Genomic DNA, 52,721 nt, shown 5'->3' on the forward strand with positions numbered 1-52,721 from the left:
CGTTGGGAGCATGTCAATGTCTTGGAAAATGTTTGTAAGAGTTACTTCCAGGTACCTTTTTGCAAGATTAACTTCCGCATGACTGGCCACCCAACCGGAAGTTAGTTTTTCAATTGAGGTTGGGATGTGCATTGGCAGTATGGCTGCAGTAGACCGAATGCTCTGCCAGACGGCAGAGCATTTTTCATATATCAGTATGGAGGAGATATTTTATGGCTGTCAGTTATAAAAAGCTCTGGAAGTTGCTCATTGATAAGGATATGAAGAAGAAAGACTTATGCGAAAAGGCTGGCATCAGCCCGGCATCCGTTACTAAAATGGGGCGGAATGGTCATGTTTCCACAGAGATCCTCCTGAAGATTTGCACGGCACTGGATTGCGGTATCGAGGATATTATGGAGATTGTGCCTGAAACAAAATGTAGAGACTGATGTTGTCCAGTTTATAGGACAGATAAACTTTTAAGATTATATTAGCACTCAGAAGAGGATTGACAACTATGCCCAAATATCTTGATTTATTCGCTGGTGCGGGTGGCCTGTCTGAAGGCTTTATCCGCGCGGGCTTCGAACCTATAGCTCATGTGGAAATGGATGTGGCTGCAAGCTATAGTCTTAAGACCCGTATGGCGTACCATTGGCTGAAGCGAAACAATAAGTTGAATATATATACTCAATATCTCAACGGAGAAATTTCTCGTGAAGAATTCTACGAAAAAATACCCAAGCCCATCCTTAATTCGGTTTTAAACTATGAAATTTCCGAAGAAACTCTGCCGGCTATTTTCTCAGAGATTGATGCCATGCTAAACGGCAAACATTTGGATTTGATTGTTGGTGGCCCGCCTTGCCAAGCATATTCCCTTGCAGGAAGATCACGCTCTGAAAGTAAGATGATTGGTGATAAACGTAGCTATCTCTATAAATTGTACGCAGAATTTTTAAGGCGTTATGAGCCTGAATATTTCGTGTTTGAAAACGTGGTTGGGTTACTATCTGCCAAAGACGAAGATGGCACGCTGCACTTTGAGAATATGCGCAAGCTATTTAAAGACTATGGCTATTCCACAGAATTTCGCACTTTGAATGCATCAGACTATGGGGTTCTGCAAAACAGGAAAAGAATCATTTTGATTGGGAAACGAGGCGGACATGAAGGCTTTTATCCGGAAATCCCAATAATCGAGAACAAACATAAAGCTGGAGAATTATTTTGCGATTTGCCAGCAATAAAAGCTGGCGAAGGTGTCATTACACCTGTGCCGACCAAACCATATTCGGGAAAATATCTCTATAAGTCTGGGATCAAGGAATATGATCTGGAACCAGTTACATTCCATCAGGCGCGTCCTCATACGGAGCAGGATTTGGAAATCTATCGGATAGTTGTAGAAACTTGGAATAAAAAGAAAGAAAGAATCGCCTATACAGATCTGCCGGAAAGATTACGCACTCATAACAACACCAAGTGCTTTTTGGACAGATTCAAAGTCGTTGCAGGAAATCTTCCATACACTCAGACGGTGGTTGCGCATATTTGCCGTGATGGGCATTACTATATTCACCCGGATATTAAACAAAACAGGTCTCTAACTCCCAGAGAAGCAGCAAGAATTCAGACATTTCCGGACAACTATTATTTTGAATCCGTCACTGGGAAACCCTCGCGCACTTTAGCTTATAAACAAATAGGGAATGCAGTTCCGGTGTGCTTGGCATATAGTGTAGCCAAAGCGTTGCGTAACTTTTGGACTCTGTGAATTGGTATTCCTTGTGGGCCTCAAAGATAGCAGACACACAGTTATGAGGTGAGTTTATGAAAGAGAAAATAGTCATGCCATATGCACCAATCCTGGTAGAATCGACACGGTCCATTGGCTACTCCTTTGAAGCTGCGGTTGCAGACATAATTGATAACAGCATCAGTGCATCTGCAACAGAAGTGCATGTGTGTTTCTCATCCAAAGACCCGCAATGGCTGTGTATTGAGGATGACGGATGGGGTATGACGCCACAGGAACTTGAGAACGCTATGCGCTATGGTAGCCAGAGTTCCACAGAGGTGCGCAGGAAGGATGACTTGGGACGATTCGGCCTTGGCCTAAAAATGGCATCTTTGTCTCAGTGCAGAAAGGTAACTGTACTCACCAAAAGAGATGAAGTTATATGTGCGGCATGCTGGAACCTTGACTACATAATTCAACAAGAAAACTGGTCTCTTCAGTTCTTTTCTGAAAACGAGATCGAAAATCTTCCGGGATATCAGTACCTGAGGCTAAAGAAATCTGGCACAGCTGTTATCTGGGAGGGATTTGATCGCCTTAAGCAGGCAGCATCCAAAGTGCAAAAGGCCTTTGATGAAAAAATCGAGCTGACCAGGAAACATGTATCTCTCGTATTTCACCGTTTTTTAAACGATGAAAATCCCAAAAATCGACTGTCTATATATTTCAATGGTGAAGCGGTAAAGGGTATTGATCCATTCTTAACAAAGCACCCTGCAACACAGCCGCTGAGTGAGCAGGTGCTGAGAGTTGCAGCGGAAGAGATCCGTGTAAAACCGTATGTACTGCCCTACATTAGCAAATTGTCTAAGCAGGATATTGCGGCCATTGGTGGTAAAGAGGAATTGCGGCAGAAGCAGGGATTCTACATATACAGAAATAAACGCCTGATTATTTGGGGAACTTGGTTCCGGTTAATCAAGCATAATGAACTGGGAAAACTGGCACGGGTACGAGTGGATATCCCAAACTCTTTGGATCATATTTGGGAAATTGACATCAAAAAATCTCGGGCTTCCCTTCCTCATTTTATCAAAAAGAATCTGGTAGATATTGTTGAAAATACAGTGGGACGCAGCGAACGGGTATACAAATACCGCGGCAGAAATGTACAGACGGATAATCTCGTTCATGTTTGGAATCCCATTGATGATCGAGGCCGACTCCAGTATCAAATTAATCGTCAACTCCCGGTTATCCAGATACTTGAAGCAAACCTGAATGAAGGCGGTGGGGCCATCTTGGAGGCATTTATTAAAATGATTGAGGACGCCTTCCCGTATTCCGACGTATATTACAGAATGGCCAAGAGTGAAGCCAATGTTACAGAAGGCTCATTGGAAACGAATGAAGTATACGGTATGGCAGAGCAGATGGTTCACCAAATCGAGAGCATAGGTGGCGATGTGGCAGCATTCCTGAAAACTATGGATAAGATGGACTTCTTTCTAAAGTATCCGGATGTGGTATCACAGATCAGAGAGGTATATGGTAATGACGGATAATCAGAAGAATATTATCGGCACCATACTGCTGAATATGAGTGCCAGCACGATCCCTGTTACAGAAGAAATGATTTCCAATCTGGTGGACATAAACGATAGCATGAACGCCAGGATGTATGGTACACCCCAAATGACTCCCGAAGAGCGGCAGGAAGTAATTAATGCGCTCCATGCTGCACTTTTTGTCAGAATTGATCGGGGCCATTATGTTAAGGAAAACAATCATGCTCCATGGTACATGGCGGCAAAGGCGGAAAATTCGTCTAAATTCTGGGATCGCTACCGGCTGTATCTCCTGAGGGAAAAACATTGGAATGGCGATACCATTAATGAGCTGGACAAGACAACGGATGAAATTATGGATTTGCTGGGGAATCCTAATCAGACGGATGGATTTATGCGGCGGGGACTGTGTATTGGTGATGTGCAGTCCGGTAAGACCTCTACCTATATTGGTTTGGTCAATAAGGCAGCTGATGCCCATTACCGGGTTATTATTCTCCTTACCGGCACAATTGAAAAATTGCGCCGGCAGACCCAACAACGTATTGACGAAGGATTTATTGGGCTGGACAGCTATGCATTTACTCTTGAGAAGGGGCGTGTTCAGGTTGGTGTGGGTGCCATTGATCCAACTACCAGCGGTTGGGCGGTTACGTCCACCTCAAGTGACTTCAATGCAGCCACTGCCAAAAAGGTAGTCGGACAGTTATCAGGTATCAGCGCACCAGTAATTTTTGTCCTGAAAAAGAACAAGAGTGTCCTGGAAAAGCTGGAGCATTGGCTTAGATTCTATAATATCAACCCCATAACCAAAAAAATTGATTTGCCTATGTTGCTGATTGATGACGAGGCTGACAATGCTTCCGTTAACACCAAGGCAGACGATGTTACGGCTATTAACAAGGGTATTCGAAAGCTGCTGGCACTTTTTGAACGGGCCAATTATGTCGGCTTTACTGCCACACCCTATGCCAATGTGTTTATTGATCCCGACTCTGAAGAGGAGATGCTGAAACACGATTTGTTTCCCCGGGATTTCATTTACGCTCTTGAAGCACCGGACAATTACATCGGTGCACGCAGTATTTTTGGTGAAGATGCTCCCTGTGGATATATGCTGGAATCCAACGATGATTGTGAATATGCCCTTCCTATTGTCCACCGAAAGGAAGATGTATTGCAATTCATTCCTGAGAGTCTGAAAGAAGCACTGGCAGCATTCTTTATTGCAAATGCTGTACGTGATTTGCGTGGTGACAAAAAGACCCACCGCACCATGATGATCAATATTTCCCGCTTTATTGCAGTGCAAAACCAGATAACCAAAGTTGTTGACAGCTTTGTCCGTGACTGGAAGCGTGAGATACGCAACTATTATTTGACGGGAAGCGAGGCACTTCAGTACGATTCCTTCAACTTTATTAAGAAAGTCTATGATAAATATTTCAAGCAGTTTGCTTCAAATCCGGATTTCGCAAAACTAAAGCATTATACATGGGAACAGATCCAGGAAGTTTTGTATCCAGCCATTTCCCGCATAGAGGTACGCACTATCAACGGCGGTAATGCGCCCAAAAATCTGGACTATGAGCGTTATGAAAAAGCTCCCGACGATATTGGTTTAAGACTAATTGCGGTTGGCGGACTCAGCCTGTCCAGAGGCCTTACCCTGGAAGGTCTCTGCACCAGTTATTTCTACCGCAATTCTTCCATGTACGACACATTGATGCAGATGGGCCGCTGGTTTGGCTATCGGAATAATTATCAGGATTTATGCAAAATCTGGATGCCTGAACTGTCCATGGCATGGTACAGCTATATTTCCACCGCAACCGATGAACTGCGTGCGGAAGTGAAACGTATGCAGAACGAGGATATGACTCCTACAGACTTCGGTTTGGCTGTACGATCGGATATTCAGGGCCTTCTGGTGACAGCCCGGAATAAAATGCGGTCTGCCAGAGATTATGAAACTGTTGTAAACTTCAGTGGCGAGGTTGTGGAAACCAAATATGTTCACAGCACTGTGGATGTTCTTCGACGGAATTTTGAAGCAACCACGGATTTCCTTTTGCGCTTGAGAAAAGCCTATACAATTCATCAAGGTTCACCAGAACTCGCGGTAAAACATCCGCAGATTCTTGGGGTAAAAAAAGAAGCTGTTATAGATTTTCTGCAAGGATTCTCTGCTCACACGATGAATACAGCGACGGGATTTGACACTCCTAAAATACTTGATATGTTTAATGAAGATGAAACAGGGGTCTTCGATATATGGGATGTCCTAATCGCTGGCGGTACAACCATCAATAACCCCTCGATACAGTTTGCTGGCTTGAACATCCATCCGGTGGTGCGTAGCTTTGCTTACCGTAAAGATACCAAATCCCTGCAAATGTCTGGCAAAAACTCCCGACTTGGCAGTAAGGATCTGGCCAAAGGTGGCATGACACAAAAACAGGTTGACGACATGGAAGCCGGGCATGGTGGGAACGGAAAATCTTTCAGTGAAAACTTTTATTTTAAATCTGGCATCAAGCGCAACCCTCTGTTGGTTATATATCCTGTGAAACTGACTCCGCCTAAAGATAATGAAGCAGACGAACAGAAAAAAGCCAAGCAGGATATTATCGATGCTGTGGACTTCCCGATTATTGGTCTTAGCATTGGCGTTCCGGCCATTAAGGGCATGGAGCGAATCAGTCTGAGGTATAAAGTGAATAAGCAGAAGTGGATGGAAATCTTTGGCGCTGATAGTGCGGATGATTTCGATGAAATCGACGAGACTATCCCGGAGGATTGATTATGGCTGATATAAAGACAATATTTGGCGCGATCGATCATCTGGACACGTATCAGCGTGTCAACAGCACACATTTGCTGGATTTGTACGTTGGAATTGATGCCGCGGCCAGATGGACCTTGCTGTTGATTAGCGAATACCCGCCAATGAAGGTTACATCGTCCCGCATGATTCTGGTCAAATCCGGCAGACGTCCTGATAAAAAGTGGTCTCTTTCTTTTTCTCTTATTGATGACAGCTATAGCGATATGTTTGTCCTGTTTTGTGAGGATATTATCTGTTCTTCTTCCTGTATCACGAGTAAAGAGAAAGCCGCCAGATTTGTGGGAAAACGATATAAAGAGTGGCGGGAAATGCTGGCAAATACCCCTGGCGGCATACTTTCCCCGAAAGAAATAAAAGGTCTTCTGGGGGAAATGTATTTCCTGAAGGTTTTCCTCTGCCCCCGATATGGCGCAAAAGAAGCTGCTCTGTCCTGGACCGGTCCCAGGCATTTGCCGCAGGACTACATAATTGATGATACCTGGTATGAGGTCAAGACGGTGTCAAGCAGCAGAGCTGAAGTTACTATATCTTCAATCGAACAGTTGGACTGTGTAAAACCGGGAGAACTAATAGTTATCAGAGCGGATAAAACCAGTGTGACCAATACGGATGCAGTCAATCTGAACACGCTGTATAAAGAATTGCTTGCAACGCTTTCCGATGATGACGCCAGAGAGCAGTTGTCCACAATGCTGTTACATTATGGGTACTATCCCAGACCTGAATACGAGGGAGAAGAATACACATTTGAAATTAAGGGAACAGCCAGATATGCGGTATCTACCGATTTCCCGTGTATCCGGCGAACCAATTTGCCCCAAAGTATAACTGAAGCAAAATATTCCCTGTCGATTGCTGCCATTGATTCTTACAGGAAGGAGTGAATCCGTGGATATCAAGGAATTCAGAAATGGAATATTGGATGAGATACATCTCAACGCATCCATCAACGGAACATCTCCCCGGGAAGAGTTTCTGGCGATGTATTCCGGTACACTGGTTGAAGCGGAAGAGTTTGAGGATTTTGAGCAACTGGCTTATGAAGGTGTTGGTTCCCGGAACAGAAGAATCCTGATTGACGGTTACTACTACAGCGAGCTGGAAAACTGTCTCATCATTGTCGCTTGCCCCTTCTCCGACAGCATCGAAATTCAGTCTTTAACCGCCAAGGATGCAGAGGTACATTTTAATCGGGCCAGAGCTTTTGTAGAGGAGTCAAAGTCTGGATTTATACAAAAATATGCCGAAGAAAGTTCTCCGGGGTATGGTCTGGCAATAGACATTCAAAAGCGGTATGCCAATGTTGCGAAGTATAAATTTTACCTTCTAACCGATATGGCAATGAGCAGCCGTATTCGTGAGATACCCAGCACCAAAATTGGTGACGCTGTTGCTGAATACCATATCTGGGATATTGCACGTTTGCAAAGCCTGTATGCATCCAAAACAGGTAAAGAGGATATTATTATAGATCTGAGAGAGTTCTCGGAAAACGGCATCCCCTGCCTGCAGGCTGGCTCCAACGAAGAATATACAGCGTACCTGTGCAATATTCCGGGCTACATATTGGCCTACCTGTATAACACATATGGAGGCCGTTTACTGGAAGGAAATGTGCGTTCCTTCCTGTCTGCAAAAGGCAAAATCAATAAGGGGATTCGAAATACTATCCTGAACGAACCCAGTATGTTTTTTGCATATAATAACGGTATTGCGGCGACGGCTTATGCGGTGGAAGTGGAAACCGGTAGCGGTTGCACATATATCACGAAAATCACATCTCTTCAGATTGTCAACGGTGGGCAGACTACTGCTTCTTTGGCTGCAGCAATTATAAACGATAAGGACCGTGCAAACGGACTGCGGGATATCTATGTCCCCATGAAATTATCTGTGGTTACTCCGGAAAAGGCAATGGTGTTGATTCCGAATATTGCAAAATACGCTAATAAGCAGAACAAAGTCAGTGATGCTGACTTTTTCTCTAACCATGCGTTTCATGTCAGAATGGAAGATTTCTCCCGAAGAGTTCTTGCACCTGCAGTTATGGGTAATCAGTACGGAACTTACTGGTATTACGAACGGACCCGTGGCCAGTATAAGCAGGAACAGAGCCGTATGACCAAGGCCGAGAAAGATAAGTTTCTTATCCAGCATCCTAAGGCGCAAATGTTTACAAAAACCGATTTGGCAAAATTTTATAACACTTATCGCCAGCTTCCACATCAGGTCAGTACCGGCGCCCAGAAGAACTTTATCCAGTTTGCAGAATGGACCAGTGCAGCATGGGACAAGGACGAGGCGGCCTTCAACGAGAGGTTCTTCCGACAGATTGTGTGTCTGAATATCATGTACAAAAAGGTCGATTACATTGTAAAGCACGCTTCGTGGTATGAGATGGGTTATAAGGCACAGGTTGTAGCCTATACGCTGGCGTATTTATTCTATCGAATCGGAACGGAGTGTCCGGATTGTGCGTTCGATTTCAAGACAGTCTGGAACCAGCAGAATGTATCACACGCCACCGAAATGGAACTGGGAAAAATTGCAGAGGCAATGTACTATCATCTGGTTTCCCCGAATAGAGAAGTGCAGAATGTTACGGAATGGGCCAAGCGTGAGGCGTGCTGGAAAAAAGCAAAGACTATTTCACTCCCGCTTAGTGCCAACTTCAAAAAGGAGCTGGTCAGTTCCGAAGAAGATGCTGAAGCGAAGAAAAGCGCCCGCCAAGAGCAGAAACAGGAGAACAGTGCATCTGCTATGATTCAGGTAGCGGAATACGGTATCGAGAACTGGAAAGCACTGCTTACGTGGGGAATTCAAAATCGTATTTTTAACCCACAGGAGATTTCTTTTCTCAAAGCAGCGATTTCAATGGAGAGTGGAAAATTTCCGAGCGAAAAGCAGTGTGGTCGTATTTTACAAGTATTAGAAAAGGCCAGAGAAGAGAGCTGGCCCCATTAAGCAATGCTTGGCCCGTTAATTCCTCTTGGCAAAGGAGTGACATGTCATGGCAGATGTGCATACGCCGGAACAACGCAGATACAATATGTCTCGAATTCGCAGTAAAAATACAAAACCGGAAGAATTGGTTAGAAAATACCTGTTTTCGAAAGGTTTTCGATACAGGAAAAATGATGCCAGGCTTCCAGGAAAACCGGATATTGTTCTGCCAAAATATAAAACTGTAATTTTTGTGAATGGCTGTTTTTGGCATGCACATGAAGGCTGTAAGTATTTTGTATGGCCAAAAGACAACGCTGACTTTTGGAAAAAGAAAATAGAAGGCAATGTTCGTCGTGACAAAAAGAATTTCGAACTTCTTGCCGCTATGGGGTGGAGAGTAGTTACGATATGGGAATGTGAGCTTAAGAAAAGTGTGGTACACAAGACATTGGTGCAGTTGGAAGAGGAACTTCTTGGTATCAACACAAGGCCGACAAAGGAGAAATAGATTTCAAAGCGACTGCTGAGCAGATTGGTCAGCAAATGTTCCGAAGTGGCACAGTATTTTGAATGGTTCCATGTTCTTTGGCATTTAAAAATGTACGCTGGCAATCCCTATGATAAAACGGTTTACTGCTTGGATACTGCAATGTTTCATGGTGAATCAAGATGGGAACGTGACAAAATGGACATTATCTGCTTTGGCGACTCGAATACCTATGGCTATGACCCCCGGGGCTATTTCGGCGGACGTTATGACGCGGACTGCCGGTGGGTGGATATTCTGGCCGTGGAGAACGGATGGACGATCTTCAACATGGGGCAGAACGGCCGGGAGATTCCAGCCACTGTCCCAGCCTTCCCTGCTGACACCGATCTGCTGATCGTCATGCTTGGGACCAACGACCTGCTCCAGGGGCGAAGCCCGGAGCAGGCTGCCGAGCGGCTGGAGCGTTTTCTCTATGGCATTTCCCTGGACCGAAACAAGATCCTGCTGGTCGCACCGCCGCCAATGGCTTTGGGCGAGTGGGTCCCCAGCCCACAGCTCATTGATGACTCCTGCACCTTCGCCCGGCTCTGCCAAACCCTGGCGGAGCAGCTGGGTACCCGCTTTGCCGATGCCGGGAAGTGGGACATCCCCTTGGCCTATGACGGCGTACACTTCACGGAGCAGGGCCACAAGGCCTTTGCCACCGGACTTTTGGAGGAACTCAAATGAAACGAATCATTCCTTTCCTGCTTGCCCTTTTCCTGCTGACCGGATGCGGCGGGACTGCCGCAGGCGATGCCTACCAGCAGATCACCCAGGAAGAGGCAAAAGAGATGATGGACACCCAGGAGGTCATCATCCTGGATGTGCGGGAGCAGGACGAGTACGACAGCGGCCACATTCCCGGCGCAGTGCTGTTGCCGGTGGGCAGTATTGACGAAACGACCGCCGCCGAGGTGATCCCTGAGAAGGATTCCACGGTGCTGGTCTACTGCCGCAGTGGAAACCGCAGCAAGACCGCCTCCTCCACGCTGGCCGAGCTGGGCTACACCAACATCTACGAATTCGGCGGCATCAACACCTGGCCCTATGAAACAGAGCCGTGAGGCAGGCAGAGGACACAAGCGGCACAAAGTATGCGCCGCCTAAACAAAGAAATACGGGACTGGCCGCACAGGCCAGTCCCGTCGCTTATTTCGGCAGGTATTCCTCCCTGACCCGGTAGCGGCTGATGCCGAAACTGTTGCTTCGCTCGATGACCTCCTGGGGGAACTGGTTCAGATATTTCCGGCCGAAGTTGGTGTTGCCGAAGTAGCAGTCAAAATTGGTTACAGGGAGCACCACCCAGTCGCTGTCCTCCGGGCGGTTGGCCAGATAGTAGGCCACCAGGGTGGGCAGGATATTGGAAGGCATTTTCTCAGGGCGTACCTGCTCAAGCCGTTCTGCCAGCTCCGCCGGCAGCTCCGGCTCCGTGCAGCGCAGGGGGCCCAGCTCCAGGGCGTCGGCGATCATATCGTCAAAGCGGATCGTCCACGCACCCTCTGTCAGGGTGGAAAGGCGCTCCGTCTGATACTGAAGCACTTTGCTGCGCCACTCATGGTCAAACCGCTTGTCCAGCTTCCCGGCGGAAGCCGCATAGTTCTTATGGACCAAGTCCGGGTGCGCCAGAGCAAACTGCATGGCCCTGTGAAAGTGGCGGCTGAACCAGCCCCAGCCCTCCTCGTCCACCAGCTTGGGGAACTGCTCGTGGAGCGGCGCGAAATCGGTGCGGTGCTGCCACTCCTCATGGAGCGCGCCGCGGCGCTCCGGAATGCTGCACCAGGCGCACAGGCCGTCGTAAGCAAAACCGATCTTATCCCTCGGATCGCCGGGCAACAGGGGGCCGTCCGGAGCGTGAAATAAAAAGCCGCGGGCCAGGATGGTCAAAATGCGGTTCATGCCGCTGAAGTCCCGCAGGGCCTCGAAGGTGAACCGCCCCAGCCAGGCGGTGTCCTTTTTGCCGGAAGCCCGATATGCCACCGGCTCCGTATAGTCTAAAAACTCCTGCCATTCATTCAGCATGGCGCACCTCCAACACATTGGGCTCGAGTGCATCCAGCAGCAGATCCCACAGCAGATTCCGCTTGCCCAGGGCCTCTATATAGCGCACCGCAGTCTGCGGACGAACGATCCTGTTCATCAGCTGGCGGCACCGGGCGGATACCGCCTCCCGGTAATGCTGGGAATTCCGCTTGCTGAGATACGCATCCATCAGCTCATCAAATGTCGCTGAGTCTCCGGGGCGGTGCAGCTGTCGCTTTTTCTGCTGTTCATTCTCCTGCTGGATATCAAAGAGCAGGTCGCTCAAAACCCGATATCCACCGCTGCGGAAATCAGAAAACAGGTCAAAGAGCGGTTCAAACTCCGGCAGCCAGGTGAGGAGGAACTGCATCCGTTCATCTTCCCGCAGGAACTGCCACCTGGCCTCATTCAGCGCCGTCCAGATCTCCGCCACCCGCTCCGGAGGCAGGCTCCCCAGCTGGGCGTACAGCTCATCGGTGTCCCAAAGCTCCTCCTGCCCGCGGGCAAAGAGGATGCGGGCGATGTCGCTCTTTCGTTTCTTTTCACTGGGCTCCACCCGGCAGGCCCGGATGCGGGACAGGCAGGCTGCATAGTCACGCAGCAGGGCGGAGATCTGCTCTAAAATTTCCCCGTCGAGATGTTCCTTCCAATCGGGCTGCTGGGCAAAGGTGAAGAGCTCGTGATCCTTGGCGGGCTTGGCTCTGGCGGCCGGCGTATGCTTTTTCAGCTGAAGGGCCAGATACGGCAGGCGCTCCAGATTGGAGTCTACCTTGTCCCAGTCGATTTTTTTGAAAAAGGCTTTGATGCGCTGCTGGTGGGTCTCCTCATACCAGGCCCGGCGTGTCTCCTCAGCGTCCTCCACCAGATTTTTATACTGGAGGAAAGGTGTCCGCCGCACCCGCCGCTTTTTCAGATACTCATCCAGATCCGGGCGGATGCCGCTCTTGGCCGAGTCGATCTCCAGCCCGGTCAGAATGGCCAGCACTTCGGTTTCGTTCTGAAGGCGTTTGCGCTCCTCTGCGTCTGAGTTTTCATTGTAGGCGATGATGCTGCGATCCAACGCGGCGTTGCAGATCTGTCCCACCCGGGAGGAGAAGGTGCCCCGCACCACTTCAAACCGGGCTTCCCAATCCTCTGCGCTGCGGATCAGGGGTGTTGCGGATGGGATCATCAGTAGCGGGATGTTGGCCTCGTTGGAAAGCGCGTCGTCCGCGCTACCACGCGATGCCTCATAGTTTCGGCGGACGCACTCGTTCAAAATGGGGTCGGCGATGGTCTTGACCATATCCCCGTCATAGTCCGCGCCGCCCAGCCGCTCCGCCGCCAGCATGGTGGAGTCCACCATGACCAGATCGGTGAGATGCCGGAAATAGAAATGCCGCATCTGCCGCTTTTCTTTCTTGGCGTCGTAGGAGGAGAGCTGCAGTTCCTCATTTCTCGCAATATGGGGATTGCGCAGCAGGGTGCAGGTGTCTCTGTGCTGATAGGCCGCGCCGGGAGCGTAGAAGGCACTGGTTTTGAATCGTAAGCTTTTGGTCACATCATTAAAAGCCTTGTTCCGCTTCTTCTGAGGAAGCGTTTCCAGCAGATAGCTTAAAAAGTCCATCAGATCGCCGGAGAGATAGCGGTTGTCCCCGGCCACGATCAGCCGCCCCAGAGAGTAGTTCTTCAAAATCTGTTTCGCCCTGCCGGCCAGCTCCTGCTGGTAGATCGGTTCGCCGATCATGCGCGGATTTTTGCGCAGGATCTCTCCCAGCAGATGCTCCCGGTTTTTGCGAAAGGGCAGAATGCCCCAGCGGTTCATCCGCTGCAGAAAGTATTCCTGCTGGAAGGTCCTGTTGGCGCAAAAATTGTAGTAGGCTACCTCGGTCTGCTTGGTGAGCCAGTTCCGCTCGTCCTCTTCCGGGCTGTGATCCCAGCCGTCGGGCAGATCCCGGGGGCGGAACTCCTCCTCCCGGATGGATACCGTGTTCAAAAACTGGTAGTTCAGTTCGGTGTGGGTCTCCGGCTTTACCTTGCTCACGTTGGTGATGTACAGAGCGTGGCGGTAGCGCCGGAATGCGTCCCAATAGTCTGCCCAGGTCATCCCGCTGTCCTTCAGCCAGCCAAAACCCTTGAACATACTCTTGGTGAGAATGATGTCCACGTCCTTGACGTTGTGCTCCTGCCCCCAGCTGTCCCGAATCACGGTCTGGCCGCACAGATCCAGAATCTCCTGGAAGTCCACCTGATGCACCATCCCCTTGATGTAGGGCAGACGGATCTGAAAAGAAGTGTGGACGACAGCGCCGCAGAGCGCCCGGTCGATGACCTTGGCGTACTGCTTGGAGATAAGCCCTTCTCCGTCAAAGCAGGTAATGGGAATGTCCATCCGGCGCTCCACCCGGTGATACTTCCGGGTGCTGTTCTGGGTGCCGTCGTCTTCCACCGTGACGACCGGGACGCCCCTGGTCATCACCACGGGGTTGTCCACCACGATGACACGGTGGGGGTTGTCAAGGTCGATCCCGTCCAGCCGTGTGCCGCTGGAAAGCATCAGGCCGTTGTAGGCGTAGAGCTTGCTGAGCTGACAGTCGCCGATGGTCATGTCCATCTGGATGCGGCGGCGCACCTGATCGTACACATCCTCCCGGAGAAAGGACAGCTTGCTCTGGCGGCTCATGCTGCCCGAGCGCTCGAAGGCGAGATAGCGGTGCATCCCCGATCCCAGATCCAGGCACACGCCCTCCGGGCGGAACATATCCCGGGCCTTCTCCTGGCGGATCTGCTGGCGGGGCAGTGTGCTGCTGCGGTCGAAGATCCCGGAGAAGTCCATGTAAAAAATCACATCGGATAATCCTTCGATGGGCCGGTCGTCTGTCGGCTCGGAAAAGTCATCTCCCTGCACGACGCACATGATCTGAAAGAACAGCGCGTTGCCGTCCTGCTCGTGAAGGGCGGAAACCCGCTTGCACTTTTCCGTCGCCGCCCGGTCAAGGGCAAAGTGCCACTGCCCGTTTTCCTGCGCGGCATAACTCATCACTGCCCGGGCGGACAGTTCAAAAATACGGTATTTGCTCTGGCCCATCATCTCACCTCCGGATGGTCTCATTCTATCACAGAGAAGTGAAAAAAGAAATATAGACACTGCTCCCACAAATTTTGCGGGAGCGTTTTATTTTGTGTGAGAAAGGAGGATGGATGCGGTGAACATTTGAATCTGTGCCGGTCTGCCGCCGCCGCTCTGCGCGGCGGCGCTCAAAGAGAAATCCGTTCTGTGGAGATGAAAAAGAAAGGTGGTGCAAAATGAAGTTTCAACAGTGGCCCAAACGCGATCCCCGCAAAAACTATTTTCTGGTTCCCAACGAAGTGTTTCACATCGGTCTCAGTCACCCGGAGATCTCGATCTACTGCTACCTGCTGAGCATCGAGAACAGAGAAACCTATCAGTGCTGGCCCAGCTACAAAACCATCGGCAAGGCGCTGGGCATGTGCGAAAACACGGTCAGCAAGTATGTGCGCAGCCTGGAGGAGAAAGGTCTCATCCACACCGAGCCGACCATGATACGGAGCAAGGACGGCAGGCCGCTCAACGGAAACCTGCTCTACACCATCCGCCCCATCCAGGCGGCGATGGAATTGTTCTACGAGCGGCAGTTCCGGCAGTTGGACGAGGACGCCGCCCGTCAGAGGGCGGCGGAGCGGCTGGCGGAATCCGCCCGCAGAAGCCACCAGAACGCCCTGTGTGCGCCTTTGGGGGAGCCTGCGGGGGTGGATACCCCCTCGGGCGTGGAGGGCGGATTTGGGCCGCTTTCGAAGGCGTTTCCAGAGCTGGCTCCTGAATCGCTTCCGGGAGTGGAGGAAAACGCGGGGACGGAGGAAAAAGCAGGATAAAACCCTGGCGCCGCAAGCGCCGCCTGGGCGGTCACTTCTGCCCGCAGTGCGGGCAGTTTCGGGGGTGCGAAAGCTGGCGTCTTGGACGGTCGAAAAAAGGGCCATTGGCGTCAGCTTTCCCACAAAGCCCCGTGTTGCAGGCTTTTTGCCGATGTCTGTTTGGATGAAAGGAGGATTTTTATGGGTAACGAAACAAAAGAGCGGCTCCCGCTGCGGATGAAGCCGGAGACCAGCCGCAGGCTGGAGCAGTGGTATGCCGCGGACAACTGCCGGAGCAAAAACGAGTTTGTGGAAAAGGCCGTCAACTTTTATGTGGACTATCTGGAGATGCAGGATGCGCAGTCTCTGCTGCCCACGGCGCTCCTGGCTGTGCTGGACGGCAGGCTGGGCCGGCTGGAGGATCTCATCGCCAGGCGGGAGTACACCCGGGAGGTGGAGCTGGATATAATCATCGGGATCATCGCGGACGCGATGGAGATCGACCGGGACGATCTGAAACGCAGGCGGGCGGAGAGCGTTCGGAATGTGAAAACCACCAACGGTCTTATCTCGCTGGAGAAGCGGGCGCGCGCCGCCGGGGAGCCGAACTGGGATGGTGACCAATGGCAAGACTGATCTTGAAAAGCCCCTATATCAAGAGCACCGGCGGCGCGGCGGGCTACCTGCGCTACATCGCAACCCGGGAGCGGGTAGAGATCCTGCCGGATGACCGTCCACCCACCCGCAAGCAGGAGCAGCTCATCGCCAAGCTGGTGAAGGACTTCCCGGACACCAAAACCCTCTATGAGTATGCGAGCTACCAGGCCAAGCCCACCAAGGCGGCGGCCTCTGCCTTCCTCACGCTGGCACTGGAATCCAACTGGGACGCGCTCCGTCAGTCGGAGCAGTATCTGAAGTATATCGCCACCCGGCCCCGGGCGGAGCGGCTGGGTTCCCACGGTCTGTTCGGCGACAGCGACGGCGTGTCGCTGGAAAAGGCGATGGAGGAACTGGAGCAGTACACCGGAAATGTATGGACGCACATCCTCTCCCTCAAGCGGGAGGACGCGGCGCGTCTGGGCTTCGACAACGCCGCGGCGTGGAAAAATCTCATCCGCGCCCACCGCAACGAGATTGCGGCGGCGATGAAAATACCGCCCGCAGACTTCCGCTGGTACGCGGCCTTCCACGACGAGGGCGAGCATCCGCACGTCCACATGATGGCCTGGTCGGCCAAACCCGGACAGGCCTATCTCACCAAAGAGGGCATCCGCCAGATCAAATCCAGGCTGACCAACGACATCTTCCGGGACGAGATGCTCCACCTCTACGAGCAGAAGTCGGAGTCCCGGGACGAGCTGGTGCGGCAGGCGCGGCGGGCCATGCTGGAGCTGGTGCAGGCGATCCAGGCCGGCCTGTGCGACCACCCGGAGGCCGAGCGGCTCATGCAGGAGCTGGCAATGCAGCTGGGGACGGTCAAGGGCAAGAAGTCCTACGGCTACCTTCCCAAGCGGCTCAAGGGGCTGGTGGATGAGATCGTGGATCAGATGGAGCGGCTTCCCATCGTGCGCCAGTGCTACGACCAGTGGCTCCTGCTCCAGGGAAAGGTGGATGGCTACTACCACGACACGCCCCGGGAGCGGCTCCCGCTGTCCAAGGAAAAGGAGTTCCGGCAGATCAAAAACGCCGTCATCCGGGAAGCGGAGCGGCTGCGTCTGGGCCAAATCACCTTCGAGGACCAGGACATGGGCCAGCGGGACGAGCCGGAGCAGTTCCGGAATGCGTCCTACAATTACTGGACGCTGCAAGAGATCATCCGAAATGAAGAGCTGACGCTGGAGGAGCGGAGCGGCGCGGTATCGGAACTGGAGAAGCTGGCGAAGGGCGGCAACCGCTACTCCCAATACCTGCTGGGCAAGCTCTGGAGAGACGGTCCTCTGCTGATCCCCGATGGTGTGGAAGCCCGGTATTGGTTTGAGCAGGCCGCCCGGCAGGGGCATCTGGCGGCGCAGTACGCTCTGGCCAAACTGTACCTCTCGGACGATCTGGAGGTGCGGGACACCGCGCGGGGCATGGACTGGCTGCGCACCGCCGCGGAAGGCGGAAACCGCTGGGCCATGTACCGGTTGGGCAAAGAGCTGCTTCGCGGAGAGATCACAAAGCAGAACACGGCGGGCGCGGTGGAGTGGTTCACCCGTTCTGCCGAGCAAGACAACCCCTATGCCCAGTACCTGCTGGGCAAGCTGTACCTCACGGGAAAGGAAGTTCCCCGGGATGAGGAGCAGGCCGTTCAATGGCTGACCCGGTCGGCGGAGCAGGGGAACGAATACGCCCGGTACCTTCTGGATCACAGGGAGGAACAGCGCCCGCCCGACGTGATGCTGGCAGTGACCCGGCTGCTCTACCACATGAGCCGGGTGTTCCAGGACAACTCTCTGCCCGAGTCCCGCCCCGGCGGCATCCAGATCGACCGCAAGCGGCTCAGAAAGCTGCGGGAGAAGAAGATAGCCCAGGGCCACAAGCCGGACGACCATGAGGAACAGTGGCCGCAAATGACCATGTAATACTGCTTTCTGCTGATCAGCAGAAAGCACGTGTGCTGCGCACACTCGCATCGTGCTTATGCACGCTGCGCCGTCTCATGCGAAACCTGACGCACCTGCGGTGCTATAAAAAGTGCGTTGCACTTTTTAACAGGTTTCGGATGAGCGGCGCAAAAAATGCGCCCCCAAACAAAGAATAAAATCCCTTCCGCAGGAAGGGTAGAAAGGAATCCGATGAAACGATCCAAGTATAACTCGTTCAACGAGCTTCCCCTGATGCTGACCGTGCAGGATGTGGCCGATGTGCTGGGCATCGGCCTGGCCCACGCCTACGAGGTGGCCCACCGGAAGGATTTCCCCACCATCACCCTGGGCAGCCGCATCATCGTCCCCCGGGATAAGTTCATGGCGTGGATCGAGGAGCAGGCGGCTCAAAAGACGGAAATATTTTAGTAGCTATTTCCGGGATTCTGTGGTATTTGTTTGTGTTGCCGTAAGCGCCCACAGGCGCAATGCATGCGAGCAACCGAGTGAAACGAGGCTCTTAGCGAGTCGCAAAAGGAGGGACAACCAATGGCAAAGAAACGAGCAAACGGCGAGGGCAGCATCCGCAGAAAGCCCAACGGCCGCTGGGAGGGCAGATACACCCTGGGGATCGACCCCGCCACAGGCCGCGCCGTCCAGAAAAGCGTGTCCGCCAAGACGCGGGCCGAGTGCAAGGAAAAGCTGGACCGGGCCATCCGGGACAACCGGGGCATCCCGATGGACCACAACGAGGACTACACCGTGGCGGAGTGGTGCAGGCTGTGGTTCGAGACCTACAGCAAGCCGGTGATCCGCCCCAACACCGCCAAGAACTACAGGAATATCATCGAGAACCACATCGTGCCGGCCATCGGGATGGTCAAGCTCAAGCGGCTCACCGCCATCCAGATCCAGCAGATGTACAACAATTCCAAGGCCAAGGGGCGGGTACAGCGGTTTGATACGCAGACCAACGCGGCTCTGTCCGGCAGTACGGTGCGCCGCATCCACATGGTGCTGTCCTCGGCGCTCAAGCAGGCGGTCAAGGAGCGGATCATCCCCTACAACCCCTGCGACAACTGCCGCATCCCGCGCAAGGAGCACCGGGAGATGACCATCATCCCGCCGGAGAAGCTGGGGGTATATCTCCGCGAGGCGGAGAAGTACGGTGTCCTGCCCATGTTCTTCCTGGAGCTGTCCAGCGGCCTGCGGCGCGGGGAGCTGCTGGCGCTGCTGTGGGATGACCTGAATGTGAAGGACCGCATCCTCTCGGTGAGCAAGCAGGTCACCCGCATCGACGGGGAGCTGGTGGTGACCGAGCCGAAGACCAAGAACTCCATCCGCAGGGTGGCACTGTCCCAGCAGGCGGTGGATATCCTGGTGCGGGAGCACGAACAGCATCCCGACAACCCCATCCTGTTCCCGTCGCCCCGCACCGGCGGCTACTGGAGCCCGGACGCGGTGTCCAGGATCAACCGCAAGCTGCTGGAAATGGCCGGCATCGAGGAACACGTGCGCTTCCACGATCTCAGGCACACTTTCGCCACCATGGCCCTCTCCAGCGGCGTGGACGCGAAGACCCTGTCCAGTATGCTGGGCCACTTCAGCGCCGGGTTCACCCTCGACACCTATACGCACATCACCAACGAGATGCAGAGGGGCGCGGCGGAGAAGATCGGCGGCTTCATGGAAACGGCCACAGCCAAGCTGGACCCCGAGCCGCCCGACCCGCCGGAGGAGAGCCGGTGCAAGGTGATCCCGTTCGAGAGAGTGGGATGAAAGGGAGCCCCGATATGAACAGTCAGAGTGCATCCCCTGCGGATGCACTCTGACTGCGCTTCGTGTTTATCGCACCTGGTTATTGGATCTGCTTCACCATCAATCCATGGCGATTGCAGTAGCAATACAGGTATCCTCGACCCCGGAGACGAAAACGGCACTCTGCGTTTCCTTCCGGGTACAGCTTGATCATCTGAAACTTTTCGGATGTCACATAGGCCAAAAAGGAAATGTAGTGGGATTTTGTCATGGGGTGATGGACGGTGATGAAGTGCTCATCTTCTACCGGCTCGATCTGGATTTCGTGGTGTTCGTCCGGTGCCTCGGCCTCCAAAGCCGGAAGAGACACACCACAGCAGCTGATGACCGTATCCCCCAGGGTGTGGATCACGTTGCCGCAGATGGGGCAGACGTACAGCTTGGAGCGAAGCAGATTGGCGGATCTGTTTTGATTGATGACAGCATCGCCCTTCATGAGTTCCATGACGGAGACACCCAGGGCGGCGGAAAGCGGCTCGAGGAGCGAGATATCCGGCAGACCCTTGGCGGTCTCCCACTTGGAAATGGTCTTGCTGCTGACATCGATCTTGTCTGCAAGTTCTGCCTGCGTCATCTTTTTCTGCTCCCGCAGCTGCTTGATGGTGTTGCCGGTGACATATAAGTTCATGCGTTTGGTCTCCTGTACAAAGATTTTATCGAGATTATAACAGGAGGAGTGCGGCTCCACAACCTACGCAGCGTAGACACGCGGCCAGGAGCGGCAGAGAATACCGGCGGCTTCCTGGAAACGGACATGGCCAAGCCGGGCCACGAGCCGCCCGACCCGCAGGAGGAGGGCCGGTGCAAGGTGATTCCGCTCGAGAGAGTGGGGTGAAAAATAAGTATAGCGCCAAGGGGAGTGTTACCACTCTTTGGCGCGGGGCAATCCCAAATTCTGTGTAACCGCCAAAAGCGGTGCAAATAGAGTGAAATTTATCATGGGCGGCAGACGGGTAAAACGGCTGCCGCCTTGTTTACAACATAACGCCAGTGGGACGGGATGTCAAGGCGGAGCTATCATATCCCCTCAGCCATCGATCTGAACCGGCGTTACTCAGGCATGCGCTCGGCGAAGTAGACAGCCATCTGGGCGTGAATCACACTCCAGTCCTGCCGCCGTCCGGTCCACTTCTTCGTGATATCCATCATGGCCAGATACAGCATTTTCAGCAGGCTGTCATCGGTGGGAAATACGGATTTGGCTTTGGTCACCTTGCGCAGCTGGCGGTTGAAACCCTCAATGGCGTTGGTGGTATAAATCAGCCGCCGCACCTCCTGAGGGTACTTGAAATAGGTGCTCAGGTTTGCCCAGTTGTCCCGCCAGGACCGGGAGATTTTCGGATATTTCCGGTCCCAGTGCTCCCCGAAGGTATCCAGAGCATCCAGTGCCGCCTGCTCATCTACGGCGGCATAAACTGCTTTCAGATCGGCCATGAGCGCCTTCAAGTCCTTGTAGGACACATACTTGCTGGAATTACGCAGCTGATGGATGATGCAGTTCTGAATTTCGGTTTGAGGAAAGGTTGCATGGATAGCCGCATCAAATCCGGCAAGGTTATCCGTGCAGGCGATGAAAATATCCTCCACACCACGGTTCCGCAGGCCGTTAAGCACGGTCGCCCAGAACTTGGCGCTCTCATTTTCGCCTACCCACATGCCCAGTACATCTTTCCGGCCATCCAGATCAATGCCTATGGCAATATACACCGCTTTCTTTACGATCTGCCCCTCGCTGCGGACATGGTAGTGGATGGCATCCAAAAATACCACGGCGTAGATGGACTCCAAAGGCCGCTGCTGCCACTCTTTGGCCACAGGCAGGATCTTGTCCGTGATCCGGCTGACCGTGCTGTCCGAGACCGAAATACCGTAGATATCCTGAATATGGGTCTCAATATCTCCGGTGGTCATCCCCTTGGCATACATCGACAGGATCTTTTCCTCGATATCCTGGCTGATGCTGGTCTGGTTCTTTTTCAGCACCTGCGGCTCAAACTCGCCTTTCCGGTCCCGAGGCACGGATACTTCTACATCGCCAAAGCTCGTACGCAGCGTCTTACTGCTGTGCCCATTGCGGCTGTTATCCGTGTCCTTATTTTTATAGTCATACTTGCTGTAGCCCAGCTCGTCATCCAGTTCCGCCTCCAGGCCGTTCTCCATGAATTCGGCTATGGTCTCTTTGAACAAGCTCTGGATGTCTTCCATGCTGCCGATGTTCGCCATCTGCAGCAGTTCACGGATTTTCTCCCGCCGGGCTTTTTCTTCCGGCGTGCGATTCTTTCTGGCCATATGTATAACCTCCTGTGTGATGCTTCTATTTTACACCACTCAGGAGGTTTACACATAATTTGAAGAAGTCTCTTTGGCGCTATGCTTTGCTGTTAAGCTTAAATGTTCCAAAGGCTTTTAGCTATGTCATACAGCCATTTAGCTCTGGCTTCGATTTTTTCCTCTGTCCATTCATCTTCTGATAGAACAGCGTTTAAGGTAACCAATCCCTTGGCACAGACCTCAAGCCCTGGTTTATTGGCACCTTTTCCGGACCTTTTTGTAGCCCAATCACTATCTCGTATTGATGCGTTAAGCGCTTGAGGAATGATTGCAAGATTCCCTAATGTAAGCAACTTCGAATCTCTTTGCTTGGCGATCTCGTCTGAAGTGCAGGCGGGCCAGTGGTTTCTCCATTTCTTTGGCATGAGGTGCTCCAAACTATATCCGTTAAAACCAAGAAGCAAGGTCGCACTATTTGCAGGGCGGATATAGCTTTCGATGAGGTAAAGGATGCCTCTGGTTTGAAGGTTTGTCAGTTTGGACTTTTGGAATCCATCCAGCAGATCTTCATCGGTTGGAATATATGTTGTTGCATCGTTACCGCTGAGGAGTTTAGCTACCAACGAGGCAGGCTCTAAAACTTCGTTGTGGATCAGGGAGGTAAATAGGTTGTTATAGTTTTTGGTTAGTGCGTGAACAACCATTCTGCGCATGATATATCCTTCAAGAATACCATACATGGTTCTTCGTTCTTCCTCATCATGTACATTCTTTGCGATATACAGCGTATAAGGGATAAGCGTGGATGTTTTCAATCCAAAGATTACTACATTTAGACGTTCGATGCTGGATGTACTCGGAACACTTACTTCGCAGATATCTGGCCTAAATGTGCTTCTAAAACAGATAGCGTAATCCCTCATTTGGCTGATAATAACGCTTTTGTCCCCACCACAATAATGGTCTATAAAATGCTGATAAGACTTTGCCAAACTATCCACTCTGGCGTACATGATCTTATCGTCGTTGCTAATATTATACCGCTTGTCTTGAATGAAAATCTGAAAAAAGGAATCAAAAAAGATATCAATAATAGCACGCTTCATGCGGCCGGTTTCAATCTCGGTATCCCAATAAATTTTTGCATCATCATCTTTCTCAAAAACAGAGGCCCATTTTGCTTCGTATTCGCTAATGGTATCTCTGCTGAAAAAGTAGTTTTTCAGCAACTCCGAGGTCGTTAGATTAACACCGAGAGAATTGATCGTATTAAAAATTTGCTGTTCATCCTCATCCGCATTCAAATCAATGCGCACAAATTGGGCATTCATCATGACCGTCATAATATTGAGTTTATTTTCGTCGATATGGTCTATAAAGTAGTTGTACGCTTCAATGATTCTGGAATGAGGTGCAGGATTATCTATTTTGGCTATAGATGTGGAAGCCATCACTTGTTCGAAGGCTTCAATATCATTTTTTCCGTGGCGCAAAGCAATCGACTGCCCCATAATTCTAAACTGACAATCGAAAGTTGTCTGCTGGCCGAGTTTCAAGCACAGGACTTTCATAAAGAGAAGAAAAGTTGTCAGGCGCTGTTGTCCATCTACAATCGTTCGGCAGTCAGTAAAATTCTCCCCAAGCTGTGGCCTGCGGCCTTCCTTCAGAATGATAGATCCAAAGAAGTGGGGTTTATTTGTCTTGGCGATATACTCCATATCTTCAATCATCCGGGCCCAAAGATCCTCTTTCCAAACATAGGACCGTTGAAAGAAGGGGACTTCTATGAGCGTAGAGTTATTGAAGATATTGGTGATAATTGCTTTATGTGCATCCATAGTGAAACTCCTCGCAAAACGCTCCTAATAGTCTATACAAGTGGGAATCCTGTACAGGCTATCGGCATAATATGACAGTCTTGTCCTTATGCTATCATGTAACTACTATTAAAGCAACATGATGATGGGCAGTTCCATACCCAAAAGCACAATATTTCCCCGTTAGGGATGGGTTAGGGATTTAGCTGTTTCAGCCGCTACGCTCACTCATCCCCCCGACCGCTGTTCCGCCACTGAAACTACCACAAAGCAGCAATCTCCAAAACCGCAAAAGCCGAACTCAAAACGCAGAAAAACCGCCCGTTTAGGCGGTTTTTCTGCAAAATTTGGTCGGAGTGCGGGGACTCGAACCCCGGGCCTCCTGCTCCCAAAGCAGGCGCGCTACCAACTGCGCAACACCCCGATATGAAGTTGTGGGACTGCCCGGGCGTATCCTCCCAAATCACGTGCGCTACCAACTGCGCTACACCCGGATATGTGGTTTACCTGCATAACAGGTATCATTATAATATATGCCGCCAAGGATTGCAAGTATCCAATCAAATATGTTATGATGCTCTTTGTGAGGTGAATAAATCGATGCGAATGAGAAAAAAGCCCAACCTGGCCCCCCGGATGGAGCGGTGTGCCCGTGTTCTGATCTCTGATCCTGCCGCCCTGCGGGGCCGTTGGATGAGCCTGATGCCCCAGGCAAGCGTTCTTTATCTGGAACTGGGCTGCGGTAAGGGCCGTTTTACTGCAGAGACCGCCGCACAAAATCCTCAGGCCCTCTACATTGCGGTGGAACGGGTGCCTGACGCTATGGTCATCGCCATGGAGCGGGTATGCGCCATGGATCTGCACAATGTCTTCTTTATCGACGGCGATGCCGCCGACCTAACTGAACTCTTTGCCCCCAGCGAGGTGGATCGCATCTACATCAATTTCTGTGATCCCTGGCCCGGCAACCGGCACGCCAAGCGCCGCCTGACTCACCCTGATTTTCTGCTGCGCTACCGTCAAATTCTTTCCCGGAAGGGTGAGATCCACTTTAAGACAGATAACCACGATCTGTTTGAGTGGTCTCTGTTCCAGTTCCCCAAGGCCGGGTTCCAACTCTCTCAGGTCACCCGCGATCTCCATGCCAATGGTATCTGCGGCGTTATGACCGACTATGAGGAAAAATTCCACAACCTGGGCACCCCCATCAATCGGTGCGTAGGTTCCATCGCTCCCCTGCCTGTCTCCCACAAAAATGCAGAGTCATAACCATCAGGGCCTGCCGCTTGTTGCGGCAGGCCCTGATTCCTTTATCCACGATAGCGGTGGTAACCACGTCCCTTTTGTCCTCCATAACGGCGGCGGCGTCCTCTGGTGGCAATGCGATAAACAATAAATACGATCAGAGCCAGCACTACAAGGCAGACTACAAGAGCGATCCAGCCTACCAGGTTCAGCCCTTTCAGCAGGCTCACCGGATTCAGGGACGCCTCCTCCACCTTCCGTCCCTCTGGTGCGGCATAACGCTGGTCCACCGTACCCATGGACTGGAGGTAAGTGGCCAGCGCATACCACTCCTTCAGTTCCGAGCCATTTGGGGTATAAATGATCTGGTCCTCAAAATTGGTCACCGGGTTACCTTGGGCATCCTTGGGCGTTATGGTCAGAATACCAAAGGACTGGTCATTGACGGTACCCAGCATCTGACCGGTATACAATCCGGTTACCACTCGATAGAGTTTGTCGTCCTCCAGCGGTACAGTAGTACCGTCAGGCAGCACCTGGGCATAGTCATTTACCCGATTGAGGATGATCCGATAGGGGTTCCAGGTCCAGGTCATTCCCGAACCATAGATCTGGGCGGCTGGCATCAAGCCGGTCACAGACGCGTCCACCTCAAAGGCATCCCGCAGTTCCCGGCCGGTGATCCATACCGAGATCAGCGGATAGCCTGGGGTTCCGTCGGCACCGGAGCCCAGAGAGGCGACGTTAAACACATCCGATGTGGTAATCTCTCCCGCAGAGAAGGACTCCCGGATCACGCCCGCTGCCACCACAGCAAAATCCACCGGCACATAGTCCTCCCCCTCCGCCTGCTGCACTGCATAGATGTAGGAGTCGGCAATGAGATTGCCCAAAGTATCCTCCTTATGCTCCTTGCCAAACTGGGAGATTGGGGTGAAGTCAAACTCCGACCGGGCCAGCACCTGATCGAAGGTCAGTCCGAACTGGGAGAGGTACTCCTCCTCGATGATGGGCTGGAAGGACTGGGCCAACCGCTCCATCTCAGTATTAGCCGTTACTGTCTCGTCCACCGGCACCAGCCGGTAATCATAGTCCGTGACAGTACCGGCATCGTCCAGCTCCAGAACCAGCACACCCAGATTGGTGGTATACTCTCCACAGGAGACAATCAGGGTATCATTGACCTGAATCGGCTCCTCCAGGGTAGAGTGGGTGTGGCCGGAGATGATCACATCGATGCCATCCACCGCCTTAGCCAGCTCATAGTCCTCCCCTTTTCCGCCATCGGTGCCGGTGTGGGAGAGACACACAATCACAGAGGGGCCTTCCAGCTGGGCCAGTTCCTCCTCCAGGGCAGCCACCTCTCGCCGGGCAGCATCGGCCACAGCCTCAAATTCCATGCCAGACATGGGAGCGCAGGCATCCGCGTCCTCCCCCATCAGGCCGAAAATACCGTAGTTGATGCCGCCCCGGGTGAGGATCATATGGTTCTGCACTCCATAGGCCTCCATAGCGGCCCGCAATTCCTCGGCGCCTTCCCCGTCCAGCACCGTGCCGTTGGACTGCACAATGGCAGGCACCTGACTGCCGCTGGCGGCTGCCGTCTCCAGCATTTGGGCCAGGCCCGAGGCACGGTAGTCAAACTCATGGTTGCCCAGGGTGGTCACATCATATCCCATAGCCCCCAGTGCCTTCAGCTCCGGCGCCTGGGTGGCATAGATGGTCTGAAACAGCGTTCCCATGGAAAAGTCGCCGCCATCCACCGTGATGGCATCGGGATATTTTACCCGTTCCAGCGCAAGAAGGGTCGCCAGCCGGGTATAGCCACCATATTCCCCGCCATCTTCCGAGGGCGCAGGATAAAAATGATCATGGGTATCGTGGGTGAACAGAATCACGGCGTCGTGGCTGTTCTCCGCCGCTCCCCAGGCCGGGCAGATGAAGATCAACAAAATAAGGGTTAGAACTGTCAAAAAAAGCCGTTTCAGGCCATGATGCACCATAATACTCCCTCCTTGTCCCCATTCTGCCATAATTCCAATGAAAAGGAAAGCAAAAAATAGTCTGGATTTTTTCTTCTGTTTTCTACTTGACATCGCATCAATCCTTTGATATACTGTTTGGGCACAATAAAGCAGGAAGGTACCTCCGTCCTCACCTCCAGCATCAGCAAAGAGGTCAACATGGTCAGCGGCGCGCCGTATATTCGGCGTGGCTGTTCTGTTGTGGCGCGGGTACCGGAATGCGGTAACCGCGTTTTTGTATGCAGCAAAGAATTGGAGGTGCTTTCGTATCAGCAAACAGGGTCATCAGATCAACGAAGAGATCCGCGACAAAGAAGTCCGGCTCGTTTCCGACAGCGGCGAGCAGCTGGGTATCATGTCCGCCCGTGAGGCGCTGGAGCGCGCCATCGAGCAGAACCTGGACCTGGTGAAGATCTCTCCCAACGCCGTGCCCCCCGTGTGCAAGCTCATGGACTATGGCAAGTACAAGTTCGAGCAGACCAAGCGGGAAAAAGAGGCCCGGAAAAATCAGCACGTCGTGGAGATCAAGGAAGTCCGTATGTCGCCGGGCATTGACGTGAACGATTTTAACGTCAAGCTCCGTAACGCCCAGAAGTTCCTGAGCCAGGGCAATCGGGTGAAGGTCACCGTCCGCTTCCGCGGCCGCGAAATGGCCCACACCGATATCGGCAAGGGCCTGCTGCTCAAGTTTGCGGAACAGTGCAGCGAGGTGGCCGCGTTGGATAAGGACCCCAAGCTGGACGGACGGCATATGTCCATGTTCCTCTCTCCCAAGGTTGCCAAGGACGGCAAGAAATCCTGAGCAATCCCCTGAAATCCAAAGACAAAGGAGTTAACCACCATGCCTAAACTGAAAACTCACTCCGGTGCGAAGAAGAGATTCAGCCTGACCAAGTCCGGCAAGGTCAAGCGCGCCCATGCGTTCAAGTCCCACCTGCTCAACGGCCACGGCAAGGACACCAAGCGTAAGAGAGGCCTCCGCGCCGGCGCTTATGCGGACAAGACCAACGAGCCCGCCATCAAGCGCATGATCCCCTACAAATAAGATAATTCCGATTTTACCTTAACATAGGAGGCTTTTTACAATGGCTAGAGTTAAAGGCGCGATGATGACGCGCAAGAGAAGAAATAAGATCCTCAAGCTGGCCAAGGGCTACTGGGGCGCCAAGAGCAAGCACTTCAAGATGGCCAACGAGCAGGTCATGAAGTCCCTGACCTACGCCTACACCGGCCGTCGGCTGAAGAAGCGTGACTTCCGCTCTCTGTGGATCACCCGTATCTCCGCCGCCTGCAAGATGAACGGCATGAACTACTCCACCTTTATGAACGGCCTGAAAAAGGCTGGCGTGGAGATCAACCGCAAGATGCTGGCCGAGCTGGCTGTCAACGACAAGGCCGCTTTCACCGCTTTGACCGAGATGGCGAAGGCTCAGCTGGCCTGAGTTTGAATCCAAAATTCCTGTGTTCCTCTTCGGAACACAGGAATTTTTTTATGCCCTTGACAAAATCTGTCTAATAAGATAGACTACAAGCAAGAAGTCTATCCCATTAGACAAAGGAGGTTCCTATGGAGACGCCCAAAATCTTTGAAAGCGAATACCGGTTCTGTCTCATTCTCTGGGAGCACGAACCGGTAACGACCACAGAGCTGGTAAAGCTGTGTCAGGCCCAGCTGGGCTGGAAACGCACCACCACCTACACCGTCATCAAGCGGTTGGGGGAACGGGGCGTGCTGAAAAATCAGGACGGGCTGGTGACCGCCCTGATCTCCAGGGAGGATGCCCAGGTGTCCGAGCTGGACGAACTGATGGAGAAGAAGTTCCAGGGCTCCCTTCCCGCCTTTCTGTCTGCCTTCGCCCGCAGGCAGTCTCTGACCGAGAACGAGGTAGAGGAAATCCGCCGCATCATCGAAAAATAAGGAGGTCCTGCCATGGAAGAGCTGTTCCTGACCCTGGTCAATCTCAGTCTCACCGCCAGCTGGCTGGTACTGGCTGTTCTGGTGCTGAGACTGATCCTGCGGAAAGCTCCCAGGTGGAGCTTCTGCCTGCTCTGGGGCCTGGTGGCCCTTCGCCTGATGTTTCCCTTTTCCCTGGAAAGCCCTTTCAGTCTGGTCCCCAGTACCCAGCCTCTGCCCCGGGAGATTCTCCACACCGCCACGCCTCAGATCCAAAGCGGCATCCCCGCCGTCAACAGCGCTGTTAATCCCATCCTGCAAGAAGCCCTGGCGCCGGCTGCAGGAGCCAGCGTCAATCCCACCCAGGTCTGGTCCTTCCTGTTGTCCCGGATCTGGCTGGCGGGAATGGTGGTTCTGCTGCTCTATGCGCTGATCAGCTGGCTGCTGTTGAAGCGGCGGCTGGCCACCGCCACCCTGCTGGAGGACAACATCCGGCAGAGCGAGCAGGTAGGTTCCCCCTTTGTACTGGGGCTGTTCCGCCCGGTCATCTATCTGCCTTACCACATTCCGGAGCAGGACCTGACCTATGTACTGACCCACGAACGGGCCCATATCCGCCGTCTGGATCACTGGTGGAAGCTACTGGGCTTTGTGCTGCTTGCAATCTACTGGTTTAATCCCCTGATGTGGGTGTCCTATCTGCTGTTCTGCCGGGATCTGGAGGGAGCCTGCGACGAGAAGGCCATCCGGGCTTTGAACCAGGAGGAGCGGCGGGGTTATTCCACCGCCCTGCTGAATTGCAGCATCCGCCGCCGGCCCGTGGCGCCCTGCCCCCTGGCCTTTGGAGAAGCGGGGGTAAAGGGCCGGGTGAAGGCGGTGATGCACTACAAGAAGCCCGCCTTCTGGGTGGTGCTCATCGCCCTTGCTGCCTGTGTCATTGCCGCCCTGTGCTTTCTGACCAGTCCCAAGGAGCCCACCGTTTACGATGTCTTAACTCAGGACGGCTATGAGGTTCTGAGTCAAAAGCAGGTGGATCTGACCCTGACCGTACCCAAATCTGCTCTGACAGACGACTGCTTTACCGGGGAGGGCCACACCTTTGCTGACGGCCAGGTGGTGGTGTGGCAGGATGACGCCACCACCATTTATCTCCATAATGTCATGCTCTCCAACGAAAGCGATGAACTGCTGTATATGAGCTTTGACTGCTCCTACCGTTTCTCCAACTACGGCAGTTTTGTCACCCCACTGCTTGCCACAGAAGATTCGTCCATCAGCCCCCAGATCCTTTTGAGAAACAAGATCCTCAGAGACGGTACCACCACCTATCCAGACGCCCTTAGCCTGCGCGGTTACGGCCCCGACGCCAAGTTTACCTTCTATGTGTCCAAAGAGGCCTGTATGGCCGCCCAAGATACTTTGATGATCGACGTCATATGCAACCAGGTTCAGTATACGAAAGAGGGCTATGAAATATCCGGGAGTCAGCTCTCCCCCGCCGGGCTCTACCTCTATGAGGGGGATGGGTTCGGCGGTGATTTTACCATCACCCTCCGGGAGGACGGCTCCTTCACCTACTATGAAGGATACCTGAGCAGCTATATCGGGATGGGCCGGTGGTCGGTCTCCGGCGATATCCTTACCCTGGAGGACGAGACCGGCGTCACCAGGGTCAACCGCTTCCGCATGGAGGGGGACGACCTGATCTTCCAGGCAAAGGGTTCCACCAATTTCATCTATGTAAAGGTGGCAGATGGGGCGGTCTTCTCCAAAAACAGCCAAATCCCCGTTCCGGCGGCCACCGCCACCAAATGGTTTGACTATACCACCGCCCCCAGCGAAATGGATTGGGATGGGGAACTGACCATCACCCACACGGCCTTCCCCGATGTGACCTTCCGCTATACGCCAGAGAAGATCACGGCACAGCAAAAGCGAGAGGAAACACCGGTCCAGCTGATTTCCGGTATGCCCATCTGGAACGCCTATTTCTGCGACCTGAACGGCGACGGCCTGCCGGAGCTGTGCGCCACCCTCAGCATGGGGTCCGGCATCGTAGATACCCGGATCGCGGTCTGTGACTACGCCAACGGCCGCACCTATGAGCTGGAGGACCGGATGAACTATGACTATGCCCTTCGGTTTGACCCGGACAGCGCCCTGCTGTATGTGGACAGGACGCCGTATGAAGGCCGGGAACCCGATCAGTCCGGCCTGTTGATGCTGGAGGACTCCATCCTCACATATGAGAATCAGGGCCCCAACTAGGGGCAGAAAACGGCCTGCAAGTGATTTTACTCACTTGCAGGCCGTTCTCTTATGCCAAATTCTGTACCCGTGTACACAGCTTCTCCATCAGGGGGCTGTTATGGCTGACGATCACCAGCCCCAAGTTCCGCTTCTCCGCCTGGTCCAGCAGAAAGGTCCAGATCTGGGCCTGGGTGATGAGGTCCAGCATAGCGCTGACCTCGTCGCACAGCAGATAGCGCACCCCGGGCCGCAGGGCACGGGCAATGCAGAACCGCTGAAGCTCACCGCCAGACAGTTCCGTGGGATACCGCTCCAGCCAGGCGGGCTGGATGTGAAGGGCCTCCAGCAGTCCCTCCTCCACGGGCCCACCTTCTTTTAGCGTATCCCCCAGCTTCATCAGCGGGTCCACTGCCGTCTCCGGGTGCTGCCAAATCATCTGTACCGGGCAGATCCCCCGGTACTCCTTCAAAGGCTTGCCGTCCACCAGCACCGTGCCGCTGTCCGGCTTCTCATAGCCCGCCAGAAGTTTACATAAGGTTGTCTTACCCCGTCCGCTGGGGCCCAGCAGCCCAAGCCGCTCCCCCGGCTCCAGCGTCAGGTCGATGCGGTCCAGCACCGGCTCTTTTCCTTTCCGGCGATAACCGAAAGTGAGTTGTTTTGCCTCCAGACTCACGGCTGTTCCCCTCCTTCCGGATATAAGCAGCGCACCAGGCCGCCGTCCAGTTCCCGATAGGCTACCGGGCCCATACACTCAGGCCGCCCCTTGGGGCAGCGGGAGGCAAAAGGGCACCCCTCCCCCACCTCGCCCGGCCCGGGCTGGGCGCCGGAGATGGGGATAAAGCCATTCTGGGGCAGGGCATTCCACAGAGCTTTGGTGTAGGGATGCCGTAGTTTCCCCGCCTCAAAATCGGCGGCGTTGGCCTCCTCCACCGTCTCACCGGCGTAGAACACCGCCACCCGGTCGGCAATGGTGAGGGCCAGCTCCAAGTCGTGGGTGATGAGAAGCACCCCCGCGCCGCTGTCAGCCAGCTCCCGGAAGTGACTCAGTACCCGTTTCGCCGCCCGGGCATCCAGACCGGGAGTGGGCTCGTCGGCGATGACCAGCTTGGGGGTGGCCGCCGCCGCGGTGGCGATGAGCACCCGCCGGGCCATGCCGCCGGACAACTCAAAGGGATAGCGCTCCTCGGTATCCGCCCCCAGGCCGTACCGCTCCAGCACCGCCCGACTGGCCTCCCGGGCACTCTGGTCCCGGCGGCCCTTGCGGATCTGGGGCCCCACCTTCATCAGCGGGTCCAGGTAGGTCACGCCCTGGGGCACCAGGACAATCTCTTTGCCCCTCACCTTCTCCGCCCGTTTGGGGGTAAGGGGCTGGCCCAAGAAGGAGATCTCCCCGGCCATATGGCTGTTATAAGGCAGGATACCCAGGATTCCGTGGGCCAGCAGGCTCTTACCCGAACCGCTGGACCCAACCACCGCCACCACCTGGCCGGGCCGAATGGTGAGGGACAGATCCTGAATCACCGGCAGCAGCACCTGTTTTGTGCCCCGTCCATACTGGGTGAAGGAGATGGACAGGTCTTTGACTTCCAAAATCGGTTCCAACTCCATCCCTCCTCACATATGTACGCTGGCAGGGTCCAGCAGCTTGCGCAGCTGCTCCCCCATGGCGGCAAAAAGCACTACCACCAGCACCAGGCTCAGGCCGGGGAACACCGCCAGCCACCACTTGCCGGTGGTGAGGTAGCTCATGCTCTCCGACAAAATCACGCCGATGGCAGGCTGCTCCGGCGACAGCCCAAAACCAAGGAAGGTGACGCTGGCCTCGTGGAGGATGGCGTGGGGGAACTGGAGCACCAGCCCGGTGAGGAACTGGGGCAGCAGATGGGGCAGCAGATGCCGCCGGGCAATGGTCAGCCGGGACACCCCCAGCTTTTCCGCCGTACGGACATACACCGCGCCCCGCAGTTGGAGCACCTCACCCCGGATGACCCGGGCCAGAGAGGGCCAGTGGCTGAGGGCCACGCCTGCCACCACGCCCACGAAGCCCTTTCCGAATGCCAGGGAGATGAGCATGACCAGCAGGATATGGGGGATGCCCATGACCAGATCGATGCACCAGGAGATTACCGCATCCACCCAGCCCCCCAGGACGGCGGACGCCACACCCAGCACCAGGGCAATGACAGCGCTGACAGCCGCGGTCAGCAGGCCGATGCGGATGCTGAGGGACAGGCCGGTGAGGGTGCGGGAGAGCATATCCCGGCCCATCCAGTCGGTTCCGAAGAGGAACTGACCGCAAGGGGCCAGATTTTTGCGGGTAAAGTCGGTAACCATGGCCTGCCCGCTGAGCAGGCCTCCAGCCACTGCCACAGCGCACAGCACCACAGCGGCGGCAACCAACAGAAAGAGGGCATTTTTTCGCCCGTTCCAATGTCTCATTTCCGGGCCACCCCCCTTCTGATCTTGGGATCCACCACGCCGTAAAGCAGATCGGCAATCAGGTTGCCGCCGAACACGATGGCGGCACTCACCACCGTGATGCCCAGCAGTAGGGGCAGGTCGGAACCCAGACCGGCGTTGACGGCAGCCTGGCCCAGGCCGGGGTAGGAGAATACCTGCTCCACCAGCACCGAGCCGCCAAAGATCTCGCTGATGGAGGCAAATTGCAGGGTGATGGCGGGCAGGGCCACGTTGCGCAGACCATGGCGCAGCACGATGGATCGCTTGGACTCCCCTCTGGCCCGTGCGAAGAGCACATAGTCGCTCTCCATAATGTCCGCCATCTTCTCCCGGGTGTGCATGGCGATGTTGGCCACACCGGTGATACTCAGGGTAAGGGCGGGCAGGAAGGCGTGGTAGAGCCGGTCGGCCAGAGTGACACTGGATGCGTCCGCCCCAATGGGTACCGACAGGCCGATGGGAAACAGTCCCAGCCACACTGAGAAGACCACCAGCAGCACCAGGGCCAGCCAAAAGGCCGGGGTACTGGAGATCAGCCAGCAGTAGCCTCGGATCAGCTTATCCACCAGTTTTCCCCGGTTGGCACCGGCAATGACGCCCAGGGTCAGTCCCAGCACGCCGGAGATCACCCAGGCGAAGGCCATGAGCCACAGGGAACTTTGCAGCCGCTGGCCGATGACCTGGCTCACCGGCTGGCGGTAGAGCAGCGAGGTGCCCATATCCCCCCGGACAAAGTCGCCCAGCCAGCCTAGGTACCGCTCCACCGGCGGGGTATTGACTCCCCAATATTCCTCCAGCTTGGCAATCTGCTCCTGACTCATGGTACCCAGGGCGGCCTGTCCCACGTTGGTCTTGAGTGGGTCCAGCGGAGAGGCCGACATGAGCAGAAAGGCGGCCAGGCTGACGCCCAACAGCAGCAGCACCATGCGGATCAATTTTTTGCCCGTGAACATCAGGCGGTGTTTCAAGGGAATTCCTTCTTTCCAGTGGGATCATGGATAAGGATTGCGAGCCGGTGTGCATACCGGCTCGCAATGACAGCAAAGCCCGTCTTATCCCCAACTCCACTGATCCACGTTGTTGACGATGGACCAGCCGTGGCCGTGGGGGTGGATCTTCTGCTCGGCCACCTGAAGGCCGTTCCGTACCCAGTACAGGTGGCTCACGTTCACCAACCACACCCAGGGGATATCTCCGTCCTGGGTAACGCCGGTGGTGCCGTCCCACTGGGCTTTCTGCCACAGCTCATAGGACTCCTCCAGATCGGAGCACTGGAGAGCCTGATCCATGTAGGAATCCACAGTGGAGTTGGCGTAGGGGGAATACTGGGCGGCGCCGGTATCCCCGATGGTGTGGTAGATGTTATAGAGCTCCATGGGAGTATGGGCGCCCCAGCCCCAGATGAGGGGCTCGGTCTGGGCCCGGTCATAGGCAGTGTCCCAGCCCACGCCTTCCATGGTGCAGGAGATACCCAGCTCTCCCAGCTGGTTGGCGAAATCGGCGCACAGGGCCTGCCGCACCGAGTCGCTGGTGGGATAGAGCAGATTCAAGGTGGCCTTCACGCCGTCCTTCTCCCGGACGCCGTTGGCCCCCATGATCCAGCCCGCCTGGTCCAGCAGGGCGGCAGCTCCCTCGGGATCATAGGCCACTTCGGAGGCCAGATTGTACCAGGGCATCTGGTCGCACACGCTATAGGCGGGGGTGCCGTAGCCGTTGAGCACGTTGTCGATCATCTCCTGCCGGTCGATGCCGATATTGATGGCACGGCGCACCAGCACATCGCCGGTGAGGGTGCCTTCGATCACCGGCAGGTTGAAGCCCCGGTTATCCACACTGTCGTAGGCCGCCAGCGTATACCCGGTAGGGCTTTGGTCCGCATAGGTAGCGGAGGTATAGGCCAGATCCACCTGACCGGCCTGGACCGCCAGGAAGGCGGCGTCCTCCTCCATGAAGAGGATGGTCACCTGCTTCATTTCAGGAGCCTCGCCGTAGTAGTCCGGGTTGGCCTCCAGAATCACCTGCTGGCCCTTATCCCACTGCTTCAGGATGTACCGGCCGGAACCGATGGGATTGGAGCCGTAGGTGGCGGGATCGTAGGCGTGCTCAGGCACAATGCCCACAATGGCCATGGTGTAGGGCCAGATGGAGAAGGGGGTAGCCATATGGAATACTACGGTGGTGTCGTCCACCGCCTCGGCGTTGTCCAGCATGGTAAAGTCGTTTACCGAGCTGGCAGCCTTGACGGTATTGTAGGTAAAGGCCACGTCAGAGGCGGTCAGGGACTCCCCGTCGGTGAATTTCACGTCATCCCGGATCTTGACCGTCCAGGTGAGGCCATCATCGCTGACTTGGACGTCGGTGGCCAGGTCGTAGCCGATGGTCAGATCGGTGTTGGTCACCGTGAGCGTGGACTGGATCAGGGGCTCATGGACGTGCTCACCGGCGCCCCAGCCGTAGGCGGGGTCGAAGCCGGCTTCGGGCTCGGAGGTGGTGCCCATGGCAATAATCACGCTGTCCTTGCTGCCGGTCTGAGGAGTGGTGGTGGCGACCGTATTTCCTCCGCCGCAGCCCGCCAGCATACCGGCGGTCAGGGCCAGGCTCAGAATCAGAGTCAGAATTCGTTTCATGGATGGCTCCCTCTCGTTACAGGCTTTTCTTCACTTCTTCCAGCACCACCGCCAGAGGCAGCCCGTTTGCACGGGCAAGGGCGGCAGCGTCCTCATACTCCGATTTGGCATGGGAAATGCCGAAGCCCTCCGCCGTCTTGACCCGGACAGTCCCCCAGGGGGTATCCACCGTCTTACTGCCGGGAGTAAGGAAATACTTCTCGCACCGGCGGACCCGCAGGCCGTTGGTGGTAGTATGGCGCAAAACGGCCTGAGCCAGTTCCCGCTCTTTACTTGCATCGCACAGTACGGTGAGCATATGGCCGGGACGGCCCTTCTTCATGGTACCGGGAACGGAATACACATCCAAAGCACCTGCCGCCAGCAGCTGCTCCCCGGCAAAGGCCAGGGCCTCGCCGGTCATGTCGTCGATGTTGCACACCAGTTCCACGATCTCGCCGTTGCTACCCTCCTGGCTCTCACCCCAGAAGGCCCGGACACAGTTGGCCTGCTCAAACTGGCGGGTACCCACACCGTAGCCCACCTTTTCCACATTGAGTACCGGCATGGAACCGAAGGACTGGGCAAAATGGGTCAGCAGAGCGGCCCCGGTGGGGGTACACAGCTCGCCTTTGATCTCGCCGCCGTAGGTGGGCACACCGGAGAGCAAGGCAGCGGTGGCGGGGGCAGGCACCGGCATGATACCGTGAGCACATTTTACCGTGCCGCTGCCCACATGGATGGGGGACACCACGATCTTGTCAGGCTTCAGCAGATAGAGGGCATAGCATACGCCGGCCACGTCGGCCACCGCGTCCAGAGCCCCCACCTCATGGTAGTGGACCTCACCCACCGGACAGCCGTGGGCCTTGGCCTCCGCCTGGGCGATGGCATCATACACCGCCTTGGCGTGGGTCTTGACCTCCTCCGGCAGAGGCAGGTGGTCGATCAGGTGGGCAATATGGCCGGGGGTGGCGTGGTGATGGTGGTGGTGCTCATGGTCATGGTCGTGATGGTGGTCATGATCGTGCTCATGATGATGCTCATGCTCGTGGTCATGGCAATGATCATGGCCGTGATGATGCTCATGCTCGTGGTCGTGGCAATGATCATGGTCGTGATGATGCTCATGCTCGTGGTCATGGTCATGATCGTGCTCGTGATGATGGAGAAGCTCATCCTCTTCCTCGCCGTGGACGGTAACCTTCATATGGGTGCCGCTGATGCCGCTGGTAACGGCGGATGCCGCCTCCAGATGAACGCCAGGCAGACCCAGACTGTTCATGGTATTCAGGAAGCTCTCCTTGTCCTCCAGCAATTCGTACAGGGCGGACATGAGCATATCTCCCGCCGCACCCATGTTGCATTCAATATATAAAGTTTTCATTTTAACCCCTCCATTTGATTGATCATGCTGGCCAGATAGCCCGCGCCGAAGCCGTTGTCGATATTGACTACACTGCACCCGGAAGCACAGGAATTGAGCATGGCCAGCAGGGCGGACAGGCCGCCAAAGCTGGCGCCGTAGCCCACGCTGGTGGGCACCGCCACCACCGGGCAGTCCACCAGACCGCCCACCACGGAGGCCAGGGCCCCCTCCATGCCCGCCACCGCGATAACGCACCGGGCGCTCATCATGACGTCCAGGTTGGACAGCAGCCGGTGGAGTCCCGCTACGCCCACGTCATACAGCCGGGTAACCTTGTTGCCCATTACCTCAGCAGTGAGGGCGGCCTCTTCCGCCACCGGCATATCGCTGGTACCACCGGTGGCCACCACGATGTGTCCCAGCTCCTGCCGGGGGCCGGGGAAGGCAATACCCAGCTTGGGGATGGGACGGTAGTCCAGAGGGACCGACTGCTCCACGAAGCGGGCGGCTTCCTCCCCCATGCGGGTGATAAGGATGTTTTTACAGCCCCGCTCTCCCATGGCGGCAGCAATCCCGGCGATCTGCTCCGGGGTCTTGCCCGCACCGTAGATCACTTCCGCCGCACCCTGGCGCACCGAGCGGTGGAAGTCCACCTTGGCGTAGCCCAGATCCTCAAAGGGCTTGGTTTTCAGTTCCAGCAGGGCGTCCTCCGGGCTGGTGTTTCCCGCCGAAACCGCCCGCAGCAGCTCCAGAATATCATGCTTGTTATCCATTTGCTTACCTCCCCTTCAGATCCAACAGAACAGCGGAGAAATCCACCTCCAGCGCCTTGGCAATGGTATCACGCAGTTGAACGGCTCTCTCCATCTGTGCCTCCGGCAGCTGGATGCGGGCGGCGTCCCCCATCAGCCGCACCCGGAAGTCGGTGAAGCCCAGCTGGAAGAGGGCGTCCTCCCCCCGCTCCACCTTTTCCAGGGTCTTCCGGGTAATGGCAGTACCGGTGGGCACCCGGGTGGCCAGGCAGGCATAGGCCGGCTTGTCCCAGGTAAACAGCCCCGCCTCTTTGGACATCTGCCGCACCTGGTCCTTGGTGATGCCGCACTCCCGCAGGGGGGAGCGCACCTCCAGCTCCCGCAGGGCCTGCACCCCCGGCCGGTCCCCGGCGTCATCCGAGGCGTTGGTGCCATCCAGCAACACGGTATAGCCGTCCTCTGCCGCCCGCTTCCACAGGGTGGTAAACAGGGCCTTCTTGCAGTAGTAGCACCGCCGTGGTCCGTTGGCTGACGCCTCAGGTACCGCCAGTACGTCGGCCTCCACCACCGTCATGGGCACCTCCAGCTCCTTCGCCAGCTTTTGGGCGTCGGCCAGCTCAAAGGCGGGCTGAAAAACGGTGTTGACGTAATAGGCCCGCACGTCACAGCCGTAGGTCTTGGCCGCCCACAGCAGCAGGGCGGAGTCTGTCCCGCCGGAAAAGGCCAGTGCCGCCCGGGGGACCTCCTTGAAAAACTGTTCCAGCGTCATATCCGCGCTCCTTTGCAAAAAAAGAAGGTATCCGCTCCCCTTGGGGGAACAGATACCTTCCTAGTATCCCTACACAATAAGTCAAATCATGCACCAGGCTCGTTTCTGCGTGTGTCCCGACTCTGGTCGGGTGCTCCGGCTTCCTGCCGAAATATTGGTCGCACTTTCTGGTACCGGTATAGTTTACCATACCAAGGCATTCATTGCAAGCATTTTTTGATCATTCTGCCCCTTCTTCCAGATCAGACGGGGTCAGCTCACCCAGCACCTCCCTCACCAACGGGAAGATATGGGTCCCTTTCAGGTAAACCAGGCTGAATTCCCGGGTTTCATCCAGGCAATCCAGGTGGAAAAAGGCCAGTTCCGGCTGACCTGCCGCCACCGGCTCATAGGCAAAGGTGATACCGCACCCTTCCGCCACAAACCGGGTAATGAGGGAAAACTGGTTGGCGCAAATTACCCGGGAAAACAGATCCAGGGAATAACCACGCTCGGCCAGCACATTCTCCAGAATACCCCGGGTCCCCGATCCCTCCTCCCGTACTACCAGGCACTGGCCTTCCAGTGCCGTCAGTGGAATTGTACGGCCGGCAAAGGGATGGTCCCTCCGACATAAACCTACAAATTTGGACCGGCGAAACAGGCGGCTGCCGAACCGACTTCGGTCGAAGGCCCCCTCGATGAGGGCAAAATCCAGCTGTTCATGCTCCAGCTGTCCCAGCAGGGCGGCAGTATTATCCACGGAGATTTTCAGATTGCTGTCAGAATGGCAGATATACCGGCTCAGGGCCTCGGCCACCACAAATTCTCCGATGGTTTTTGTAGTTCCGATCCGTATCTCCCGGACCTTTGTCTCCACCAGCTCCTGCTGGAGGCGCTGCTCATTATAAAGGGCCGTACGAGCATACTCCGCTACCCGCTGGGCCTGAGGGGTGGCATGAAGCTGTCGGCCATCATATACAAACAGCTTGCAGCCGTACTTATCCTCCAGGCCCCGGATCTGCTGGCTTACCGCCGGCTGGCTCATGCACAGCTTCTCCCCTGTTTTCCGGTAATTCATGGTCTCGTACAAAGTCAGAAAGGTCCGGATGCGATAGTCCACCATGGTCCGTCACCCCTATAATTTTTTTCGATCAATCAATAAGTTTTAAAAACTTTATTTTATTATACTGGGGTGCTATACTGATTACAAGCGTGACACAAAAATTTGTCAATAAGGACGGGGAATAAAGATGCGTATTCTGGTCATTGGCGGCGTGGCCGCCGGTACGAAGGCCGCTGCTAAAATCAAGCGGGAGGACCGCAGCGCGGAAGTCATCATTCTGAATAAAGGTCAGGACATCTCCTACGCCGGCTGCGGCCTGCCCTACTATGTAGGCGGCGCCATCGGCAGCCGTGAGGAACTGATCGTCAACACTCCCCAGAAATATGCCGGACTCACCGGCGCTCAGGTGATCACCGGCTGCGAGGTCACCCATGTTGACCCCGCCGCCAGGACGGTAAGCGGTCTGCGGGATGGCCAGAATTTTACCGAGCACTACGACAAGCTGATCGTTGCCACCGGCGCTGCTCCTGTGGTGCCCGATATGCCCGGCAAGAATCTGCCCGGCGTGTTCCCCATGCGCACCCCCGACGACGCGGTGGGCCTGCGGGACTATGTGGCCACCAACAACTGCCGCCGGGCCGTGGTGGCGGGCGCCGGCTTCATCGGCCTGGAGATTGCCGAGAACCTGCTCTCCCAGGGCCTGGACGTGACTGTGGTGGATTTTGCCGACCAGATCATGCCCAACGCCTTTGACCCCGAGATGGCCGACTTTGCCCGCCGGAAGCTGAAAGACGCCGGCATTCGCGTGATTACCGGCCAGCGCATCCAGTCCGTTACCGGCGTTGACAAGGCCACCGGCATCGTCACCGACGGCGGCGCCATTGCTGCTGACGTGGTAGTGCTTGCCATCGGCGTGCGCCCCGCCACCGACTTCCTGAAGGACACCGGTATTGAGCTCTTCAAGGGTACCGTGGTGGTAGACAAGGAGATGCGCACCAACCTGCCCGACATCTACGCCGCCGGCGACTGCGCCATGGTGTACAACCGTCTCACCGGCAAGCCCCAGTGGTCCGCCATGGGCTCCACCGCCAACATCACCGCCCGTGCGCTGGCCAAGACCATCACCGGTACCGACACCCCCTACGGCGGCTGCCTGGGTACCGGCGTGGTGAAGCTGCTGCCCCAGCTCAACGCCGGACGCACCGGCCTCACCGAGGCCCAGGCCAAAGCCGAAGGCTTTGACCCCATCACTGTGGTGTGCGCCTGCGACGACAAGGCCCACTACTATCCCGGCGCCTCCAGCTTCCTCACCAAGCTGATTGCCGACCGCAACACCCGCAAACTGCTGGGTATCCAGGTCCTGGGTGCCGGCGCGGTGGATAAAATGGTGGATATTGCTGTTGTCGGTCTGTCTGCCGGTCTGACCATTGACGCCTTTAACGATCTGGATCTGGCCTATGCGCCCCCCTTCTCCACCGCCATCCACCCCTTTGTCCAGGCCTGCTATGTGCTAGAAAACAAGCTGGCCGGCGTGCTGGAGTCCTTCACCCCCGCCGAGTATCTGGCCGGCGCCGCCAAGGACTACAAGGTGATCGACGTGATGCCCACCTCCTCGATCCCCGGCGCCCACTGGGTGGAGCTGGGCAAGGTCAACGGACCTCTGGAAGGCATCGATAAGGACGAAAAGCTGCTGCTGGTGTGCAACCGTGGCAAGCGTGGCTACTTCCTCCAGAGCAAGTTGAAGTTCTATGGCTACACCAACACCAAGGTTCTGGAAGGCGGCGTCACCTTCAATCAGGTGAAGGTCCCCCGTCCTGCCGGTGCTGCTCTGCCTCCCACCGAGGTCAAGCGCCTCAAGGGTCTGGGCTGCCTGTGGGATAAGCGTACCCCTGACTGCTTCAATGTCCGGGTCATTACCCGCAACGGCAAGCTGACCGGTGCCGAGCACGCCGCCGTGGCCGAGGCCGCCGAGAAGTTCGGCTCCGGCGAGGTCACCATGACCACCCGTTTGACCCTGGAGATCCAGGGTGTGCCCTACGAGAATGTGGAGCCCCTCATCGAGTTCCTCAGCGCCGCCGGTCTGGACGTGGGCGGCACCGGCTCCAAGGTACGTCCGGTGGTTTCCTGCAAGGGTACTACCTGCCAGTACGGCCTGATCGACACCTTTGCTCTCAGCGAGAAGCTCCATGAGCTGTTCTACAAGGGTTACCACGATGTTTCCCTCCCCCACAAGTTCAAGATTGCCGTAGGCGGCTGTCCCAACAACTGCGTCAAGCCCGACCTGAACGACCTGGGCATCATCGGCCAGCGCCTACCTGAGCCCGATCTGAACAAGTGCAAGGCCTGCAAGGTGTGTCAGGTCGAGAAGGCCTGCCCCATCCACGCCGTGTCCATGAAGGACGGCAAGGCCGTCATTGATACCAGCGAATGCAACCACTGCGGCCGCTGCCTGGAGAAGTGCCCCTTCGGCGCCTACACCGAGAGCACCTACGGCTACAAGATCTATCTGGGCGGCCGCTGGGGCAAGAAGGTTGCCGCCGGCCGGCCCATGTCCAAGATCTTCACCAGCGAGGAGGAGGTCATCGCCCTGGTGGAAAAGGCCATTCTCTTCTTCCGGGATGAGGGCCAGACTGGTGAGCGTTTCTCCGACACCATCGCCCGCCTGGGCTTCGACTATGTGGAGGATAAGCTGCTCCACGGCTCCATTGACAAGGATACCATCATGAACAAGACGGTAATCGGCGGCGCCAGCTGCTAATTGCCACTCTTACAAGGGCCTGTTGCAAAATAGCTGTTTTGCACAAGCCTGTCATTGCGAGCCAGTGCGCACACTGGCGTGGCAATCCGTTTCCCCGGCAAAAGGGGCGGATTCCCACGAAAAACGGCCGCCCACCGGGCGGCCGTTTTTCTCGGAATGACGGGTCTTTGTACGAGCTGCGCATTTTGCAACAGGCCCTTCTGTTTCAGGCAAAAAAATGGGCTGCTGCAGGTTTGCAGCAGCCCATTTTTTACAATCAATAAAGCTTGGCGCCAGCGGGGATGTGGTCGTCCACCATCAGGCAGTGGAGCTTCTCCTGGCCCTCCTCATAGTGGATGGCGGAGATGATCATGCCGCAGGAGTCGATGCCCATCATCTTGCGGGCGGGCAGGTTGGTGATAGCAATGAGGGTCTTGCCCACCAGTTCCTCAGGCTCATAGGTGTCGTGGATACCGCTGAGGATCACGCGGTCGGTGCCGGTGCCGTCGTCCAGAACGAACTTCAGCAGCTTCTTGCTCTTAGGCACCGCGGTGCACTCCTTCACCTTGACGGCCCGGAAGTCGGACTTGGAGAAGGTATCAAAGTCCACCTCGTCCTTGAACAGGGGCTCGATCTCCACCTTGGAGAAGTCAATGGGACCGGCCTCGGCGCGGGGCACGTCCACAGAAGCGGCGGGAGCAGCAGCGGCCTTAGGGGCCTCCACCTTGTCCAGGGGCTTCATGGTGGGGAACAGGATCACATCCCGGATAGAGTCGGAATTGGTGAGCATCATGACGCAGCGGTCGATGCCGATGCCCATGCCGCCCGTGGGGGGCAGGCCGTACTCCAGAGCGTTGATGAAGTCCTCGTCCATCATGCCGGCCTCGTCGTTGCCCATGTCCCGGAGGGCCAGCTCGTGCTCGAAGCGGCCCCGCTGGTCGATGGGATCGTTGAGCTCGGAGAAGGCGTTGGCGAACTCACAGTGGTTGATGAACAGCTCAAACCGCTCGGTGAGCCGGGGATCCTTGGGGGAGCGCTTGGTCAGCGGGGAGACCTCCACCGGGTACATGGTGATGAAGGTGGGCTGCACCAGCTTCTCCTCCACCCGCTGATCGAAGGCCTCGTACAGGGCGGTGCCCCAGGTGCGCTCGCAGCCCTCCATGTCGATGCCCTTGGCCTCCACGGCCTTGCAGGCCTCCTCGTCGTCGGAGATGGCGTCGAAATCCACGCCCACATACTGCTTCACCGCGTCGATCATGGTCAGGCGGGGCCAGCCGGGGGTCAGGTCGATGTCCACCCCCAGCCAGTTGACGTGATAGGACCCCAGGATCTCCTGGGCGGCGGTGGACAGGATGCCCTCGGCGATGTCCATCATGTCGTGGAAGTCGGCGTAGGCCTCGTAGAGCTCGATGGTGGTGAACTCCGGGTTGTGCTTGGGATCCATGCCCTCGTTGCGGAAGATGCGGCCGATCTCATACACCCGCTCGAAGCCGCCCACGGTGAGCCGCTTCAGGTTCAGCTCGGTGGCGATGCGCATATACATGTCGATATCCAGGGTGTTGTGGTGGGTAATGAAGGGCCGGGCGGTGGCGCCGCCGGAGATGGTGTTCAGGACGGGGGTCTCCACCTCCAGGTAGTCCCGGTCATCCAGATACTTGCGCACATGCTTGATGAAGGCGGTGCGGATCTGGAAGGTGCGGCGCACGTCCTCGTTCATGATCAGGTCCACATAGCGCTGACGGTAGCGCATCTCCTTGTCGGTCAGGCCGTGGAACTTCTCAGGCAGGGGCTGAAGGGACTTGGAGAGAAGGGTCACCTTATGGGCCTTCACAGAGATCTCGCCCCGCTTGGTCTTGAAGACCTCGCCTTCCACACCTACGATATCGCCGATGTCGGTCTTCTTGAACTTGGCGAAGGCCTCCTCGCCCAGCTCGTCCACGCGGACATACAGCTGGATGCGGCCCTTACCGTCCTGCAGATCGCAGAACACAGCCTTGCCCATGCCCCGCTTGGACATGATGCGGCCGGCGATGGAGGTCTCGGTTCCCTCCAGGGCCTCGAAGTTCTCCTTGATGTCGGTGGAGTGGTGCTTCACCACATACTTGGTGATCTGGAAGGGGTCCTGGCCCGCCTCCTGCAGCTCCTTGAGCTTGGCGCGGCGGATCAGGCGCTGTTCGGACAGATTCTGCTCCTCGGGCTGATTGACGCTTCTCTCTTCAGTACTCATTGTTCTTGCTCCTTACTTTTGAATCTCTAGGATACGATACCTTAATACACCGGCGGGAGCTTCCACCTGGACCTCCTCGCCTACCGCACAGCCCAGAAGGGCTTTTCCGAAGGGAGAATCCTCGGAAATGCGGCCGTTCATGGGGTCGGCCTCCTGAGAACCCACCACCTGGTAGGTCTCCTCCTCCTCAAACTCCAGGTCCAGCACCTTAACGGTGGAACCCAGACGGACGGAGTTGGGGTCGCTCTCATGCTCTTCGATGACCACATAGTTGGCCAGGATATTCTCCACCTCCGCAATGCGGGAGTAGAGCTTGCCCTGCTCGTTTTTGGCCTCGTCGTACTCGCTGTTCTCAGACAGATCGCCGAAGGAACGGGCTTCCTTGATCTGATCGGCCACCTCTTTTTCACGGACGGTCTTCAGATAATTCAGCTCCTGTTTCAATTCCTCCAGGCGCTCAGCGCTGAGTTTGAATTCTTTTGCCATGTCGATCGTGCACACCTTTCCTTGATTGCTTTTACTCTATCAGGATGGAGCCGATATGGGCTCCCGCAAATTCAGAACGGAAACACTCCGCCACGTTAATACGATATTATATGTAGTTTACCACCTCCTGTCAAGTCAATAATTTGGTATTAGGTGGCAGAACATTGAGCTGTTCCTGACCGATCCGCCCCTCCTCCCACAGCAGGGCCAACAGGGGGAGCCGGTCCAGCCCGGCGGGCAGCATTTCTCCCCTGACAGCGGGCAAAAAGCCTGCCAGATCAGGTGTGGGACCACAGAGGCGAAACACAGTCTCCCCTGCCGCTGGAGACGGGCCAAAGCATAAAGTTACATCAGCTTTCATCCCCTCAGGAGGCCGCACCGCAGCTCCAAACTCCGCCCTCAGCCAGGCAGCCAGTTCCTCCCCCTCCTCCCCGGCATCCACCATGAAATCCCGCACCTGAGGACACAGCTGTTCTGCCGCCCGGAAGAGGGCCGGACTTACCTCCGGGCCGGACAACAGCACCGCCGAGCGCTCTGGCCGCCGGTCCCGGCAGCGCAGGGCTGCTAAGGCCAGCGCAGGGGCCAGCATCTGACAAAAAGCCTCCGTCTCTACCGGACGCAGGCCCGCCTCCTCCAGCGCCTCCCAGCAGGGAAATTCCGCCTGGGTCAGCACCCGGCGCACCCCCCTTCGGACCAGCTCTCTGGCGCACCGGGCTACCCGCCGGAGCCGGGTCCGCTCCCTCATCCCCTCCCGCACCGGCACTGTGGCCCGCTGACAGGGCAGCCCCAGCAGCCAATCCCGTTCCACCCGGACTCTGCGGCCCTTTTCCGCCTTCCATTCCATGATTCCCACCATAGTGTCACCTCGCCTACAGCCTATGCTTTTTCCTTTCTGGTATGCCGCTCTACTTTTCCAGCTCTTTACAATGCCTTACCTTGATTTTGCACACCTTTACCGTAGGATGATAGCGCTTAATTTTTCCTTCGGGTATGATGCATATGTCTCTGGAGAGATTAAGATTGAACCCGATTTTGGAGGAATCAAACATGAATTGGAAGCGTCCCCTGGCAATCACCCTGGCCGCAGCGTCCTTTGGCACCGCTCTGGCCGCCTGCAGCGCCCCTGCTGCCTCTACCCCCGAAGCCAGCGCCACCCCCACGGTGGAGGCACAGAATCTGTCCAATCAGTCCGTTAAAGCCCCCAAGTATGTGTTTCTGTTCATCGGCGACGGCATGAGCTATCCCCAGATCCAGTCCACCGCCGACTACCTGGGCGCTCTGAATGACGCCGACTACTGGCAGGCCGAGCCCAGCCTGGACGACAACGGCGGTGCCGTTCTGGACGGCCCCTCCTACCTGAACTTTATGAACTTTGAGGCTGCCGGTTCCGCTGTTACCTATGATTCCAACAGTTTCTGCCCCGACTCCGCCTCTACCGCCACCTCCATTTCCACCGGCCACAAAACCTATTCCGGCACCATCAACATGGATGAGACCGGCACCACCCCCTATGAGACCATCGCCGAGAAGGTCCACGACCAGCTGGGCATGAGCGTGGGCGTCATCTCCTCCGTTAACCTGAACCACGCCACTCCCGCCGCCTTCTATGCCCATCAGGCCAGCCGCAACGACTACTACGAGATCGGCCTGGAGCTGGTGGATTCCGGCTTTGAGTATTTCGCCGGCGGCGGTCTCCTCAAGCCCACCGGCGCCGACGAGGACCAGGAGGACCTGTACGCTCTGGCCGAGCAGGCCGGCTACAACGTGGTCAAGACCCAGGCCGAGGCCGAGCAGGTCACCGAGGGTCCTGTGATCATTGTTGACGAGCATCTGGCCGACGGCGACGCCATGGCCTACGAGCTGGACCGCACCGACGATATGTGGTCCCTGGCCGACCACGTCTCCAAGGGCATCGAGGTGCTGGAGCAGGATGAGGACGGCTTCTTCATGATGTGCGAAGGCGGCAAGATCGACTGGGCCTGCCACGCCAACGACGCCGCCTCCTCCATCCACGACACCAAGGCTCTGGCTGACGCGGTGCAGGTAGCCATCGACTTCGCCTCCGAGCACCCCGAGGAGACCCTGATCCTGGTCACCGGCGACCACGAGACCGGCGGTCTGACCATCGGCTTTGCCGGCACCGACTACGACACCTACCTGAACCTGCTGGAGTCCCAGAAGATCTCCTTCGCCAAGTATGACAGCGACTATGTTGCCGCCTACAAGGAGAACAAAACCTCCTTTGAGGACGTGCTGGCCGACATCGAGACCCTGTTTGGCCTGAAGACCCAGGGCGAGGAGGGCGACAAGCTGGTACTCACCCCCTACGAGCTGTCCCAGATCAAGACCGCCTATGAGAAGAGCATCAACGAGACTGCCACCGGCATGGATGAGCAGCAGGAGTATGTAATGTACGGCACCTATGAGCCCCTCACCGTTACCATCACCCACATTCTGAACAACAAGTCCGGCGTGTCCTTCACCTCCTACAGCCACACCGGCCTGCCCGTGGCCGTGCTGGCTCACGGTGTCAACGCCGAGCAGTTCAACGGCTACTATGACAACACCGAGATCTTCAACAAGCTGGCCGGTATGCTGAACGTGCAGTAACTTTCTCTTCCCTTCCCACCCCCGTTTACAGACAGCAAAAAGGGTGCGGCTCATGCCGCATCCTTTTTGCCCATACGAAAGGACCGATCCGTTTCATGACATCCCTTCTCCTGGATTCCAATAAGCGCCGCTACTACGCGCCCCTTGCCATCTGTCTGGCTCTGATCCTCTTTCTGATCCTGATCCCCACCGGCTTTGAGGGAGCCCTGCAATATCAGCAGGCCGACCGCTGTACCGCCCTGGTAACGGCGGTGGACGACTCCGCCATCATCGACACCGGCCTGGTCCGCTCCGGTGAGCAGCGCTGCACCCTGGAGCTGCTGGGCGGCCGCTTCAAGGGCCAGACTGCCACCGGCGTCAATATGCTCAACGGCTCTCTGGAACAGGATAAACTCTTTGCTCCCGGTGACAAGGCCATGGTTGTGGTAAGCTACCAGGGGGACGAGATCATCTCGGTCACCATGACCGACCACTACCGCATCGGCAAGGAAGCCATCCTGGCGGGTATTTTTGCGGTATTTCTCATCCTCTTTGCCGGGCGCACCGGCGTGCGGGCCATCGCCTCCTTCGTGCTGACGGTGCTCATGCTGTGGAAGGTGCTGGTCCCCCTCTACCTCAACGGTTGGAATCCCATCTTTATGGGCCTGCTGGTAACCCTGGTGCTTACCCTGCTCATCATCGCCCTGGTCTACGGCTTTGACCGCCGGTGTCTGTCCGCTGTATCCGGCGCCTTTCTGGGTGTGCTGGTGACCTGCGTACTGGGCATTCTGTTTACCGACCTGTTCCAGATCCACGGCGCAGTGATGGCCTACTCGGAAAGCCTGCTCTATGCCGGATATCAGGATCTGAACCTGACCCAGATCTTTATGGCCTCCATCTTTATCGGCTCCTCCGGCGCGGTGATGGATCTGAGCGTGGATATTACCTCCGCCGTCCACGAGGTTGTGGAAAAGCGGCCCGACATCTCCCGCTGGGAGGCAGTGCGCTCCGGCATGAATGTGGGCCGGGCCGCCATGGGCACCATGACCACCACCCTGCTGCTGGCCTATTCCGGCGGCTACATCGCCCTGCTGATGGTCTTTATGGCCCAGGGCACCCCCATCTGGAACATCCTTAACTATAAATATGTGGCCTCCGAGATCGTCCACACCATCGTGGGCTCCTTCGGTCTGGTCTCGGTGGCTCCCTTTACCGCCCTCACCAGCGGTTTCCTGCTGGCTGGCCGTAAAAAACAGCTGTCCCTTGAGGAGGCGGAATAATCCGCCTCCTTTTTTGTTGAGCTCTTGCTTTTTTTCCAGTTCCGGGGTAAAATATTGGTTTGTATTAAGATAAAGGAGTGAAACCAAATGCCAGAAGAGCTGAACCCCACCATGACGCAGAACTTCATCCATGATTTCATCGACGAGGACATCGCCCAGGGTGGTCAGTTCCAAGGCATGACCGTCCACACCCGGTTCCCCCCGGAGCCCAACGGCTACCTGCACATCGGCCATGCCAAGGCAATTTTTGTAGACTTCGGCACTGCCGAAAAGTACGGTGGTCTTTGCAACCTCCGCATGGATGACACCAACCCCACCAAGGAGGACGTGGAGTATGTGGAGGCCATCCAGGAGGACATTCACTGGCTGGGCTACGACTGGGGCGACCGCTTCTACTTCGCCTCCGACTACTTTGAAAAAATGTATGAGTACGCCGTGGAGCTCATCAAGAAGGGCCTGGCCTATGTGTGTGAGCTCACCCCCGAGCAGTTTAAGGAATACCGCGGCGATGTGAATACCCCCGCCCGCTCTCCCTACCGGGATCGTCCCATCGAGGAGTCCCTGGACCTGTTTGCCCGGATGCGTGCCGGCGAGTTTGAAAACGGCCGCATGACCCTGCGCGCCAAGATCGATCTGGCCAGCGGCAACTTCAATATGCGCGACCCCGTCATCTACCGCATCAACCATATGCACCATCACCGTCAGGGGGACAAGTGGTGCATCTACCCCATGTACGACTTTGCCCATCCTCTGGAGGACGCCCTGGAGGGGATCACCCACTCCCTGTGCTCCCTGGAGTTTGAGGATCACCGGCCCCTGTACGACTGGGTCATCGCCAACTGCGACGTGCCCGCCAAGCCCCGGCAGATCGAGTTCGCCCGACTGGGCATCAACTACACCGTCATGAGCAAGCGCAAGCTGCGCCAGCTGGTGGAGGAGGGCCGGGTGTCCGGCTGGGACGATCCCCGTATGCCCACCCTGTGCGGTCTGCGCCGCCGTGGCTACACCCCCCGGGCCATCCGCAACTTCTCCGAGCGCAACGGCGTGAGCAAGGCCGCCTCCACCGTGGAGTATGCCTTCCTGGAGCACTGCCTGCGGGAGGACCTGAACCTGACGGCTCAGCGTGTGATGGCGGTACTGCGCCCCGTCAAGCTCACCATCACCAACTATCCCGAGGGCCAGAGCGAGACCTTCTCCGTGGAGAACAATCCCAACGATCCTGCCGCCGGCAGCCGTGAGATCACCTTCTCCCGCAACCTGTATGTGGAGGCCGAGGACTTTCTGGAGACCCCGGTGCCCAAGTACAAGCGTCTCTATCCCGACGGCCCCGAGTGCCGTCTGAAGGGCGCCTACCTCATCAAGTGCACCGGCTGCGCCAAGGATGAAAACGGCAATGTCACCGAGATCTTTGCCACCTACGATCCCGACAGCAAGGGCGGCGATCCCGCCGACGGCCGCAAGGTGAAGGGCGCCACCATCCACTGGGTGGACGCTGCCACCGCGGTGGACGCCGAGGTGCGGCTGTACGACAACCTGTTCACCGATGCCGATCCCGATACCGGCGACAAGAACTTCCTGGACTGCCTGAATCCCGGCTCCCTGGAGGTGCTGACCGGTGCCAAGGTGGAGGCCGGTCTGGCCAATGTGGAGGCTCCCGCCTCCTTCCAGTTCCTGCGCCAGGGTTATTTCTGCGCCGACAACAAGGACTCCAAGCCCGGCCATCTGGTGTTCAACCGTTCTGTGAGCCTGAAAGACAGCTTTAAATTTTAAAGTGTAATTTGAGACGGCCCGGCGGGACTGATGTACCCCGGGCCGCCTGTATGGAGGTCATAGACATGAAATACTGGTTCCGCAACGACTATTCCTTTGGCGCCCATCCCAAGGTGCTGGAGGCGGTGTGCGCCGCCAATCTGGAGGGCAACATCGGCTATGGCGACGACAAGTACACCGCCAAGGCCAAGGACCGCATCCGTGAGGTGTGCGGCTGCCCCGACGCCATGGTAGAGTTTGTTGTGGGCGGCACCCAGGCCAACGTACTGGCCTGCGCCTTCCTGCTCAAGCCCTGGCAGGCGGCCATCTGCCCCGACTCCGGCCATCTGAACGGCCACGAGGTGGGCGCTTTCGAGGCCACCGGCCACAAGATCCTCACCGTTCCCGCCTCTCCCGACGGCAAGATCGTCCCCGAGCAGCTGATCCCCCTGCTGAAGCTCCACCAGGACGTGCACCTGACCGAGCCCGGTCTGGTGTATATCTCCAACGCCACCGAGAATGGCGCTGTATACACCAAGGCAGAGCTCACCGCCCTGTACACCTTCTGCCGCGAGAACGGCCTGTACCTCTTCATCGACGGCGCCCGTCTGGGCTGCGCCCTGTCCTCCGACGCCAACGACCTGACCCTGCCTGAGTTTGCCCACCTGTGCGACGCCTTCTACATCGGCGGCACCAAGAACGGCACCATGTTTGGTGAGGCTCTGGTCATCACCCGGCCCGAGCTGACCCAGGGCTTCTTCCGGATGAAGAAGCGTATGCTGGCCGTGATGGAGAAGGGCTGGATCCAGGGTGCCCAGTTCCTGGCCCTCTTTGAGGATGACCTGTATTTCAAGATGGGCCGCCAGGCCAACGAAATGGCCGCCCGCCTCCAGAAAGGTCTGAAGGCCAAGGGCTGGAAGCTGTGGGTGGAGTCTCCCACCAACCAGGTGTTCGTCATTGCTCCCAATGACAAAAAGCCGGTGCTGGATGAGGTATGTCAGTATGAGGACTGGTGTCCCTACGATGAGGACCACACCGTGGTCCGCTTCGTGTGCTGCTTCCACACCACCGAGGCCGACGTGGACGGGTTCCTCTCCGTTCTGCCCGACCTCAAGTAAAATTTGCTCTGAAAACGCCTGTGGCCAAGAGGCCACAGGCGTTCAGCCTGTCGAGAAACCCGGTTTATGCATGAAGCATAAGCCGGGTTTCTGGCATATAGAGGCCAAAGAAGTACAAGCGTGAATGGAGAAAGCTTCTCCTTCCACAACCACTTGGCCA

General features: G+C 56.2%; 43 protein-coding genes and 1 tRNA gene. 25 read left to right on the plus strand and 19 right to left on the minus strand.

Translation table 11 applies throughout. The annotated features are described in order from the left end of the window. Positions 1-212: 212 nt before the first annotated feature. From B5G06_RS09195 to B5G06_RS09235, 9 genes are all read left to right on the plus strand, one after another. Complete coding sequence (locus B5G06_RS09195) at positions 213-431, plus strand: helix-turn-helix domain-containing protein (protein WP_087188786.1); 219 nt, start codon at positions 213-215, stop codon at positions 429-431. Between the two features lie 68 nt (positions 432-499). Next, positions 500-1,759, plus strand: coding sequence for a DNA cytosine methyltransferase (locus B5G06_RS09200; protein ID WP_087188787.1), 1,260 nt, complete (start codon positions 500-502; stop codon positions 1,757-1,759). Positions 1,760-1,815: 56 nt separating this feature from the next. Beyond that, positions 1,816-3,288, plus strand: coding sequence for an ATP-binding protein (locus tag B5G06_RS09205; protein WP_087188788.1), 1,473 nt, complete (start codon positions 1,816-1,818; stop codon positions 3,286-3,288). Then, complete coding sequence (locus tag B5G06_RS09210) at positions 3,278-6,094, plus strand: Z1 domain-containing protein (protein WP_158094687.1); 2,817 nt, start codon at positions 3,278-3,280, stop codon at positions 6,092-6,094. Before B5G06_RS09205 ends, B5G06_RS09210 begins: the two co-directional genes overlap by 11 nt. A 2-nt stretch (positions 6,095-6,096) precedes the next feature. Then, the gene (locus B5G06_RS09215) at positions 6,097-7,023 is read left to right on the plus strand and encodes a PD-(D/E)XK motif protein (RefSeq protein WP_087188790.1); all 927 of its coding nucleotides are present in this window, start codon (positions 6,097-6,099) and stop codon (positions 7,021-7,023) included. 4 nt (positions 7,024-7,027) lie between these two features. Further along, a complete protein-coding gene (locus B5G06_RS09220; RefSeq protein ID WP_087188791.1) occupies positions 7,028-9,103 on the plus strand; it encodes an AIPR family protein in 2,076 nt (691 codons plus the stop codon). A gap of 46 nt (positions 9,104-9,149) precedes the next feature. Next, a complete protein-coding gene (locus B5G06_RS09225; RefSeq protein ID WP_087188792.1) occupies positions 9,150-9,593 on the plus strand; it encodes a very short patch repair endonuclease in 444 nt (147 codons plus the stop codon). Positions 9,594-9,770: 177 nt separating this feature from the next. Then, a complete protein-coding gene (locus tag B5G06_RS09230) occupies positions 9,771-10,304 on the plus strand; it encodes a GDSL-type esterase/lipase family protein (RefSeq protein WP_087188793.1) in 534 nt (177 codons plus the stop codon). Then, positions 10,301-10,681, plus strand: coding sequence for a rhodanese-like domain-containing protein (locus B5G06_RS09235; RefSeq protein WP_087188794.1), 381 nt, complete (start codon positions 10,301-10,303; stop codon positions 10,679-10,681). The genes B5G06_RS09230 and B5G06_RS09235 overlap by 4 nt, the downstream gene beginning before the upstream one ends. 85 nt (positions 10,682-10,766) lie before the next feature. Here B5G06_RS09235 and B5G06_RS09240 read toward each other — a convergent pair whose 3' ends face one another. After that, positions 10,767-11,636, minus strand: a complete 870-nt coding sequence (locus tag B5G06_RS09240; protein ID WP_087188795.1) for a hypothetical protein — start codon at positions 11,634-11,636, stop codon at positions 10,767-10,769. Further along, entirely contained in the window at positions 11,626-14,703 is a 3,078-nt protein-coding gene (locus B5G06_RS09245; RefSeq protein ID WP_242955428.1) for an RNA dependent RNA polymerase, read from the minus strand. Before B5G06_RS09245 ends, B5G06_RS09240 begins: the two co-directional genes overlap by 11 nt. A 218-nt stretch (positions 14,704-14,921) precedes the next feature. On the opposite strand from B5G06_RS09245, the gene B5G06_RS09250 reads away from it, so the two are divergent. The 5 genes from B5G06_RS09250 (at position 14,922) to B5G06_RS09270 (ending at position 19,834) form a co-directional block, all read left to right on the plus strand. After that, the gene (locus B5G06_RS09250; RefSeq protein ID WP_242955430.1) at positions 14,922-15,509 is read left to right on the plus strand and encodes a helix-turn-helix domain-containing protein; all 588 of its coding nucleotides are present in this window, start codon (positions 14,922-14,924) and stop codon (positions 15,507-15,509) included. 180 nt (positions 15,510-15,689) lie between these two features. Continuing rightward, positions 15,690-16,124, plus strand: coding sequence for a hypothetical protein (locus B5G06_RS09255; RefSeq protein ID WP_087188796.1), 435 nt, complete (start codon positions 15,690-15,692; stop codon positions 16,122-16,124). Continuing rightward, entirely contained in the window at positions 16,112-18,052 is a 1,941-nt protein-coding gene (mobP3, locus tag B5G06_RS09260; RefSeq protein ID WP_087188797.1) for a MobP3 family relaxase, read from the plus strand. The genes B5G06_RS09255 and mobP3 overlap by 13 nt, the downstream gene beginning before the upstream one ends. Before the next feature lie 213 nt (positions 18,053-18,265). After that, positions 18,266-18,484 (plus strand): helix-turn-helix domain-containing protein, encoded by a 219-nt coding sequence (locus B5G06_RS09265; protein ID WP_087188798.1) that lies wholly within the window; start codon positions 18,266-18,268, stop codon positions 18,482-18,484. 120 nt (positions 18,485-18,604) lie between these two features. After that, positions 18,605-19,834, plus strand: coding sequence for a tyrosine-type recombinase/integrase (locus B5G06_RS09270; protein ID WP_087188799.1), 1,230 nt, complete (start codon positions 18,605-18,607; stop codon positions 19,832-19,834). Between the two features lie 79 nt (positions 19,835-19,913). On the opposite strand, the gene B5G06_RS09275 is transcribed toward B5G06_RS09270, so the two are convergent. The 4 genes from B5G06_RS09275 to B5G06_RS09290 form a co-directional block, all read right to left on the minus strand. Next, a complete protein-coding gene (locus tag B5G06_RS09275) occupies positions 19,914-20,501 on the minus strand; it encodes a helix-turn-helix domain-containing protein (protein ID WP_087188800.1) in 588 nt (195 codons plus the stop codon). Positions 20,502-20,923: 422 nt separating this feature from the next. Further along, positions 20,924-22,162, minus strand: a complete 1,239-nt coding sequence (locus B5G06_RS09280) for an IS256 family transposase (RefSeq protein ID WP_087188801.1) — start codon at positions 22,160-22,162, stop codon at positions 20,924-20,926. A 98-nt stretch (positions 22,163-22,260) separates the two neighbouring features. Next, positions 22,261-23,982 (minus strand): DUF262 domain-containing protein, encoded by a 1,722-nt coding sequence (locus B5G06_RS09285; protein WP_087188802.1) that lies wholly within the window; start codon positions 23,980-23,982, stop codon positions 22,261-22,263. 327 nt (positions 23,983-24,309) lie between these two features. Continuing rightward, positions 24,310-24,385: transfer RNA gene (locus B5G06_RS09290), tRNA-Pro, on the minus strand. 176 nt (positions 24,386-24,561) lie between these two features. Between B5G06_RS09290 and trmB the strand changes: the two genes are divergently transcribed. After that, entirely contained in the window at positions 24,562-25,230 is a 669-nt protein-coding gene (gene trmB / locus B5G06_RS09295; protein WP_087265925.1) for a tRNA (guanosine(46)-N7)-methyltransferase TrmB, read from the plus strand. A 41-nt stretch (positions 25,231-25,271) separates the two neighbouring features. Here trmB and B5G06_RS09300 read toward each other — a convergent pair whose 3' ends face one another. Further along, the gene (locus B5G06_RS09300; RefSeq protein WP_087188804.1) at positions 25,272-27,209 is read right to left on the minus strand and encodes a bifunctional metallophosphatase/5'-nucleotidase; all 1,938 of its coding nucleotides are present in this window, start codon (positions 27,207-27,209) and stop codon (positions 25,272-25,274) included. A gap of 256 nt (positions 27,210-27,465) precedes the next feature. On the opposite strand from B5G06_RS09300, the gene infC reads away from it, so the two are divergent. The 5 genes from infC to B5G06_RS09325 all read left to right on the plus strand — a co-directional run bounded on the left by infC (position 27,466) and on the right by B5G06_RS09325 (position 31,392). Next, on the plus strand, positions 27,466-28,032 hold the full coding sequence (gene infC / locus B5G06_RS09305) for a translation initiation factor IF-3 (protein WP_087188805.1): 567 nt from the start codon (positions 27,466-27,468) through the stop codon (positions 28,030-28,032). 39 nt (positions 28,033-28,071) lie between these two features. Next, a complete protein-coding gene (rpmI, locus tag B5G06_RS09310; RefSeq protein ID WP_087188806.1) occupies positions 28,072-28,275 on the plus strand; it encodes a 50S ribosomal protein L35 in 204 nt (67 codons plus the stop codon). A 40-nt stretch (positions 28,276-28,315) separates the two neighbouring features. Next, a complete protein-coding gene (rplT, locus tag B5G06_RS09315; RefSeq protein ID WP_087188807.1) occupies positions 28,316-28,672 on the plus strand; it encodes a 50S ribosomal protein L20 in 357 nt (118 codons plus the stop codon). A gap of 125 nt (positions 28,673-28,797) precedes the next feature. Continuing rightward, positions 28,798-29,148 carry a BlaI/MecI/CopY family transcriptional regulator gene (locus B5G06_RS09320; protein WP_087188808.1) on the plus strand — a complete coding sequence of 117 codons (351 nt, stop codon included), beginning with the start codon at positions 28,798-28,800 and terminating at the stop codon, positions 29,146-29,148. A gap of 12 nt (positions 29,149-29,160) precedes the next feature. Next, positions 29,161-31,392 (plus strand): M56 family metallopeptidase, encoded by a 2,232-nt coding sequence (locus B5G06_RS09325; RefSeq protein WP_087188809.1) that lies wholly within the window; start codon positions 29,161-29,163, stop codon positions 31,390-31,392. Between the two features lie 49 nt (positions 31,393-31,441). Here the strand turns inward: B5G06_RS09325 and B5G06_RS09330 are convergent, their stop codons facing one another. The 9 genes from B5G06_RS09330 to B5G06_RS09370 all read right to left on the minus strand — a co-directional run bounded on the left by B5G06_RS09330 (position 31,442) and on the right by B5G06_RS09370 (position 40,435). Beyond that, positions 31,442-32,047: an ABC transporter ATP-binding protein gene (locus tag B5G06_RS09330; protein WP_087188810.1), complete on the minus strand. Its 606-nt coding sequence runs from the start codon at positions 32,045-32,047 to the stop codon at positions 31,442-31,444. Beyond that, positions 32,044-32,982 (minus strand): ABC transporter ATP-binding protein, encoded by a 939-nt coding sequence (locus tag B5G06_RS09335; RefSeq protein ID WP_087188811.1) that lies wholly within the window; start codon positions 32,980-32,982, stop codon positions 32,044-32,046. Before B5G06_RS09335 ends, B5G06_RS09330 begins: the two co-directional genes overlap by 4 nt. 6 nt (positions 32,983-32,988) lie before the next feature. Continuing rightward, on the minus strand, positions 32,989-33,813 hold the full coding sequence (locus tag B5G06_RS09340; RefSeq protein ID WP_087188812.1) for an ABC transporter permease: 825 nt from the start codon (positions 33,811-33,813) through the stop codon (positions 32,989-32,991). Continuing rightward, complete coding sequence (locus B5G06_RS09345; RefSeq protein WP_343286360.1) at positions 33,810-34,802, minus strand: ABC transporter permease; 993 nt, start codon at positions 34,800-34,802, stop codon at positions 33,810-33,812. The genes B5G06_RS09340 and B5G06_RS09345 overlap by 4 nt, the downstream gene beginning before the upstream one ends. 84 nt (positions 34,803-34,886) lie before the next feature. After that, positions 34,887-36,461 carry an ABC transporter substrate-binding protein gene (locus B5G06_RS09350; protein WP_087188813.1) on the minus strand — a complete coding sequence of 525 codons (1,575 nt, stop codon included), beginning with the start codon at positions 36,459-36,461 and terminating at the stop codon, positions 34,887-34,889. Between the two features lie 16 nt (positions 36,462-36,477). Further along, positions 36,478-37,827 (minus strand): nickel pincer cofactor biosynthesis protein LarC, encoded by a 1,350-nt coding sequence (larC, locus tag B5G06_RS09355; protein WP_087188814.1) that lies wholly within the window; start codon positions 37,825-37,827, stop codon positions 36,478-36,480. Continuing rightward, complete coding sequence (gene larB, locus B5G06_RS09360; RefSeq protein WP_087188815.1) at positions 37,824-38,582, minus strand: nickel pincer cofactor biosynthesis protein LarB; 759 nt, start codon at positions 38,580-38,582, stop codon at positions 37,824-37,826. The genes larC and larB overlap by 4 nt, the downstream gene beginning before the upstream one ends. A gap of 4 nt (positions 38,583-38,586) precedes the next feature. Further along, complete coding sequence (gene larE, locus B5G06_RS09365) at positions 38,587-39,330, minus strand: ATP-dependent sacrificial sulfur transferase LarE (RefSeq protein ID WP_087188816.1); 744 nt, start codon at positions 39,328-39,330, stop codon at positions 38,587-38,589. A gap of 220 nt (positions 39,331-39,550) precedes the next feature. Then, positions 39,551-40,435 (minus strand): LysR family transcriptional regulator, encoded by an 885-nt coding sequence (locus B5G06_RS09370; protein WP_087188817.1) that lies wholly within the window; start codon positions 40,433-40,435, stop codon positions 39,551-39,553. 127 nt (positions 40,436-40,562) lie between these two features. Here B5G06_RS09370 and B5G06_RS09375 point away from each other — a divergent pair, with 127 nt between their 5' ends. Continuing rightward, on the plus strand, positions 40,563-43,133 hold the full coding sequence (locus tag B5G06_RS09375) for an FAD-dependent oxidoreductase (RefSeq protein WP_087188818.1): 2,571 nt from the start codon (positions 40,563-40,565) through the stop codon (positions 43,131-43,133). A 256-nt stretch (positions 43,134-43,389) separates the two neighbouring features. Here the strand turns inward: B5G06_RS09375 and lysS are convergent, their stop codons facing one another. The 3 genes from lysS to B5G06_RS09390 all read right to left on the minus strand — a co-directional run bounded on the left by lysS (position 43,390) and on the right by B5G06_RS09390 (position 46,681). Next, positions 43,390-45,339: a lysine--tRNA ligase gene (lysS, locus tag B5G06_RS09380; protein ID WP_087188819.1), complete on the minus strand. Its 1,950-nt coding sequence runs from the start codon at positions 45,337-45,339 to the stop codon at positions 43,390-43,392. Positions 45,340-45,351: 12 nt separating this feature from the next. Then, on the minus strand, positions 45,352-45,825 hold the full coding sequence (greA, locus tag B5G06_RS09385; protein WP_087188820.1) for a transcription elongation factor GreA: 474 nt from the start codon (positions 45,823-45,825) through the stop codon (positions 45,352-45,354). A gap of 130 nt (positions 45,826-45,955) precedes the next feature. Further along, the gene (locus B5G06_RS09390) at positions 45,956-46,681 is read right to left on the minus strand and encodes a hypothetical protein (RefSeq protein ID WP_087188821.1); all 726 of its coding nucleotides are present in this window, start codon (positions 46,679-46,681) and stop codon (positions 45,956-45,958) included. A gap of 191 nt (positions 46,682-46,872) precedes the next feature. Here B5G06_RS09390 and B5G06_RS09395 point away from each other — a divergent pair, with 191 nt between their 5' ends. From B5G06_RS09395 to B5G06_RS09410, 4 genes are all read left to right on the plus strand, one after another. Beyond that, positions 46,873-48,435, plus strand: a complete 1,563-nt coding sequence (locus tag B5G06_RS09395; RefSeq protein ID WP_087188822.1) for an alkaline phosphatase — start codon at positions 46,873-46,875, stop codon at positions 48,433-48,435. Between the two features lie 95 nt (positions 48,436-48,530). Beyond that, complete coding sequence (locus tag B5G06_RS09400; protein WP_087188823.1) at positions 48,531-49,694, plus strand: YibE/F family protein; 1,164 nt, start codon at positions 48,531-48,533, stop codon at positions 49,692-49,694. Between the two features lie 87 nt (positions 49,695-49,781). Further along, positions 49,782-51,464: a glutamine--tRNA ligase/YqeY domain fusion protein gene (locus B5G06_RS09405; RefSeq protein ID WP_087188824.1), complete on the plus strand. Its 1,683-nt coding sequence runs from the start codon at positions 49,782-49,784 to the stop codon at positions 51,462-51,464. Between the two features lie 65 nt (positions 51,465-51,529). Then, positions 51,530-52,561, plus strand: coding sequence for a threonine aldolase family protein (locus B5G06_RS09410; RefSeq protein ID WP_087188825.1), 1,032 nt, complete (start codon positions 51,530-51,532; stop codon positions 52,559-52,561). Positions 52,562-52,721: the final 160 nt, after the last annotated feature.

Origin of the sequence: Flavonifractor sp. An52, from assembly GCF_002159385.1 — a bacterium.
Taxonomy (GTDB): Bacteria; Bacillota; Clostridia; order Oscillospirales; family Oscillospiraceae; genus Flavonifractor; species Flavonifractor avicola.

What these genes read in the sequence shown, in the direction of transcription:
- B5G06_RS09350 (WP_087188813.1), bottom strand. Translation starts at nt 36,461, where the DNA reads ATGAAACGAATTCTGACTCTGATTCTGAGCCTGGCCCTGACCGCCGGT.
- B5G06_RS09255 (WP_087188796.1), top strand. Translation starts at nt 15,690, where the DNA reads ATGGGTAACGAAACAAAAGAGCGGCTCCCGCTGCGGATGAAGCCGGAG.
- B5G06_RS09300 (WP_087188804.1), bottom strand. Translation starts at nt 27,209, where the DNA reads ATGGTGCATCATGGCCTGAAACGGCTTTTTTTGACAGTTCTAACCCTT.
- B5G06_RS09215 (WP_087188790.1), top strand. Translation starts at nt 6,097, where the DNA reads ATGGCTGATATAAAGACAATATTTGGCGCGATCGATCATCTGGACACG.
- trmB (WP_087265925.1), top strand. Translation starts at nt 24,562, where the DNA reads ATGCGAATGAGAAAAAAGCCCAACCTGGCCCCCCGGATGGAGCGGTGT.
- B5G06_RS09280 (WP_087188801.1), bottom strand. Translation starts at nt 22,162, where the DNA reads ATGGCCAGAAAGAATCGCACGCCGGAAGAAAAAGCCCGGCGGGAGAAA.
- B5G06_RS09230 (WP_087188793.1), top strand. Translation starts at nt 9,771, where the DNA reads ATGGACATTATCTGCTTTGGCGACTCGAATACCTATGGCTATGACCCC.
- B5G06_RS09285 (WP_087188802.1), bottom strand. Translation starts at nt 23,982, where the DNA reads ATGGATGCACATAAAGCAATTATCACCAATATCTTCAATAACTCTACG.
- B5G06_RS09225 (WP_087188792.1), top strand. Translation starts at nt 9,150, where the DNA reads ATGGCAGATGTGCATACGCCGGAACAACGCAGATACAATATGTCTCGA.
- rplT (WP_087188807.1), top strand. Translation starts at nt 28,316, where the DNA reads ATGGCTAGAGTTAAAGGCGCGATGATGACGCGCAAGAGAAGAAATAAG.
- B5G06_RS09240 (WP_087188795.1), bottom strand. Translation starts at nt 11,636, where the DNA reads ATGCTGAATGAATGGCAGGAGTTTTTAGACTATACGGAGCCGGTGGCA.
- B5G06_RS09195 (WP_087188786.1), top strand. Translation starts at nt 213, where the DNA reads ATGGCTGTCAGTTATAAAAAGCTCTGGAAGTTGCTCATTGATAAGGAT.
- B5G06_RS09250 (WP_242955430.1), top strand. Translation starts at nt 14,922, where the DNA reads ATGAAGTTTCAACAGTGGCCCAAACGCGATCCCCGCAAAAACTATTTT.
- B5G06_RS09410 (WP_087188825.1), top strand. Translation starts at nt 51,530, where the DNA reads ATGAAATACTGGTTCCGCAACGACTATTCCTTTGGCGCCCATCCCAAG.
- B5G06_RS09270 (WP_087188799.1), top strand. Translation starts at nt 18,605, where the DNA reads ATGGCAAAGAAACGAGCAAACGGCGAGGGCAGCATCCGCAGAAAGCCC.
- B5G06_RS09340 (WP_087188812.1), bottom strand. Translation starts at nt 33,813, where the DNA reads ATGAGACATTGGAACGGGCGAAAAAATGCCCTCTTTCTGTTGGTTGCC.
- B5G06_RS09335 (WP_087188811.1), bottom strand. Translation starts at nt 32,982, where the DNA reads ATGGAGTTGGAACCGATTTTGGAAGTCAAAGACCTGTCCATCTCCTTC.
- larC (WP_087188814.1), bottom strand. Translation starts at nt 37,827, where the DNA reads ATGAAAACTTTATATATTGAATGCAACATGGGTGCGGCGGGAGATATG.
- B5G06_RS09375 (WP_087188818.1), top strand. Translation starts at nt 40,563, where the DNA reads ATGCGTATTCTGGTCATTGGCGGCGTGGCCGCCGGTACGAAGGCCGCT.
- B5G06_RS09325 (WP_087188809.1), top strand. Translation starts at nt 29,161, where the DNA reads ATGGAAGAGCTGTTCCTGACCCTGGTCAATCTCAGTCTCACCGCCAGC.
- greA (WP_087188820.1), bottom strand. Translation starts at nt 45,825, where the DNA reads ATGGCAAAAGAATTCAAACTCAGCGCTGAGCGCCTGGAGGAATTGAAA.
- B5G06_RS09405 (WP_087188824.1), top strand. Translation starts at nt 49,782, where the DNA reads ATGCCAGAAGAGCTGAACCCCACCATGACGCAGAACTTCATCCATGAT.
- B5G06_RS09205 (WP_087188788.1), top strand. Translation starts at nt 1,816, where the DNA reads ATGAAAGAGAAAATAGTCATGCCATATGCACCAATCCTGGTAGAATCG.
- B5G06_RS09400 (WP_087188823.1), top strand. Translation starts at nt 48,531, where the DNA reads ATGACATCCCTTCTCCTGGATTCCAATAAGCGCCGCTACTACGCGCCC.
- rpmI (WP_087188806.1), top strand. Translation starts at nt 28,072, where the DNA reads ATGCCTAAACTGAAAACTCACTCCGGTGCGAAGAAGAGATTCAGCCTG.
- lysS (WP_087188819.1), bottom strand. Translation starts at nt 45,339, where the DNA reads ATGAGTACTGAAGAGAGAAGCGTCAATCAGCCCGAGGAGCAGAATCTG.
- larB (WP_087188815.1), bottom strand. Translation starts at nt 38,582, where the DNA reads ATGGATAACAAGCATGATATTCTGGAGCTGCTGCGGGCGGTTTCGGCG.
- B5G06_RS09395 (WP_087188822.1), top strand. Translation starts at nt 46,873, where the DNA reads ATGAATTGGAAGCGTCCCCTGGCAATCACCCTGGCCGCAGCGTCCTTT.
- B5G06_RS09390 (WP_087188821.1), bottom strand. Translation starts at nt 46,681, where the DNA reads ATGGTGGGAATCATGGAATGGAAGGCGGAAAAGGGCCGCAGAGTCCGG.
- B5G06_RS09210 (WP_158094687.1), top strand. Translation starts at nt 3,278, where the DNA reads ATGACGGATAATCAGAAGAATATTATCGGCACCATACTGCTGAATATG.
- B5G06_RS09245 (WP_242955428.1), bottom strand. Translation starts at nt 14,703, where the DNA reads ATGGGCCAGAGCAAATACCGTATTTTTGAACTGTCCGCCCGGGCAGTG.
- B5G06_RS09265 (WP_087188798.1), top strand. Translation starts at nt 18,266, where the DNA reads ATGAAACGATCCAAGTATAACTCGTTCAACGAGCTTCCCCTGATGCTG.
- B5G06_RS09235 (WP_087188794.1), top strand. Translation starts at nt 10,301, where the DNA reads ATGAAACGAATCATTCCTTTCCTGCTTGCCCTTTTCCTGCTGACCGGA.
- B5G06_RS09320 (WP_087188808.1), top strand. Translation starts at nt 28,798, where the DNA reads ATGGAGACGCCCAAAATCTTTGAAAGCGAATACCGGTTCTGTCTCATT.
- B5G06_RS09200 (WP_087188787.1), top strand. Translation starts at nt 500, where the DNA reads ATGCCCAAATATCTTGATTTATTCGCTGGTGCGGGTGGCCTGTCTGAA.
- larE (WP_087188816.1), bottom strand. Translation starts at nt 39,330, where the DNA reads ATGACGCTGGAACAGTTTTTCAAGGAGGTCCCCCGGGCGGCACTGGCC.
- B5G06_RS09275 (WP_087188800.1), bottom strand. Translation starts at nt 20,501, where the DNA reads ATGAACTTATATGTCACCGGCAACACCATCAAGCAGCTGCGGGAGCAG.
- mobP3 (WP_087188797.1), top strand. Translation starts at nt 16,112, where the DNA reads ATGGCAAGACTGATCTTGAAAAGCCCCTATATCAAGAGCACCGGCGGC.
- B5G06_RS09370 (WP_087188817.1), bottom strand. Translation starts at nt 40,435, where the DNA reads ATGGTGGACTATCGCATCCGGACCTTTCTGACTTTGTACGAGACCATG.